The organism is Paenibacillus selenitireducens (genome assembly GCF_002021565.1).
Taxonomy (GTDB): domain Bacteria; phylum Bacillota; class Bacilli; order Paenibacillales; family Paenibacillaceae; genus Paenibacillus_K; species Paenibacillus_K selenitireducens.
The window spans coordinates 115,343-173,013 of the sequence record NZ_MSZX01000008.1; the positions used below are offsets into that span (position 1 = coordinate 115,343).

Here is a 57,671-nt window from a genome sequence, read left to right on the forward strand (position 1 = left end):
ATTCTTTTCCTTTGGCCATCCGAAGCTTCCGCAGGTAACCAACAAAGCTTTCACCGGTATATTCCTTAAAGGCTTGGCTGAAATAGCTATAATTTAAGGAAACATAATTAGACACCATCGCCATATTCAGATCTTGGTCATAATGGTCCTGAATGTACTGTAATGCCCGCTGCATTTCCTTGCGGCCATTATGCACTGATCGCACTTGCCCCACATAATCATTCAAACGTTGCAGCAAGCTTTTTACATTGTGGTAATAGTCCTGATAATGATCGAAATTATAGATGTTCCCTACCAGCTTGTAGAGCCGAAGAATCTCGATCGACTCCTCTCCATAGACATGGCATACTTTATCGAACACCAGTTCATTCAACGCGTGGCTAATCCCTTCTAGATAACCGATCTCATAGTGAGCAATTCGCTTCATATCCAACACATAGACCAGTAAGCGCATCATCTCGGCATCGCGGCCCGTTCCCAGCATATTCGCGATTTTCCTCACTTCATCAAGTGGCAGCTCATAATCTGCATTCTTCATCTGAACGGCATGATAATGAATAGCTCCCGAGCCATGTTGCACCATGAAGTAATTCAAGGCTTTTCCGGCTTGCGCATATCCTTCCCGAATATATTCCACCCTTTCTAGCCTTTCGCTTATCCCAATCCGGAACGTATAGAAATGATCGTGTGACATCTGACTGGTGACATGTTCAAGCACCTCTAGCTGGCTCGAAAGCATGACAACCTTGCCGTTCTTATCATCAAAACGGGTGCAATGCGCATCGCATGCACATCTCAATAAACAATCCATTTTGGAACCCATGTGAATCCGTTGGTCCGGTTGCCCGTTCTCCGAGATTTTAATCAATCCGACATAAAACCCCTGATCCATCCAATCGAGTCCGACCTTCAATAATCGTTCACGAATTTCATCCGATGTCACCTGATCATTCATAAGAACATAATTCAATTGACCCTCCGCATATTCTTCCTTCATGAGTTGGGAACGGACAAGCTGTTCTTGGATCGCCTTTTTCTGGGTTAATTCGGTCTCCAAGCGATTCAGCACTTGGAATAGTTCATCCCGCACGATTGGCTTAAGCAAATATTCCTTCACTTCACACCGGATCGCTTCTTTGGCATATTGAAATTCATCATATCCACTAAGTATAATGATAGCGGGCTTATTCTCGCGGTCCTGCAGCTGATTAATGAGGGAAATCCCATCCATCACAGGCATACGAATGTCAGTAATCAACATCTCTATCGCTTCATTCTCTACGATATTAAGTGCCTCTTCTCCATCACTGGCAAAATAAAAAACGTATTGACCCGAGAATTGCCGATCAATCATGGATTTGAGACCTAACCGAATGTTCTTCTCGTCATCGACGATCAGTAGTTTGCGCATGGGCAGATAGACCTCCTGACAACATGAAATAAGGCAGCGACATGGTCACGAGCGTACTGCTTCCTTCCTTGCTCTCCACCCGAATCCCATAGTCTTTCCCATAAAACATCGATATGCGTTGGTTCACATTGCGAAGTCCAATTCCTGATCCTTCTTGATACGATTCCGTAATATGATCGCCTATGTTTTGGTAGTCCGCTTCATCCATCTGAATCTTCTGGTTCAAATCCGATAACTTGCGGCTTGACATGCCAATGCCGTCATCCTCAATTTCGATCATCATATCCTCAAGCTCCGTATAAGCGCGGATTGTAATGGTCATCTTTGGTTTCTGCGTTTGTTCGAGCCGCATGCCATGTTTCACGGCATTCTCTATGATCGGCTGCAACGACATTTTCAGAACTTCTTGATCCAAATAAGCGGCGGGTATATCCAAGACTAGCTCCAGCCGATGGTCGTATCGAATATTCATAATGGCGATGTAATTGCGGATATGTCCGATTTCATCCTTCAAGCGCACATGATGGCTAGTCCATTTCAGACTATAACGCATCATGCCGCCAAGCGACGTCAGCGCGTCGGAAATCGTATACTGCGCTTCGATTTCCGCCATCATTTTCAAATTTTCCAGTGTATTATAGAGAAAATGCGAATCGATTTGATTTTTGAGCGATTTTAGCTCTGCTTCCTTCGCTGTTGCTTGGCGGTTAACCGCATCGACGATGAGCTTGTTAATTTGCTTCAATAGCTGTCGGAAGTGGTGCGCGAGCTCTCCGACCTCATCCGTCCCGCGAATTTGAATATCTACCTGGAAATCACCATTCCGCACTTTTTTCATCGATTCCCGCAAGATCTTCAGCTTTTTCAAAATTAACGAATGTAGAAAATAGGAACTTAATGAAAGAATAGCAATCAGGAAAAATGTCGCGAGAATAATTTTATTTCGTATTTTGCTGATGTCGGATATGGTGTTTTTTAACGAAACCACGTTGACAATGTATACATCCAGACGTTCAATGTAGCTAGAAATCAACAAGAAAGGCTGCCCTTGTATCGTAATCGAGATACTTTTGCCAGATACATACGGATGCATGCTAAATTGTCTTGAGATTTCAGCAGGTGCTGCCAGCTTGAATAAATCCGCTTGATCATTGGTATAGGTATTGCCATCACGGCTAATAATCATCATCTGCGAGTCCCGATCCTGAATAAGACTAAAGGTCTTCGTGAAGAAATTTTTGAGCTCCATATTCACTTCCAAAATACCGTTATGACTGTTATCCAACTTCATAAATTCCCGAAGAAGAGACACGTATAACGAGGTGCGGTTAAAATCAGGGGATACCGTAACCAGTGCATCCGTATCGCTCCGGTTCACTTCCCACCATACAATTCCGCCTTGGTGCATCACTTTCGGATACCAATATTTGTTGACGATGCGACGTTCATTGAAGATCACCGGCCAGAACTCCGATACATTCGGATTGTCTGTGAATATGCGGATATTCGCAATGTTCGGGTTGTTGAACAGGAAGTATTGAAACGTGCTGAACGTCTTCATTCGTAAATCGATGAGACTCTTTACATCCGGCTCTTCCGTACTTTGTAAGTAATCATTAATTTCACTATTGGAAAGCGACAATTGGGCCGTTCGTTCCATGATATCCATATTATTCAGAATATTAGATTTCTCGATATCCAAAATATATTGATTTTTCCTGGTAATATCTTTAATCGTATTTAAGTAGACATCGTGGAACAAATACCACGATAAGAGGATGATTGGAATTAAGATGATCAGAATAAACGAAATGATCAGCTTCACCCGGATCGACATACTACCTATATAATCTGACATTCTCGTTCCCCAGGTTTGAATCCCGTTAATCATGATGATCACTTCCAGCCTATGATGATCATTAGCCCAGGTCTTCGCGGTTCGCGAAAGCCCAGGCCAATGTAATACGCTATGACGTTCTTATTTCTTCAAAGCTTCCAGCTTCTGAATATTTTTCTCGTATGCTTGTTGACGGAAGGCATCGATTTTATCAATTCCTGCAGCAGCACGGTCTTTCACGAATTTATTAAAGATGTCATCAAATTCGGCATCAGATTTAGCAAGTAACATCTTCGGCAGAGCTTTTCCCCAGTTACGTGCAATTTTGCTACCTGAAATTCCTTCCTCCGATGTACTTGAAGGATCTAAATTATCGAATTCAGACATACTGATCGCCTTGCCGCGCGTCCATTCTTCCATTTGCTTCTGCGGATCAACGCTCGGCGAAGCCCATTGCAGGTTCATATTCGTATCCATCAGCATCCAATATGTAAAGGACGCACCATACTTTTGGTCGAACGCATTACGATCTTTGTTGAGTAAATTTACGACTTCCGGTAAGAAGTGATCTTTTCCGTCGATTGTATCGTACGTCACGCCTTTTTCTCCAAGGAATAGATCTTTGTTGCCTTCTTCACTTAGCAGATAACTTAAAAATTGAACGGCGCGTGCTTTATCCTTCACGTCTTTCGAAATGAGCGTCAATGTCCAACCCGAGATGCCTGGACCAGATAGCGTCGGCGCTTCTTTCTTCGAGTTCGCAGGTCCATTCACCGCGATGTAAGCTGTATTCGGATCTTTTTGATAGAGAGCGGTATTCTGGGCTGCAAAATCCGATCTTTGGTACAACATCGCGAAATAACGGCCTTGCGCAATTTTTTCTTCCATTTGCGGACGCTTATCAATATATACATCCTTCGCGATTAAGCCCAATTCATTGGCCTTACGGAACGTCTTCAACCAACTAACATAATCCGGATCTGTTCTACGATCATATAGTTTGCCGTCTTTTTGCTGCGGAATAGCCAAAAAGTTCTGGAGATACCCTTCAAGCGAGTAGTTGCCTGTCTCTGTAAACTCATGCAAGCCTAGTGGAATCAACGGCTGCCCGTTAACATCCGGGAACTTCTCTTTGGCCAATTGCAATGCTTTCAGGAACCCCTCCGGCGTGCTCATATCCGGGCTTCCAATGGCTTCATACATATCCTTGCGCACTTCAAAGGTTTGGTTCGAGAAAAAATTCTCACCATATTTCTTGTAATCCTCTGGTGAAGATGACGCATTCGGATAGCCGTATACGTTGCCATCATCGTTCTTATACCAACCTAACTTCGCAGGATCAGCCACTTTATAGAAATACGGGTCATACTTGTCCGCAAGTTCATTTAGTGGAAGTACAAGCTTGCCTGCTACCATTTTCTTGACTGCTTCTTCATACCAGCCCAGCGTAATAAAGTCTGGAAGCTTGCCTGAGGCGATCATGGTATTCAACTTCTCATTTTCGTTGCCTGCCGGGACGATAAAGTTAACCTTTACGCCTGTCTTCTTCGTCACATACGTGCTTGTGGCATCGTCTGCCCATTTCTTATTGAACCAAGAAAAATTCATGTACCAATCGAATGTAATCGGATTTGCCGCCGCAGCTTTCCAGCCCGGTTCATCCGCATTCAATGTCGGAGCCGGTGTCGCGGCTTCCGCTTCTTTGGCAGGTGCAGGCGCCGTGGCCTCCTGTTTGCTATTCGAGCATGCGGCCATCGTAAACACCATGAGCAATGTCAACAACATAACAACAAATTTTCGTGATGTATTCATACGTATCCCCTTTTCTCGTATTCGTATTATTATCTATTAACAATTCTGGCATATAGCCCTTATTGGTAGAGGACATATGCGAGACTGATAACCAAGATTAGCCCTTAATGGCACCTAACATGAATCCTTTGACAAAATACTTCTGCAGGAACGGATACACGAACACGATCGGGGCCGTGGTCACGACCATGGTGGCTAACTTCAGCGATTGCGAGGTGACCGTAACCGCTACGCCGCTAGGCATCGCAGCAAGCATTTGGTTCGAACTGGATTGCGCCACGACGCGGTACAGATACGTCTGAATCGGCTGCATATCGGTATCATTGATGTAGATCATCCCCGTGAAATAATCGTTCCATTGATAGACCCCGTGGAATAAGGCAATCGTCGCGATAACAGGCATGGAAGAAGGGATAATGACACTCCAGAAAATCCGGAAATCATTGGCCCCGTCAATCTTAGCAGCCTCCTCCAATGCCTCCGGGATCTCACGGAAGAACGTGAGGAAGATAATAAGATCGAAGAAGCTGAACATCGCAGGAATAATATAGACCCAGAAGCTATCCAGAAGACCTAAATCACGAATCAACAAGTAATAGGGAATCAACCCGCCGCCAAAAAACATCGTAATTGTCCCGATCACCATATACAGTTGTCGGCCAATCAGTTCTTTGCGAGATACGGCATACGCAACCATCGCGGTAAAAAATACGTGGACGACGGTCCCCACAACGGTCTTCGCTACAGTGACCCCCATCGCGGTCATAATCCCGCTGCTATTGAACACCGCACGAAAGCTCTCCAGACTGAATTGTCTTGGCCACCAGTAGATTCCGCCGCGCATGGCATCTGACCCATCATTGAACGCATTGACAATGACATACCAAATGGGATACAGCGTAATAAAACAAATACATAACATAATTACATTGTTAACCACATCGAATACCGCATCTGAAGCGGTTTGTCGTTTGGTCGAGAACATGGAGGCCACCGCCTTTGTTAGAATAGGGATGTATTATTGAGTTTTTTCGTCACATAATTGGCTCCCAGCAGCAAGATCAGCGCAATGACCGACTTAATCAACCCCACCGCGGTCGCGTAGGAGTATCGAGCGGATAACAATCCCGTCTGATAGACATAGAAATCAATAACATTGCTCGATGTTTCATTTAATGAATTGCGTAGAACTAGAATTTGGTCGAAGTTCGAATTTAGAATGCCGCTGATCGCTAGAATGAAGAGAATGGATATGGTTCCTTTGATGGAGGGAAGCGTAATGTTCCAGATCTTCTGGAACCGCCCTGCACCGTCGATCGTTGCTGCTTCATAATACTCCGGCGATACGCTGGAAATGGCAGCAAGATAGATGATGGCAGACCACCCAAGCTCTTTCCAAATATCCGAAGCCACAATAATGGTCCAGAAATACTTCGGCTCAGCCAAATATGTAATCGGCTCCTGAATAAGGTTCAAACCCATCAGGATCTTATTGATCACCCCTACGTCAGCAAGCCACGTCGCCATAATTCCGCCTAAGATGACCCAAGATAAAAAGTGCGGTAAGTAGGAAATCGTCTGAATGGATTTCTTGAATATGACCGACTTCACTTCATTCAGGAATAAAGCAAAGATAATCGGAAGCGGAAATCCTATGATCAGTCTCAACAAACTCATCCCCAGCGTGTTCTTAATGACATAAGGCAGGTTCTCATCTTCAAGGAAAGCCTTGAAATGCTCAAGCCCTACCCATGGTGCTTGGGAAATGGAACTGATAATATCAAAATCCTTGAATGCAATAATAATTCCGTACATGGGGATGTAGTTAAATATGACCATCCAAGCCACGCCCAACAAGGCCATAACTTGCAAATAACGCTGTCCATAGAACTTTCGGAACCATTTCATCCGTACCTCACTGCTGCTTCGGGCACTTACCACATGCCCCACCTCCTATGGTCTCTCTATTGTTGTAAGCCCTTACAAATAATATTGTAGAGGTAGATAAGTGCACTGAATAGGTACCATATTTTAGATAAAGGTTCATTATTTTAGGAACTTGGGCATTTCGGGTTATACTTGAATACATCATCTTCGGACAGATGTATAAGGAGGTTTTCCCTTGTTCTTCGTTAACGACCTATCCTATTATCAAAATCAAATCGCTTCGCTCCCCTCCCATTCACCACTGACCAAACTGGATCTATTTACAAATGACTTTCTTCTCTATACCTGGAATCAACTATCGCTGTACTACTCGCCGCATAACGAATGGTTGAACGAAGGGGCAAAAGTCGTCATTGTTGGCATTACGCCGGGCTGGACGCAAATGGAGATCGCTTATAGAACAACGCGAGATTTACTGATTCGAGGCACTCCTCTGATCGATGTCGCGCGCCAAGCCAAGCAGGCAGCTCGATTTGCCGGCACCATGAGAAATCACCTTATTCAGATGCTAAATCAATTGGAGCTGCACCGCTGGTTAGGATTACGTTCGTCAGAGGAGCTGTTCGAATCGGATTTACTTCATACGACATCATTCATCAAGTATCCTTTATTCGTCCAAGGCAAGAACTACACCGGGCACACGCCGCCGCTAAGCAAAATCCCTGAGCTTCACACGTTCGCCATGACATCATTTGTCGATGAATTATCAAGGATAATGGGGAAGCCTCTGATCATTCCGTTAGGGAAATCTGTGGAAGCCTTCCTCCTTGAGATTGTTCATCAAGATCGTCTGGATCCAGACCAATGTCTCTGGCACTTCCCGCATCCCTCCGGCGCGAATGGCAATCGAACCCGGCAATTTGCCGAACACTTTCAGCAATATCGGGACATGTTAGAAGCTTATTTCAAGAAGGGGTGAGGGTTGCGCGCAGCGGTACTGGTGGCCGTGCTTAACCCATATACCTACCAATAAGGATAATCCCATCCAAGCTTCTTCGCACCTTAACGGTTACAGTGAAAAGGCCAACCCGATTGGGTTGACCTGATGACACGTAAGCTATTTTCCCTATAACGATCTAATTATAATGCCCGTAAATCCAACCAACGAATTTCCGCAGGTGTTAAGACGAGTTCCGTCGCTTCCAAGCAGGACTTGAGTTCCGCATCGTTCCGAGGACCGATAATGGCTCCCGTCGGGAACGATTGATTCAAGACGTAGGCAAGCGCAATTTGAATGGTCGTGACGCCTTTCTCGGCTGCTAGCTGCTCGGCGCGGTGATACCGCTCCCAGTTCTCATCATTGTAGAACACGCGAACGAGATCTTCATTCGATCGGTCATCCCGCGTAAATCGTCCCGTGAAGAAGCCCCTTGCCTGTGCAGACCACGAAAGCAGAGGTAGTTCCGAACGCTCATGCCATGCCAAGGATTCCTCATCAAGACTGATGCAATTCGCCCAATAAGGTTCGATGGCTTTCGCTAAGCTCAGGTTCGGACTGCTGAAAGAAAACCCGCGCAGCCCATGATCTTCCGCGTAGCAATTCGCTTCTTCAAGACGCGCCGTTGTCCAGTTGGATGCACCAAAGATCCCAATTCGCCCCGCTTCTACATGCTCATTCAGAGCTTCTAGAATCGCTCCAACCGGCACACTCGTATCATCGCGATGAAGGGCATACAGATCGGTTCGATCCGTGCGCAACCGATCCAAGCTGATCATCAGCTCCTCATGAATCGCCGCTTTGTTCACTCTTGACCCATCTTCGTTCGGATGAGCCCCTTTTGTCCAAATATTGATCTGGTCCCGATTTTTTCGCTCTTCGATCCACATGCCTATCGCTTGTTCGCTCTTTCCGCCGCAATAGATAAAAGCCGTATCAATCGTATTCCCGCCAATCGCTGCATAACCATCCAGTACCCTGCAAACCTCTTCGAACGTCTCCGGGGTGAAAAAATCTGAACCCATGATTAATGATGATACATCATTTTTCAGTCCTGCAAAGGATAGACTCTTCAACTCATTCATCTCCTCTAGATTCGAATACGTTGATGCGTGTAAGCGGATTCAAGACAAGCGTCAATGACTTTCATATTGGCTACGGCATCGTCAGGGCCAAATCTAGCCGATTCTTCCCCCCATACGGTGCGAGCGAAATGATCTGCTTGAAGCGCATACGTATTGAACGTCTCTTGCTTCTCTTCCCGCTTCCCTTCGTTCGTATGTACATAGAAGTTCGGATCGCCAATAAAGGCGGATGGCACTTCGATACGCCCATTGGTGCCAACAATTTCTAATGTATTCCGAAATGCTGCCCACATCCCACAATCGAACGTTAAGCCCACGCTGTTATCAAATTCGATGATCCCCGAAGCCATCATGTCAACATGATCATGCTCTGGAGATATCAGTGCGTGAACCGTAGCGGCTTCCGGCTCGCTTCCCAGAATCAACCGGGCTGCGCTAATCGGATAACAGCCTACGTCATAGATTGAGCCACCGCCCCAATCTTTACGGTACCTCACATTGTTCTTATCGGCGTGGTTATTAAAAGTAAAAGTCCCGTGAATCCCGCGCACCTCACCGATTTCTCCGGACGCAATAATGTCCTTGATTCGATCGTACCGGGGATGGTAACGGTACATGAATGCTTCCGCGAGATGTTTTCCCGTGCTGCGGCTTACTTCCAGCATTCTCGCAGCCTCTCCCGCATTCAACGCAAGCGGCTTCTCGCACAGGACATGCTTGCCGGCTTCCATCGCACGAATCGACCATTCCATGTGCAGATGATTCGGCAAAGGAATGTACACGGCATCCAAATTCGGATCCGCCAGCAATTCTTCATAACTCCCGTAAGCCTTTGGAATTTCCAGCTTCTCAGCGGTTTCTTGAGCTTTACGCAAATCTCGGCTAGCAATCGCCGATACGACACTTGTTGCGGATTGCTTAATTCCCGGTATCACCGATCCTACGGCAATTCCCGCACAACCTACAACTCCGAAACGCAAAGGATGATTCGTCATGGGACACCTGCTTTCAAAAGTTTCCATTTGAGGTTAACGAGTACACAGATAATATAATTCAAATTGATTCCAGGATCAATGCCAAAAATTTAAATCCTACTCATCATCGATGAATATGAATAGAACCGTATTCGTTACTTATTCTACCGAAATATAATTTTTTCCATTTTAGTATGGATATTGTATTAAACCAATGGTAAAATCTTCTTAATATTTTTTCCTACTATTTGAGTGGGGATTATGGACAAGAACATAGAAAGGAGGATACCCGCCCAACAAGCGATCCCCCTCAAATAACGAGAAAATATGTTACCTCAATTTATATTAAATGGAGGAATTTATTTGAACAAACATCTATTATCTCGTAAACTATCACTCCTTATGCTCGCGCTTGGTCTGACCCTTGGTACCCTTCCAAGTATCGCGTCAGCCTCAAACTCAACTTATCTTCAATTACCTCAGGATGCACGATCTCTCGCAGATCCGTCAGACGAAACCATTATTTCTCCACAAATCAACACCACATCATCCAATAAAGTCCGCGTCATCGTTCAACTTACCGGTCAACCTGCAGCCGTGGGCAAATATGCAGCCAAACAAGGGATACGATCACTAGCCGCTACAGCAACTGAACCTGCAGTTAATGCCGAGCAGTCCAGTTTTCTCCGTAAGGTTACGAACCAACATATCGATTTACAAGTCAATTACCAATACAACACCGTACTTAATGGATTCGAAGTCACGATCCCTGCTAACGAAATCCCGGAGCTTGCCCAAATTGAAGGCGTAAAATCCATTCAGGAGAACCATATTTGGTACCCTATTCCAATTGAATCCTCCGAATCTGAGGAGACAGGAAACTATGAGAGCAGTCCTCTGAAACAAATCGGAGCCATTGACGCCTGGAAAAACGGATATACGGGAGCCGGTCTCAAGGTTGGTGTTATCGATACAGGTGTTGATTACACCCATCCAGACATCGCTCCTGCATATAAAGGCGGATACGATTCATTCTATCGCGACAGCGATCCTTATGAAGAAGTCCCTCTTACCCCCGAAGAAGATGTAGAGTATGGAACTGGATACGAAGGAACTTACCACGGTACACATGTTGCTGGAACGATCATTGGCCGGTTCGCCAATAAGACAAGTGATATCGTGCAAAAGGGGGTTGCTTACGGAGCAGATCTATATGCGTATAAAGTACTGGGCCGAGACATCGATAGACCGGATAAATCTTCAGGAACGTCAGCACAGGTCATCGACGGAATTGAACGTGCCGTCAAAGACGGAATGGATGTCATTAACCTGTCACTTGGCTCTGATTCCGAAAAAGACGTAAACTCCCCGGATGCGGTCGCTATCAACAATGCCGTTCTATCGGGCGTCGTAGCTGTTATCGCGAACGGAAATGCAGGCCCGGGTTCATCCAGCATGGGATCGCCAGCTACCTCTCAGCTCGCCATTGCCGTGGGAGCGGTAACCAGCGAAACTAAATATTTTACCGGACACTTAACCCCGGAATTAGTTCACAATGATGGATCCGTAACCTCGGCTACATATGCTACTTATGGAAATTTTAACGTTATGGCATGGGAGACCGCACAAGAAGATTTCCATTCCATATTAGGGGATGATCCCCACGAAGTCGTCTACGTAGGACTCGGAGGCGATTCCGACTATATCGGTAAAAACGCTGAAGGCAAAATCGTTCTTGCCTCCCGCGGCAGCTATGCTTTTATAGACAAAATTGCCGCAGCCAAGGCGCATGGTGCCAAAGCCATTGTCATCTTTAACGGAAATGCTGATCCAAGCAATCCTACGCAAGCAGATCTTAGCGAATATGTAAACGGTCGGGATGGGCTGTATGGCGGTAATCTTGGGGATAGTTTCGACTTTATTCCTACCGTTGATCTGGCTGGAAAGGAAGGACGCGCCTTAGCTAGAGCACTTATACAAAATCCAGAAACCCGATTACAGTTTACATTTCCAAGTTCCTATCCAGATCACCTTATCCCCGGCGACAAGTTAGCTGATTTCTCTTCATGGGGTCCAAATGCAGATGCTAATCTGAGCATTAAACCGGATATTGCCGCACCAGGCGTTAACATCCTATCCACTTGGCCTGCTTATGGCAAAGGAAAACCTGAAACTTCGTATGACAAAGCTTACAACCGCATTAGCGGAACAAGCATGGCAACGCCGCACGTTGCCGGATTAGCTCTCTTATTAAAGCAGGCGCACCCGAACTGGTCTCCGTTTGACATTCGCGCTGCCCTAGCTAATACCGCCGATGGGATCGTAGATGATGACGGGGATAGATATGACGTCTACCAGCAAGGAGCTGGACGAGCGAATGTGGCAAGCGCCCTCAAAACCCCAGCCCTGCTTCAAGCCCTTGAACCGATTACGATCCTCGATAAAAACTTTAACCCGCAATCGGTCATGAACTATAATTCTTCTACGAGTTTTGGTGTCGTCGCTCCAGGTACACCGCAACAAATCAAAAATCTACAATTAAAAAATACAGGAAACAACGACGTAACCTATACAACACGTGTAGATTGGTACTCCAAGCACGACGGGATTGAAGCTGCATTAGATCATGAGACTTTGACTGCTAACGCTGGCAGAACATCTACGTTGCAACTCAAGCTGAATGTCGGCACCGCTGCAGAAGAAGCCTTCTATGAAGGACAAATTACGCTAGAAAGCTCGGGACTCCCTACGCTGCATTTGCCTTTCGTCGTGTACGTCGGTCAAGAACAACCAGCCAACGGATTTGGAATACAGGAGCTGTACGTAACGAATAGTGTTGTATATCCGAATCGAACTACCCAATCTTCAACCGATCTATCCTTCAAACTGACAGCAGATGACACCAATTTATTAGAAATTGATGTCGTGGATTTGAATGATGCAACAATAGGGTACTTTACAAGTCAGACAACAAAAGATTTAACGAATGAACGGTTTGAGCCCGGCAAGTACGTAGTTCAAAATCTAAATAACAAATACTACCCTTATGACGAAGAGGGCAACCCCATTTTGAACGAAAAAGGAGAACCTACTTCCGCTTACTTAAAAGACGGAATCTATAAAATTCTCGTTTATGCTGCCCAATTGAATAGTAAGGGCCAAATCGTAAAAGACAAGAACGGACAAAAAATTGAGTACTCTGGGGTGATCTCCTATCGCGTAGATAACTCTTCCAGCAATACTGGAGGTACTGGCGGCCCTAGTGGTGGAGGTTCTAGTGTAATCATTCCCCCAACGAATCCATCCACACCAGCCGTAACAGACGCAGCGAAGGCTGTGATCGAACAAGGCCTGAAACAAATCGTGGTTGCTTCAAAATCAACCGGCACGAACGCTGCATTAACGGCAACCATTGCCGACAATGACCTTAAAACTGCCATTGCTTCAGCTTCTACCTCACCTGCAGCAATCGTAGTTCCAGTAACATCAAATAAAGATGCAAATGTTACAATTACTTTTACCGCAGATCAAATCAAACAATTCACATCCCTTCCATCTCAGAGCTCTTTGGTCATCCAAGTTGGAGGATCAGCGATATCCATACCTGCCAGTTTGTTAGCGAAAGCACCAGCGAATAATGACATTGAACTTGCGATCCACCCAGCAGCTAATCAAGCTGCAGCATTCTTAAGCAAAGTAGCCGGTTCTACCGTCATCGGAACGCCGGTTTCCTTTGAAGCCAATTGGGTTAAAGATACGATTCGCACCGCAGTTCCAGTACCTAGCGATACCTTTATCAAAAGAGCTTTCACCCTTCCTGGCAGCATTGAAGCGAATTCAGCTGGCGTATTGTTCGAGGAGAACGGAATCATTACACCCGTAGCTTCTATATTCCAGAAACAAAAAGACAATACGACGATCGTAACTGTCAGTCGTCCTGGATTCTCTGTCTATGCGGCCGTGAATCGTGCGGTGAAATTCGATGATATTGAAGCTTCCTGGGCGGCATCCCATATCACAGCATTGGCGAATAAACTCATTATTAACGGGACGAACGAAACAACATTCTCGCCAAAAACCCATCTAACACGCGCAGCATTCACCTCTCTGCTCGTTCGCTCCCTAGGGCTGCGTTCAAGCAAGACAACGACTTCCTTTACAGATGTTAAATCATCGGATTGGTATGCTAACGATGTTGCTGCTGCCTTTGCATCCGGCTTAATTCAAGGGAAAGACAGCCAAACTTTTGCACCTAACGACAACGTAACACGTCAGGAATTAACCGTAATTCTGGACCGCGCATTACAATTAACAGGCGTAAAACTTAAACCTAGCACGCCATCGCTCCATGCTTACGCAGATAACGATAAAATCGCAGCCTATGCGAAAGACAGTGTCAGCGCCTTATCCGCAGCAGGCATCATTCGTGGCGATACGAGTGACGACGGATCCCTGTTCCATCCTCAAGCCGCAACCACACGTGAAACTGCCGCCGCTGCGCTGCATCAATTATTAAAGAAAGCGAATCTTACAGATTAATTGAACAACAATAAAGAACACCGATTCAAATTTTATTGTACTAAGCGATTAAGCCGGAAAATCAACAGACGCTGGAAAACACCAAAGGTGTTTCCGGCGTCTGTTGTTTTTAGGGAAATTTGAAAATTCATTATCTTGCTTTTTCATTTATTTTAATTTTTTTCCGAATCGCTTGTGCTCCTAACAAAATCAATGGAAGCAACAGTCCATACATCGAGCCATACGGTAGCCATGCTTCTCTGTTATACTGACTCGAATGAAGCACATTAGGATGTATTATTAAGGAAAACACAATCATTATTATCCCTAGAGGCATAATAATTGATCGGTGATCTTTTAAATTAAAGATTTGCGTAAGGCCTATTACAGAAGCATAAAAATAAATTGCCGTCCTAAAATAAATCGTGATAAACCACATTCCGGCCATTATTGCTTCAATTCGTATAAAATTACCTGTGTTTATCTTTTTGGCTAATACAAAGCTTTAAAATTGCTCTTGACTTCTTTTTTTCCATAATACATGAGGAGGAACTTTAAGCTTCTTTTATTTGCGTTCCACCGTATATCCCTTATCCTCCAACAACTTGATAACCCCATGCTCGCCCAGGTAATGCGCAGCCCCGACGACGATGAAATACTCTGCCTTTTTATCGCTCTTGAGGTAACCATCGATTTTATCCGCCATGCCAATGTTACGGTCGATCAGCATAGCCTTGTTGTACTCCGCATCCCCCGCCATGCTGTTCGTCAGCTCCAGCAGCGCTTTGTCATCGCCTTGTTTCCACATATCCGCCATGTTGTCCACAGTATCATTCAGGACGTCGAAATTGTCCAATGCCGCGTTCAGGTTTTTCTCCTGCAGCTCCTTCGAGAAGTGATCGAACATGCTCAACTGGGATTCATAAGATTCCAGCTCCAGGACAGGAATTTTGCGCTCCATGGCTTTTTGAATGAAATATAGATCAATGCCTTCCGTTGCCTCGTATCCAGCCTTGATCGCTTTCAGACTGCCGAGCGTCGTCTCCGCAACCCACGGCTTGAAAGCATCCAGCGCGTCCGGCTTCATGCCGTTCTTCTTCAGGATCTCCTCCACTTTCGCGTAGGTCTCCTTGGATACGTGATCCTTCAGGGTGGTGCCGTCCTGGTACATGCCGATATTCATGATCAGTTGCTGCTGCTCTTTGTCCGCCGCCTTACTCAGGTCAATCTCGACGCCCAGATAGTCCGCTTCGGCAAAAGCTTGCTCGAACTCCGCACGAAGCGGATAGAAGCTGTCGTCCGCGATATGCATCGAGCCGACCAGGTACACCGTGTTCCCGCTATGTTTCACTTCCCACATAAAGCCCCGGGCGCCGGCTTGTGTCGTTTTCGAGAGCAAAAGCACAGTGCGGGTGCTTTGATCCCAATAGACCTCATACCCGGCGGCTTCGCCCACGGTCCGGACCGGAACGTAAGTCACGCCGTTGATCAGTTTGGTCTTGCTGCTTAGCGTGATCTTCCGATCCCCCGCAACGGCATGGATGGTGCCGTCCTTCACGTCGGTCAGTTTCACGTTCAGGGCTTGCAGCGTCGATCTCAGCGGAACCATCGTGACTCCCTGATCGATGATCGGAGCGCTGGAAGCAAATCCAATGTTTTCGTCATTGACCTTCAGAGCCGGTGTCTGCGGAGCAGCCATGGCCGGGGCTGCGGCCATCAGCATGCCTGCCGAAATCATCAGTGCCAAGAGCGATTTTTTCCAATTTTTCATGTGTATTCCCCTTTTCTATTGATGTATGTATTGTTCGCCTTTGCATCCCTGGATCCGGCATGCAAAGGCTTTGCCTGTATTAATTCTTACTTCTCCGCCGTTTAGATCTTATACGCCTTCATCGCTTTTCTTAACTCTTTCCACGAAGGACGCTTACCGTACATCAATACGCCTGTGCGATAGATTTTCGCCGAAATCCAACCGCAGATAAAGATCGATACGAGCAAGATGGCGATTGACAACCAAATTTCCCAATAAGCTACTTGACCAAGACCTACACGAAGGATCATGGCGGTCGGCGACGTGAATGGCACGAACGAAGCGACTTTAACAAGCATGGTGTCTGGTGAACTAATACTGAACATACTAATATAGAAGGCAATCAGAGAAATAATCGTAATTGGCATCACCGCCTGACCCAACTCTTCTGTACGGCTCACCATGGAACCAACAGCTGCGAATAGCACCGCGAACAAGAAGTATCCTAGAATATAGAAAAGTAGGCCATAGACTAGCAACATCGGGTCGATTTGCGTCAAATCGATATTGTATTGCTGGAAGATCGCCGCGTTGTGCGGCAGGCTCATATTCACAACAACCGCTGCAATAAAGACGGCGATTTGCGATATTCCGACCAATAGCATTCCTATGACTTTGCCGAACATCTGGGATAACGGGCTCACGCTCGTAATAAGGATCTCCATGATCCGGGAGCTTTTCTCTGCCGTTACCTCCGCTGCAATCATATTCCCTGTCATATACGCGGTCATGAAGGACAAGAATAAAAGAGCATATACAGCAATGAAGGCTACGCCGCGTTGGTCATCCGTTTTATTCGTACCTGCACTTCCGCTATCCACAACAATCTGCTCTGTATTCATGGCAACAGGAGCTAACAAGGCTTTCTTCTGTTCTTCTGTCAACGTATCCTTAACGATCATTTCGGTCTTCACTGTCGTTAACGCGCTCTCCAGCGAGTTCATAATCCCGCTCATCATCGAGATGCTGCCTGCTTTGTAGACAAAACTCGGGAACGAGGCATTCTCTTTATTTTCAATAACTAAGTAGGCCGTGATTGCTTTGGAAGCAAGATCCGACTTCAATTTTGCCTCGTCGTCTGCTGCATTCCCCGTCGATTCGTAGCGTTTGATCGCTAAATATGGTTTGGTCTGCTTCGCATAATAATGCTCAAGCCCTTCCGTTACGCCTGCTTGATCTTGAACCACGCCGATGGTGATATCGGTTGGACTCGCGCTATTATCGCCTTTGAACATATCGATGAAATAAAGACTATTCACGCCTGCACTCACTAGCAACACCAAGATAATCGTCGTGACAATAAATGATTTCGTTTTGACTTTATTCTTAAAGGTAAAGCCTACAATCGTTTTTAAATTATTCATGACGCTCACCCACCGCCTTAATAAAGATTTGATTTAATGTCGGTTCTACGATTTCAAATCGCTGCACCGTGCTCTGCTGCATTGCCGTTGTTAAGATTTGCTGCGCCGCTTGCTCATTCGCAATGCCGATCCGGTACCCTATTTCCGTACGATCTACGCTCGTCACGCCTGGGATGCCATCTAACCCATTCACAGCACCCTCTGTACCCAATACGACTTGTTCTCGAGGATAATTCCGCTTGATATCCTTCAAATTCCCTTGGAGCACCGTATTCGAGCGATGAAGAATCGTAACGTTCTGGCATAACTCCTCAACATGTTCCATGCGATGTGTGGAGAACAGAATACTTGCCCCTTCATCACGTACTTCTTTCACTGTTTCCTTCAGAAGCTCTACGTTCACGGGATCCAGTCCGCTAAACGCTTCATCCATAATTATAATTTGCGGTCTATGAATAACAGCCGCGATAAATTGCATCTTCTGTTGGTTCCCTTTGGACAATTCTTCAATCTTCTTATCGTAATACTCCGGTACGTTGAAGCGATCTAGCCAATACTTCAGACTTTGATCCGCATCTTTACGTGTCATCCCGCGCAATTGCGCTAAGTAGATGAGCTGTTCGTTAATCTTTACCTTTGGGTATAATCCGCGCTCCTCCGGCAAATATCCCATCTTGGAGTTCAACTCTTGACTGTACGCTTTACCGTTATAAAAGATGTTCCCTTGATCCGGATAGATCAGGCCCAACACCATCCGCATCGTTGTTGTTTTCCCTGCACCGTTCGCACCGAGCAAACCATAGATTTCTCCGCGGCCCACTTCGATATTGATTTGATTGACCGCTCTCTTATCCCCGTATTCTTTAACCACTTGTTCCAATTTTAATGGATTCATTTGCTAATACCCTCCCCATAATAATCGATCATTTCTTAATGGCAGACCGTTGAATTAAGTGCATAAAAATCTCATCCAGCTCCATCATCGCCGTACGTACAACCTTCCACCCGCGTTGCTGCAAGGCTTGCTCTGTTGCAGTTACATTTAACGTTACAATCTTAACGACATTCGTTCGTTCATCCTCGCGGGCAATCACGCCAGGAAGCTCATGATTCAAATCTGTTCCCCAGTCCGGTATTTCCACCCAAAGCGTCTTACAATCATCCAACAATTGATCCTTCTCGAACATTCCGAGCAGCTTTCCTTTATGCATAAATACAACATAATCTGCTAATCGTTTGATTTCTTCGACAATGTGAGAAGCTAATAACACGGTGCGATCCCCACGATTCATATAGTCTTTGATTTCATCCATCATCATCTTCCAAGCAAAAGGGTCTAAGCCTGACGATGGTTCATCCAAAATCAACATATCCGGTTCATGGGCAATCCCAAGAATAATCTCGCATTTGCGGCGCATGCCCTTCGACATTTTATTGAACTTTTGTTTGGGATTGATCTCGAATAATCGAACTAACCGCTCATATAATCCTTGATTCCAGGAAGGATACCAATGTCTCGTAAAGGCTGCGATTCGTTCTAATGTCTCACCGTCCTGCTCTGACCAAGACTTCTCCGGCACATAGCCGATATTCTGCTTCAGCTGCCATTGATGTTCCCCAGCTATCTTATGATCAAATAGTTCAATCGATCCCCCGTCAGGATGCACAACTTGCATGATCATGTTAATCAACGTGCTTTTCCCCGATCCATTCGATCCTACAATGGCTGTGACATACCCGCTCGGGATATCCAGATCGAGGGGCCCCAATTGCAGGGAGCCTCGATCCTTCGTAACACCTTTCACTCGTACAACCGATTCTTCCATACACTCACCCCATCTATTAATTACAGCTTCACGCTATTTAATCTCTTTGAATTTCTCATCCAGCACTTCGGAAAAGATCGTCTTCAAATCTTCCTTCGTGCATTGAATTCGCATGCCTACATCTACGGCTGCTTCCATCGCTTCTACCACGGCATCCCTACGGTGCCGATCTCGCTCATCCGAACCTACCTTAGCAACGAATGTACCTGTACCTTGCTTGGTACGAAGCAGTCCTTCGGATTCTAAATCTTGATATACCCTTCTCACCGTTATCACGCTGCATTTCAGATCACTGGCAAACTCCCGTATGGACGGCAGTAGCGTTCCTTCTTCCACTTGACCGCTTAGGATCAAGGAACGAAGCTGAACTTCAATTTGATGATACAAGGGTTCAGCACTATTTTCATTAATTTGTATAGGGACCCACAATCTTATCACCTCTCTTCATCTTCATGATGACTTCTATTCCGTATCCTATTGGAACTACATTAAATCCCGATATGCTAAACGATGTCTTACCGCGATGAAGGAGGCATATAAACTAATAGCCCCAACCACCCATACGACCAACGGTGTAAGGATAGGCATCGTGTTCGTCATTTCTAATGATGACCGCATTACACTCCAGTTCAACATCTTGCATCCAATGGAAAAGGCAATCGTAACAGCCATGAATATACATGTAAAGAGCAAATATTGCTTGCCGCTAGCGGATAGTTCTACATAAATGTAAAGTCCAGAGATGATCAATCCGTATCCCATCCAAGTTAATGAAAAACTAGCGAACATCGACAGTGATAATTGAAATTTTAACCCGTCAATCATGAGATATTGGACAACGAAGAAGATACAACCGTTAATCAACATGGCGACAATCAACTGCAATATTCTTCCCGTCATGATCGCATTGAACGAAATGGGCATACATCGCATTCTCGCAAGGCTTGTCGTATAGGAGTCTTCACGAATGTAATTCATGGATTTCCTTGTATAAATAAATCCCAGCACCGGGATGATCGATAAGAAGAAAAAATCTTGAAAAACATATTCACTACCATTCTTCGACGTTTCCGTGAAAAGGTCACCTGTTATTGCTGTCCCAAAAAAACTAAAATATCCAATCATGATGAGCGATATGAAGTACTTATACCGTAACCCTCCATATTCTGCTTTCACGAGAAACCATGCATCCCTCATCAATTGCACGATAATCATCCTTTCACTGTGCTCTTACACATTTCAATTTCATTCCAGTGTTTATACTGTATATATCTTTATACACAGTATATAGTGTGCTTATTCCTTTGTCAACAACTTCCATGAAAAAAATAAAAAAGCCGCTCATCCCTTGTCCCACAAGGAATGACCGACTTTTACACTTCCCTATATTCACAAATTAGAATCCAAAAATAGCATCAATTACAGGCTTCGTATGACCACCTGGGTATAGAATGTATAGCAGGATATACACAGCTGCACCTGTAATAGCTGTAAAGAACCAAATGACCGCAGTTACTCTGCCCCATTTGCGATGCTTCGCAAAACGCTCTTTGAACGCTAGAGTCAATGTGGTTAGACCGAATACAGCTGCTACCGTCGCGAGCACAATGTGGAAGATCAAGAAGATGTGGTAATACAACTTCAAATCATCCGGGCCGCCCCATGCGGTATTCCCCACAAAGATCGTTCGAGACATATAAATAATGAAGAACAGCAGCGCTGCAATTGCGCCAGCGATCATCGTCTTCTTATGAGCCTCACGTTTGCCTTTGATAATCTGAGCCCATCCGATCGCCACTAGAATGGCACTAATCACGATGAAGCTTGTACTAATCGTCGGAAAAATCATAAAAATGTCCATGGTAAACCCCCGTTCTCATCCTTCAATCTTATGCCTTATTCCAATTCCCAGGTCCTGTGATCGGCAATTCATCAAAATCATCATCACGACCCTCGCGTCTCACCCAATGGAAGAATGTATAGGCAAGTACAGAACCATTGACCGCTTCTTGAATTAACTTCATCATAATGCCACCCACTTGTTGATCCTGTGCAGGGTCTAGGATACCGAAGAATGTCGGCCCATCGAACTGCTGCAATAAAATCGACGGATCACCTGAGAAGCAATACCCCATCGCTTCTGCCCATAAGCTTGCATCGTTATATGTAGCGTACATCGGTGTTGATGCAAAGATAATTAAAGCACAGGCTGGTGTAATTAAGATGCTGTTCACAAAAATATAGGCCATCTTCCGTACATCTTGCATTTTTCCTACATCGGGAATCGGCGTAAGAATTGGCCACCACATCATCATGGAGGTAATTAATAATACCACATAATAGATTCGATGGACCATAAAATGAAGCATGACATAATCGTGAACGGCTGGTACGTGGTATAGCGAGAACAACGCATTGAATAGAACGGCTGTAAATATCGGATGCATTAAAAACTTCATTTTACGCAGTACTTTAAAGTTCAATAACGTCTTCCACAGTCCTGTCGGGATCCCCAACATAATGAGGGGTGGCGCGATGATATAAGATAATGCCATCATGAGCATATGGAAGCTGAACATCAAATGACTTAGGAAGTTAACCGGCCCTCCATGAGCCAGGTATAATAGTACCATCCCGCTGACAAACAGAATTTTCTGAGGAATGGTTGCTTTTGTATTTTCTTTAAACTTGGATCGAAACGGTCCTACTGCTAGAAAATAAACAACCGTCAATACAATCATGAATACCATAAACCAAGGACTCCATAAATCTGAGAAGCTGAAATATTGTAAGCCTAGCATTCCTTGATCCCTCCTTATTCAAGTAGAAACGGCTTCGCCGTTCCTACAATGAACGGAAGCCTTAGAAAAACCTCTCCTCCGAGGCCCTTCAAAAAAAGAGGGGGCAACGAAGTGCCCTCCTCTCGAATGTTTACCACCAAACCCAATATAGCGCCATAACAATACAAGTGAAGGCGATCAACGCACCACCGAATAGGAAAATGATCGGCATTAAGTGTCCACGATCTTTCATATGCATCCAGTACGCCAATTGAATAATAACTTGCAGTACTGCCATAACGATAAGGATGATGTAGGTAAATGTTTTGTTGACCTCACTCGACATCACGGCCGCAAATGCGATTAACGTGAGTACGATCGAGAAGATAAACGCAACAATGTGTTTACCTGGCCCCTCTTGACGGTGCCGATGTTTTGCAGATTGATCGGAAGCAGAATGTTCAGATACCATTCGTTACCCCACCTTTCCCATCAAGTAAACAACTGTGAAGATGAATACCCATACAACGTCGATAAAGTGCCAGTAAATACCTGCAACATAAATCTTCGGTGCCGTTACGACCGTCAAACCTTTTTTGAAGATTTGGGCGATCAAAATAGTGATCCATACCACCCCGAATGCGACGTGGGCGCCGTGGAACCCAACAAGCGTATAGAACGATGAACTAAATGCGCTGGTTGAGAACTTATGTCCTTCATGTACATACTCGAAGAACTCATAGATTTCTAATCCTAAGAAACCAAGTCCAAGAACAACCGTTACGATCAGCCAATTAACCATGGATTTAACATTATGACGGTGAAGCGCTTGAGTCGCGAATACACTCGTCAAACTACTCGTTAAGAGAAGAAAGGTTGCCAGAGCTACTGTCGATAATTGGAACAGCTCTGTTCCCGGTTTACCGTCTGCGATTTGATCACGAAGCGCGAGGAACGTCGCGAACAAAGTTCCGAACAATACGGACTCCCCGCCGAGGAACAACCAGAAACCTAGTACTTTATTGCGTCCTTCTAAGGTCGCTAATTCCGGTTGATGAGGTAACTTGTTGTCTAAGTGTGCGTGTCCGCTCATGCTTTTACCCCCTTATCTTCAAGATCCTCTGGTTCAATATGCCAACCATGATCATCAAATACGGAACGGCAGAACATGCCACCGAAAGTAATCAATAGACCAATAATAGCGACAATGTAATTGTTGAATAACATGCCTACGAAGCTGCTTGCGAACTCATCTTTCGCGAACATGAAACCGAAGCCTGCAATGAACAACCCAACGGACATCAAGAACGGAATAATGGAAGCCGACGGCATATGAATCGGACCGATGGGCTCGGATGCTGGCATTTCTTTGTTACCAGCCACTTTTTCTTTCCAATAAGCATCAAGACCGCGAACCAATGGAATTTGCGTGAAGTTGTGCTCTGGAGCTGGCGAAGGAATCGTCCACTCCAATGTGCGTCCATCTCCCCACGGATCATTAGCTGCATCTTTAGGTTTTCTTGCTGTAATCGTGATGTTAAGTAAGAAGATAATCGTTCCGACACCCATCAAGAAAGCACCGATGGAGCTAATTAAGTTCAATGTATCAAAGCCTTGGTTCGGCAAGTAAGTGAATACCCGACGAGGCATCCCCATCAATCCTAGGAAATGCTGTACAAAGAATGTTAAATGGAAGCCGATAAAGAACGTCCAGAATGTTAATCTACCTAATGTTTCGTTCAGTAAACGGCCGAACATTTTTGGCCACCAGTAATGTAGACCGGAGAATAGACCTAATACAAGACCACCCACAATAACATAGTGGAAATGGGCCACGACAAAGTACGAATCGTGATACTGGAAGTCTGCTGGCGCAGATGCCAACATAACCCCTGTTACGCCCCCCATAACGAATGTCGGAATAAATCCGATCGCGAACAAGCTGGACGTATTGAAGGTCAATTGGCCGCCCCATAACGTGAACAACCAGTTAAAGATCTTGATCCCCGTAGGCACCGCGATCAACATCGTAGCGATCGAGAACAATGCATTCGCTACAGGACCTAAACCTGCTGTAAACATATGGTGAGCCCAAACCATGAAGCCCAAGAAACCAATCAAGATGGTTGCAAATACCATGGAGCTGTATCCGAACAGCCGTTTTCTCGAGAAGGTCGAGATGACTTCGGAAATAATACCGAAAGCTGGAACGATTAGGATATATACCTCAGGATGACCAAAGATCCAGAAAATATGCTCCCAAAGTACGGCGTTACCGCCATTAGCAACTTCGAAGAAGTTCGCTCCGAACAAACGGTCGAATGTTAATAGCACAAGCCCTACCGTAATCGCTGGGAATGCGAACAAAATCAATGCAGACGTAATGAATACCGCCCATGTAAACATCGGCATCCGCATAAAGGACATGCCTGGCGCTCTCATATTGATAATAGTAACGAGGAAATTAATCCCCCCGAGCAGCGTACCGATACCGGCAATTTGTAGACCGATGGAGTAGAAGTCTACGCCATGTGTATTACTGTATGTATTACTCGCAAGCGGCATATACGAAGTCCACCCTGCATCTGGTGCTCCGCCAATGACCCAGCTTAAGTTCAAGAGTACTCCACCGAAGAAGAATGTCCAGAAGCCTAAGGCATTCAAGAAAGGAAATGCTACGTCACGCGCACCGATTTGCAACGGAATAATCGCATTCATGAGCGCGAAGATGATAGGCATAACCGCTAGGAAGATCATCGTCGTACCGTGCATCGTAATCAATTCATTAAATGTCTCCGCTGATACGAAATCCAATTTCGGCTGCATCAACTGGATACGAATCAAAATTGCTTCAATACCGCCGATTAAAAAAAACAATCCGCCGGCTAAGAGATACAATATCCCGATTTTTTTATGGTCAACGGTTGTGAGCCAATCCATTAACCCGTGATACCTTTTCACCGAATGAGCCAAGGTATGTGCCCCCCCTAATTCCCGCTGTTATCATAGTTCAATTTGTAATTTGCAAGATACTTCGAAATCCCATCGAGTTCTTCCGCCGTTAAGGGAACCTTCGGCATTTTGGAGCCTGGTTTCACTTTTACCGGGTCTGAAATCCATGTTTTCAAATTCTCTTCCACCGTTCCATCCGTGCCTAGCAATACGCTAGCAATCGCTTGTTTATTACCGATACCTGTAAGGTTAGGGCCCAATGTGCCGCCTTTGTCACCTACAGCATGGCAAGAAAGACATTTCTGTTCAAATGTCGCTGCAAGCGCTGGATCTTCCGGTAATACTGCTGGCGCTTTCATTTCCTTGACCCATTCATCGAACTTTGCATCATCAACGGCTTTTACCTTAAAGTCCATCAATGCATGGGAAGGTCCGCACAACTCCGCACATTTACCGAAGTAAACGCCTGCTTTTGGCGCTTCAAAATAAGCTTTATTCGTTGTTCCTTCTGGATTCGTATCAATTTTCCCGAACAAAGATGGAACCCAGAAAGAGTGAAGCACATCTGCTGTATTTAATTGCAAGGAAATCTTCTTCGATGTCGGAATAACGAGTTCTTGTCCTGTCTTCACTCCGTATTGCGGATATTCAAACTCCCACCAATACTGATGCGATGTCACTTTGACTTGTACCGCATTCTTATCCTTGGAGTAGTCTTCCGCAAATTCAAAAACGTACTTGACTGTCGGAATAACCAGAATCACAAGTAGGATAATTGGAATTACCGTCCAAATAATCTCCAATTTGTGACTGCCCTCGACTTGCTTCGGTATATCCGTTTGACCTGGACGCTTACGGAAACGCACAAGGACATAGCCTAAGATCACAAATACGATCACGACTACGACGGTCATCATACCGATAGATAACTTCATTAAATCATACTGCTTCTCTGCTATAGGTCCCTGCGGCTGTAATGTCGACAGATCCGCACGGCCGCAAGCGGAAAGTAAGAGCGCCAAACCTGCCAAAATTGGAAGGAGTCGCTTTACTGCATGCCACCGATTCATCATTGATCAACCCCACTTTTTACGTTTTCATAGATGACGACGAAGAATCAAATTACGCCATTCCATGTGCTTAAACACCGATGCCAATTGCCTGTCAATTAACAAGATCACGTAATTAACTATAATTTCCGCGGGATTTTTTGTCAATCGTTATAGATCAGTTCACAAATTGTTCTAAAAGCTGTAAAAATCGCATCACTGAGCCATTTGTTAACGCTTACAATTGTGAACAAAGGTCTGTAAACCCCCTTGAAATGCCCTTTCGGAGGCCTTGTCAACACTCCAAACAATTCCAATATGCCGCCTATTTGTGTCTTTTTTTCGTCAAAATACACGATCATCCACTTGACAACTCCTATATGATCTTTATGCATCGATCCCACAAAAAAAACCGCCTGTACGAATCGAATTTCGTACAAGCGGTGTATGTTTTATACATATTATGACTGTAGTTTCACCAATTCATGTTCAACAATTGTGGTCAGCTCTTCTTCATAGCCGCCCATAATGTGGTACTTCCGGATGTATTCTTTCACAAACTTACGAGGATCCTTAGGTCGGAAAATTCGAGCCATCTCTTTAATACTTTCCCTTACTTCATTGTGTCCCTTCGTTGCCATGAAAATTCCCTCCCAAAGCTTTGTAGATCATGCTCCGTTTTAGAGAACGCCGAAAAGATTTCATTGTTTCCACATATTGCGTTATTTTATTGGAAAAACCCTCCTACACCTCATTATAACATAATCAGAACAAGTTTAAAGGACATAATGTGTATTCTAGATATTAGCGCTATGTTAAATAAGAAGGAAAATGCCCTGGATTCTAAGGAATCCAAGGCATCTGACATTAATTAATTTCTTTGGTTTTGAACCGCACAATACTGGCTAGGACAACCACTGCAATGTAGATAACCGTGATGCCGAGTGCAAATCCAAGCGTAATGCCCAGTGGATCATTCGAGCCTGGAACATAGTGAGCAAGACTCGTATATTTTAATACCACGAATTTGGACCACGCGTATTTACCTGCTAATAATCCGAACATACTGCTAAAGACATTGAAGAATAACCCGATCCCAATCGATAATCCCAAGCTGGTTGTAAATACGCCTGCTGCAAAGGATAACGTCATCAAGAACAAAGAGAACGGGAAGATATAGAACACATCCATCGCATTATCCATCAATGTGACATCCCCGCCTAGCCCGAACAAACCTGCACCGATCGCGAAGCTGGCAACCAGCATTATAATGAAAGAAAAGAGGAACATGACGCCCACGGCAGCATATTTCGAGAGCAATACAGCTGTCCGGCTTGCCGGCCGAATAAGCAATTGCTTCACGGTACCATCCTTAAATTCCTCCGTAACGATTTGCGCCCCGAGTACGATCCCGAACAGCATCACGATCTGAGGTACTATCATGACGATCAAAGAGGTAAAAGAACCTGCATCCATCGATGCTGCGGTTGTTTTGGAGAATAACGCGATTGCAAGACCTATTGCCCCGATGAACAAGATCAAGAATGCATTGAAGTAGAGTCCCTGCTTCTTGCTGTTCATTTTCATGATTTCATTACGAAAAAGCTGTATAAACATTATTGGTTCCCCCCTTGTGTTAACGACAAGAACATATCTTCTAACGATTCTTTCTTCGTATTGACTTGATAGATTCGAATATTATTCTGTACCAGCACATGAATGACATCCGGAACTTGACCTTTCTCCAATTCCACGGTGACCGTATTCAAATCGACAGACAAGATGCCGTACGGCTCTAGCAATTGCTTCGCTAAGACGCGGTCATCCACCTCGATCACAACCGGAAGCTTCTGATGCGTCGTATCCACGCCCTTAATCGTGCGTTCATCGACATACTGTCCATTCTGGATAATGACGACGCGGTCACACATCAGTTCAATTTCGGCAAGAAGGTGACTCGATACAACCACTGCAATGTTTTCTTCCACTGCAAGCTTACGAAGATAATCACGCAATTCATGAATCCCCGCAGGATCCAATCCATTCGTCGGTTCATCCAAGATCAAGATCGATGGGTGATGCAGTAGCGCCTGCGCAATCCCAAGACGCTGTCTCATGCCTAGGGAATACGTCTTGACCTTATCGTGAATGGCCCGCTCTAAATCAACGATCTTTACGATTTCTTTGATCCGCTCTTCACTGACCGGCGTTGCGCTCATCCGTGCGAAATGAATCAGGTTTTTATAACCTGTCATATATTTGTACAACTCCGGGTTCTCAACGATTGCACCGACATAAGATACGGCTTTGGCTCGTTCCTTCTTGATACTATGTCCCTCGATAAAAATTTCACCTTTGGTCATCGAGATGAGTCCGAGCATCATTCGGATTGTCGTCGTCTTCCCGGAACCGTTCGGTCCCAAAAATCCATAAACTTCACCGCGTTTGACCGCAAATGACAAGTCATCAATGATGGTTTTGCCCCCAATGACTTTGCTAACATGTTCAAGCTGAACGACAATATGATCATTTGACATGATTGTTTTCCCTCACTTTATATTTATTGAATGCATCATGGCTTCGTTATTTGATGTTTTAAGTATACCGAACCGAAATAGATTGAAACACCGACTTTTCTTTCAAAAGCAAACTGTAATCTTACAATTTAGTAATGTTTTAATTTCCCTCCCCTGTAGTGTATAGTATTGGTGTTAGATATACTTGATATAACCTTTTGCTAGAAATATATTTAAAAGATTTCATTTTCAACCTCGATAAGGAGATTCGTCACGTGATTAAAAAGGATCGTTTGTCCCTGGGACGAGAAGTATGGCTGCTTGCTATTATCTTATTTTTCGTAGAGTTCGTACGCGGTGCGGCACTTATTAGTTTCATTCCGATTTACGGCAAAGAAGTACTATATATTAATGTAGCAATTATCGGCGTAGCCATCACGGCGCATTATCTAACGGATACCATCTTGAAATCTGTCATCGGCTATTTGCTAGATCGCTTTTCCATTCGATTCATCGTTCATACGGGTTTGCTGATCACCTTGGCCGGCATGCTGATGTTCCAATTTGCGAACCATCATTGGGTATTCATTCTTGCTTCGGCCTTATATGGCGTCGGTATCTCTCCGATCTGGATCGTGTGTCTCACCAAAGTCACCGAAGAGAAACGTGCAACCCAAATGGGTTTTCTTTATACAATCTGGCTGGTAGGCATGGGGTTAGGCCCGGTGGTCTGCAATGTCATCATTGAGCATCATCCGATTCTATCTTACTGGATTCTCGTTGTGCTATCTTTGCTTGCCTGGATTCTATCGTTATTCATTACGAACACGCAAGTCCAACAAGTACAATATATCCCTTTTCGTGAACAGCTGCACATTCTATCGGAACGCCTGAAGCTGATGAAACCTTTGCTGCCCGGGATGATTCTGCAAACGACAGGTGCCAGCATGATTGTCCCGATCTTACCCAGCTTCGCCGAAGAATCGCTTCGACTAACAAATACGTCCTATACGCTGCTGCTCCTCTTCGGAGGTGCATGTACCGTTATCGCCTTGATTCCCATGGGGAAATTGTCAGATCGGTTCGGCAAAAAATGGTTCCTGGTGTTCGGCTTCCTGATGTTCGCCTTTGCACTCTACTCTATCTCGCAAGGCCCTACCTTGGTGATGGCCTATGTATGGGCTATTGTCTTAGGCGTCTCATATGCTGCGGTGCTTCCGGCTTGGAATGCCCTGCTCGCGAACTATGTCCCTCCCGCCCAACAAGGACTGGGTTGGGGAATCTTCTCTACGGTAGAAGGCATCGGTGTCATGATTGGTCCGGTACTGGGTGGATACCTAGCTTCCATTTACAGCACGCAGCAAGTGGTCTTCATTAGTTCCATCCTGTTCGGCGCTATTGCTTTGTTCTACATTTTCTTTCCATTTAAGCATATCGTTCATCATTCCACAGGGAGGCACTGATCGATGATCCAGTTGGCTAAAGCCGAACAAGCTGTCTACAGCAGTACCGTCAGTTGGGTAGGAACAACGATATCCATTGGTATTGTCGCTATGATTCTTCTCATCTTTTTCATGGTCATTAAAATGGCGACAGACGATTCGGAGAAGCATGCTGAAGTCAGAAAATACATCGAAGCTTTATTCGGCGGACAGTCTTCGAATGCCAAAGAAGAAGAGAATGAAGAGGCTACGCGGCAAGCTGCCGAACGGCTAGCCAAAGAAATAGGTCCTTTCGAGGATGCATGTCCTGCCTGCCAAACCCCCGTCACCCATCAGAATATTGATTGTCCTTCCTGCGGACTGCGATTGATCTGATCCTTATGCTCCGATGCATAGCTCATGGATTTGCTGGGTATGTTAACTAGGAAATCAATTTACATGAACAGTACAGCATGATAACGAAAGGGGCTATGGCGTGATGGGCAAAGAAAAGGACATGAACCCTATCTCACACGAACGTGTTGAAATCGATGGCATTTATACGAATGAATTTGGACAAGAAGAGCATTTACACCGGGGACAGACATTCCCTGCCAACTTGGTGGTTGGAACAACCGAATGGGAATTGAAAGAATACATGTTCGATAATCATGCCGAAGGACGCACAGATCCACGTCTTGTACCCAAAGAAAACGATACAGATAAACAACAAAAACAAGTTCATCCGCGACTGCACCAGGATCAATCGGATAAATAATGTAAATAAGACCTTCGTCTCCTTCAAACACAGGAATGAAGGTCTTTTTCTATCCTGCAGACAAAATTTTAGTGTTGCGCCTTGATCGCTGTTATACCTATAATGAGTCATTAACATCTTATGGGAGCGCGATTCTTTTGTATTTTTTTGTCATCAATGAACGAGCAGGCAACGGGAAAGGCGGACGCGTGTGGGCGAAGCTTGAGCCTGTCCTACAGGCGAGACGCATACCCTATCGCTATGCGCTAACGAATAACGCGGCACAGGCACAGCGTAGCGTGCAAGAAGCCATGGCCGCCGAGGAGCTTCAAGCGGTGGCGGTCATTGGCGGCGACGGTACGATACACAGTATCGTGCCGCTGCTTGCGGCGAGCGGCGTCGCGCTCGCCGTGATTCCCGCGGGATCGGGGAACGATACCGCCAGGGGGTTCGGCATTCCGCGCCAGCCGCTGGCTGCGCTGGATGTGGCGCTGTCCGGTCGATGCCGCGACATCGACCTGATCAATGTCGGCGGCGAACCGACGCTGACGGCGCTTGCTGTTGGGTTCGACGCCGAGATTGCGGAGGCGGTGAACGACAGCAGCTATAAGAAATGGTGCAACCGACTTGGTATAGGTCGGGTAGCTTATATTATTGGACTTCTTCAGACGTTATTTCGGTATCAGCCGGCTCGGCTGGAGATTGAAGTCGATGGTGGACCGACGAAGACATTCGAACAAGCATGGCTCGTCGCGATCACGAATGTAACCACCTATGGCGGCGGACTGATGATCTGTCCGCAAGCCGCTACCGACGATGGTCTATTAGATATCTGTGTCGTTCATAGCTGTACGAAGTGGAATTTACTTCACTTTTTCCCTAAAGTATTGTCCGGCAGCCATACTTCCTTGCCTTTTGTCACCATGTTACGCGTTCGTGCCATCAAGGTACGATCCGAGATCGTTCGCCTGGCCTATGGCGATGGTGAGAAAAGCACGGTTACTCCGCTTCATGCGGAGGTTATGGCAGGCGCATTACACATGATGACGACATAGCACGCAGTACGTATATAAGCACTTATACAATTTACTTCGACTCGCGAAAAAACAAGAACTCCCCTTGGCGGCGGCACGCTGCCTGGGGAGTTCTTGTTCTTCCTACCTATTATGAAATAACATTTAATTGTTCTAGCTCTATTGTCGATAATGTCAGATCGGATGCTCCTGCGCTATTGATGATGCTCTCGCTCCGGCTTGCGCCCGGTATCGGGATAATTACCGGAGATAGTTGGAGCAGCCATGCCAATGCAACCTGCTGCGGTGTAACGCCATGTTCGTCGGCAATGCCGGACAACACATCATGCTCGCCAATCTTGCCAGCTTGGCTCATGCCATTCAGCGGGCTATAAGGCAAGAAGCTAATGCCTAACTCTTCACTACGCTTCAATACATCCAGAGAAGAGCGGTCAAATACATTCAACCGATTCTGAACGCTTACAATCGGAACGATGGCTAATGCTTCCTCAAGCTCTGCTACCGTCACGTTAGACAATCCAATATGTACGATTTTACCTTCCTTCTGAAGATCCGCTAAGGCTTGAATGGAATCCGCGAACGGTACCAACGGATCGGGACGATGGAACTGATACAAGAAAATATGGTCCTGTTCCAGCGCTAGAAGACTCGCTTCGCATGCTTCTCTGAGCCGTTCCGGTCGACCATCTGCCTCCCAGCGGCCTTCCGGGCGAATCAAACCACCTTTGGTGGCCACAACGACCGAGGCATTCCCTCGAAGCGCCTTCGCAAGAATCCGTTCATTGTGCCCCATGTCCGCTGTATCCAGACAATAGCAATCGGCTGTATCAAAGAACGTAATTCCTGCATCCAATGCCGCATGAATCGTGGCCATAGCTTGTTCCTCGGATGGTCTGCCAGTAATGGATAACGGCATACATCCCATCCCCATCTCGCTGACGCTGATCCCCGTAGACCCTAGATTTCTATGATTCATGTTATCTCATCCTCCTTTAGTAGGAATATATTAGTGTATTCGCCAAATATGACTTCCCCCCTCTTTTTACAAGGAATATATTGCAACAAAAATCCCATAGGGAGATACATAGCCATTTCGTATGGTATGCATGCCCCTATGGGATGAATCATCTTCGAATCTATTCTATTGTTCCGATTCTACCGGCTTCTTCCGTCGCAACACATTAAATAATATATTCATGACCATGGCCGTAAACGTCCCGGCAACAATCCCGTTTTCCGTTAAGATCTTTAAATTTTCTGGTAGCGCATCGAATAAGTTAGGAACCACGGTTACGCCTAACCCCATCCCCACCGAACACGCTATAATGAGCAAATTCTCGTGGTTGTTCAAGTCAACTGAAGACCCCAACATCCGAATCCCCGAGGAGACAACCATCCCGAACATCGCAATCATCGCTCCCCCTAGAACGGAGGTAGGAACAATCGTGGTCAGTGCTGCAATTTTCGGCACGAAACCAAGCAATACAAGGATTATCCCTGCTGTGAAAATAACATCCTTCGTCTTTACGCGGCTCATTTGAATCAAGCCTACATTTTGCGAGTACGTCGTGTAAGGGAAGGCATTAAACACCCCGCCCAACATGATCGCAAGACCTTCAGCACGGTAGCCTTTCGCCAAATCCTTCGACGTGATATCCTTGTCTAGAATTTTGCCTAAAGCCATGAATACCCCTGTGGATTCCGCGATACTCACAATCGCAACAATGATCATGGTCACGATTGCAGAAGGTTCAAATTTCGGGGTACCGAAATAAAACGGCTTAATCGGGTGCAGCCAACTTGCGTCCATGACGGGTTGGAGACTTACTTTCCCCATAAAGCCCGCTGCAATCGTCCCGATAACCAGTCCAAGCAGGATGGAGATCGCACGCATAAAGCCTTGTGTAAAGCGATTGATCAGAATAATAATAATAAGTACGCCAAAACCAAGCATTAAATTTTCCGGGCTGCCGAAATCCTCCGCTCCAGAAGAACCGCCGCCCAGATCCGTTAGTGCGACAGGGATTAAGGTAACCCCGATGGTTGTAACGACAGACCCTGTGACGACAGGCGGGAAAAATCGGATTAATCGACCGAACAAGCCTGAGAAGATCACGACAAATAGGCCCGATGCGATAATCGCACCATAGATCGCCGATATGCCATACCTGCTCCCGATCGCAATCATCGGAGCAACCGCTTGGAAGGCACAACCAAGAACGACAGGTAGACCGATTCCGAAGAAACGGTTATTCCATAATTGAAGCAGCGTTGCAACCCCGCACATCAGTAAGTCAATGCCAATCAAGTACGTAAGTTGCTGTTGGCTCATGTCCAATTGCCCTGCCACGATAAGCGGTACGATGACCGCTCCGGCATACATGGCTAAGACATGTTGAAATCCTAAGGATGCCGTCTGCAACGGATGGCGATTTAATTTCATGGGGTGACAACCTCATCTGCTTCAGCGAATTGTACTTCCCCATCTTCTAGACCCGCAATGCGTACAAGTGATTCCAGACGATAACCCGCTTCTTTGAGCTTCGCTCCGCCAGGCTGGAAGGCCTTCTCAATGGCAATCCCGATCCCAGCTACGCTTGCACCGGCTTGCTCAACCACACGAGCTAGTCCGAACGCAGCTTCGCCATTTGCTAAGAAATCATCGATGATCAAGACATGATCGGATGCATCCATGAATTTTTTGCTGACCGTAATTTCGTTCGTCTCTTGCTTTGTGAACGAGTACACTTTCTCCGTGAAAATATCATCGCGAAGCGTCAGCGATTTCTGCTTGCGTGCGAAGATAAGCGGCACTTTAATTTCTAATGCCGTCATGATCGCAGGCGCGATACCGGACGATTCGATCGTAAGAACTTTCGTTATGTTCTCAGCTGCAAAGCGGCTCGCGAACTCCTTGCCGATTTCTTGCATGAGGACCGGGTCCATTTGATGATTTAAGAATGAATCCACTTTTAATACTTGATTACTCAGCACAATGCCGTCTTGCTGTACTTTATCACGTAACAATTTCACGCTTTCCAAGCCTCCCGTAGTGTAAAAACCTTATAAAATAGAAGTATACCCGAAAATTCGACATGGCGAAAGGCTATATTATACGGATTTTTTGGGTATATCTAGGATTCCCAGGTTTTAAAGGTTTCAATTCCGCTCTATAATGGTAATATAGGGCATATACTATGAGAATTAGGAGAGAAGCTTTGCTATGAAAATGTTAAAAGAGTTCAAAGAGTTTGCAGTTAAAGGCAGTGTCATTGACCTTGCTGTCGGGGTTATTATCGGGGGAGCCTTTGGTAAAATTGTCACCTCCGTCGTGAACGATATCATCATGCCTCCGATTGGGAGGCTTCTTGGCGCAGTCGACTTTAAAAATTTGTTCATCAAGCTTAAGCCTTCGGATGTCACCACACTCGCTGAAGCTACAAAACAAGGAGTCCCTGTTATCGCCATTGGGCAATTTATTAATGTCATCATTGAATTCCTTATTATCGCCTTCTGCGTTTTCCTGCTTGTCAAAGGAATCAACATGTTGAAACGGGAGCAGAAAAAAGATGAAGCGGAAGCTGCGCCAACCACTAAGGATTGCCCGTACTGCTACTCCTCGATTCCGATTCAAGCGACACGCTGCGGTCACTGTACCTCGCAATTGGACAAGACTGAACACGTAGCAGGATCGTAAAGGAGCTTATCCCCTATGAGCGCAAACATGGAAGAGCTGTTTGATATCTATGATGAAGCGATGACCCCGCTAGGTGTTGCACCTCGTTCCGAGGTTCACGCCAAGGGGTATTGGCATCAATCCTTTCACTGTTGGATCGTCTGCGGCGAAGGACAGGAGCGGATGGTGCTGTTCCAGAAGCGGAACAGCCTGAAGGATACGTTTCCCGGTCTCTATGACATTACTGCTGCTGGACATTTGTCCGCAGGAGAAACGGTCAACCAAGCCGCGAGAGAGCTGGAGGAAGAGCTCGGACTTCCACTCCCGTTCGAAGCTTTAACCTCGTTAGGCGCCATACAGAACGAGAATATGGGTGAGGTACGCGGCGTTCCATTCATCGATCGCGAATATAACCATCTATTCGGCGTACGATGCGATCAGCCGCTAAGTTCCTATACGCTTCAAGCGACCGAAGTGGAAGGCCTCTATCAAGCCCCGCTCATCGACATGCTAGCCTTGTTCCAAGGTACGCGGGAGACACTGGAAGCGAACGGCGTTACGTTAAATCCTATTCGACTAGAGGGTAAAAGCTTGGGTTCCCTTCAACCAAGTCACGTGACCCTTCGTCAGGACGACTTCGTCCCGCATGGGGACGCTTATTATTTGCACGTTCTTCAAGCTTTACGAACACTTTAAGACAAATAAAACCCCGCTTGCGTTAAAGAGCAGCTCTAGATAAGAGAGCAGCCATTTAACCTAAGCGGGGTTATTTTCACTTTTGCTTGATTATCGCAAGCCTTGATAGGCTATATTACGTTCGAGATGAGGAATTCCCTTGTCCTTCGCGGCCTCACGATCCAAATTGCGAATTCGCTCGAGCCAGGCCTCGGGCGTAACTTGGAGTTGCCTTGCTTGAACGAGACGTTCCGCATGGTCATAGCAGGTATCATAACCGCCCAGTTTGCGAATGACAGCGATATATTGAACGACGAGTTCCCTTGCTGGTCCTGCTTCATAACCAAAGCTCGTTACCAATGAATGTACAATGCCACGTTCATACGTGTTCAGTCGCACTTGCGTTTTCATGATAGACCCACCTTCCTCCTATATTTATATTATATCCAACGAGGCGAAGAAATGACTCCCATTTTTCCGACGAAAAGACCACTTGATTGCCCAAATGCAACGAATCTAGCCTTCTACCGCGCATGGATTTCGTAATCTGATCGTAGAACCATGTGATATCCTTCTTTAATTGTATCGCTTCTTGCAAGATTTTGCCAGTGTCACTGTCTGCCATCGGTCCGATAATAATATCCGGATGCGCGCTGCAAGGATCTTCTCCTTTCACATCAGCCATACGATGGGACAGAATGAACTCGGCCCAAGCGATAGAATCGCTTAAGAATATACGGGGTTCTATGGCAGGCGGCATGGCCAACAACTCAATCTCCAACACACATGGCCGTGCGTCTCCGATAAAGTTGCTGCGAGCGGTCTTCACTGCCCATTTGCGCGCTTGCGCTGCGGATATCGTCGTATAGAAGCCCTCACCGAAATCTCTGCCAGGACGCCAATATTGGCTGTTTAGCAGCCTTTGTTGAAAAGACGCTACGAATTGATCGGTCGTACCGTGATATAATCGTTGTGGGGTAATAATATTCATCATAAACCTCCTGACTTCATTCAACTCCTAATTGAAGTTCCATCTGGAAGGTCTAAATTCCTTTATTTTCCTGAAAAATATTCCTTTTATCCCTGGTACCCACTCTGGAAATACTTGCGATAGATTCGTTCAAAGCTTGCACCGAACTTCTCACGCAATTCAGGCCCCATCTCTGCCTCTAACTCGAATAATACAAGCTCCTGCGCAAAATGGTTCAACAATAACTCCAACATCGCCGGATGCTCCGTGACAAGCGCCTTCGTCGGTAGCCCTTCTCCCCGCATGCCAAGCATACTCCACTTACGGTCGATGACAATAGAGAATTTACGTCCACTGCGTTGACGCTCTAGCTCCTCGATATCCTGCTGCCCAGAATGGATTTGAAGCTGCATTCTGCGGAGCCGATGCTCTTCCACGCTGCCAACGACAGACCAGAACACTTTCACACCGCGTTTCTCAGCCTGCTCCAGTTCTTCCCGGAACAATTGTGCTTCTTCTGCCCAGACATCGACGATAATCTCTTGCTTCGCCCGATTCAACTCTTGGCGAACCCGTTCGAATACTTTCTTTTCGTTCTCTAAGCTAAAAAACTCCGTTACGTCATTCGTTTGCTTCGGCATCATCTGTTCAACGTGACGAATTGAATTTTGCAATTGATCCATAATCATCCGCGTTAATTCCTCGATCGGCAACACTTTGTAGAGCGTTGGCTCTCCCTTACTTAATAAAACAAATCCATGATCCACGAGCTTTTGCAGCGCCGCATAGACATTAGATCTCGATACGCCAAGCCGTTTTGCTACTTCATATCCTGACATCGCGCCTTGCTCGGCAAGAACGATGAGCATCTTTGATTCCATTTCCGTAAATCCCAATACTTTTAAATGTTGCACCAACTGGTCCATTCCTTATGCCTCCATCGTTACATGTCGCAGAAATTATACCACATGTGATCTACCTCATGCATAAAATGCTAGAATCCTAGGGACGGACGAACGAGATTCACGAATAATAGGAAGATCGTACGATCGATTTTTCGATGATGTGCTCATTCCAGCCTCTAAGCAGCATAACAGTAAGCTCATGGACAAATTCAATGATTTCAGTTTAGATGAGCTGGAACGCTACTTACGCTTATAAGAACAAAACTTATCGGTATATGGTCATTGGCGAAACGGGGAGTATTAGTGGCAAGGTTCCTCGAAGCGCATGGAAAATTACATTTTTCACCCTCTTCTGTGTCGTTGTCGTGTTATTTATTATCAGCTATTTCTACGGACAACCGACGACCTGATGACTTAGAAGGCAGAAAATGTTTGAATATGGAGGCACGCGAGGGAGCTTGCCTTGCTATGATGGATTTATGCAATATAGCTCACTCGTTGGAATTTATTAATGCGCCTATATTGGATATATACATGATAGAAGCCTATAAATCAGCAGTTATGAGGTATTTAGCCTATTCTATTGGATTTATCCAATATAGCGCATGAAATCGAGCCAAAAACAGCTAAGTTAGTGGATTTATCCATTATAGCGAGTAGGTTTCAGCACAGCTTTCAATAATTACAACTAAACTAGAAACGCCCACGGCGTCCAACAAAAAAGACCGACACAAGCGTAAACTTTGTGTTCGGTCTTTTTTTTGGAATTATGATGGATCTTATTTGCATTTCTTCGAATATTCTTCCACCCAAGCTACCGTCTGCTCCAGTGCTTGTTCTGCGCGAGCAATAGCTGCCTCGACTTGAATCGTCGCTGTACCGCCATACACGTTACGCGCATTCACAACTTGCTGTGGCTGCAGCACTTCATAGATGCGGTCATCGAACAATGGAGAGAATTGTTTGAACTCATCCAGGGTTAGATCCAACAGATACTTTTGGTTCTGGATACAATATAATACGGTCTTCCCGATGACTTCATGCGCTTGGCGGAACGGCAGACCTTTGTTCACCAAGAAGTCCGCAATATCCGTCGCATTTGAGAAATCTTGATTCACGGCTTGACGCATCCGGTCACGGTTGACCTTCATCGTCTCTACCATCGGAGCGAACAATTGCAAGGCGCCTTGAAGAGTACGAACCGTATCGAACATGCCTTCTTTGTCCTCTTGCATATCTTTGTTATACGCAAGCGGCAAGGATTTCAACACTGTTAACAAGCCCATAAGATTTCCATAGACACGGCCTGTCTTCCCGCGCACAAGTTCTGCTACATCAGGATTCTTCTTCTGCGGCATAATGCTGCTGCCTGTACAGAATGCATCATCCAACTCGACGAAATTAAACTCTGTGCTGGACCATAACACCATCTCTTCGCAGAAACGGGACAAGTGCATCATCAGAATCGAAGAGCCGCTTAAGAATTCTAAAATGAAGTCCCGGTCACTCACGGCATCCAAACTATTCTCATACACGCGATCAAAGTTCAATTGCTCCGCCACAAAATGACGATCAATCGCAAAGGTCGTTCCTGCAAGTGCACCCGCGCCGAGCGGTAACGTATTAATACGTTTGTAGCTGTCTTGCAAACGTTCGATATCGCGTTCAAACATCGACACGTAGGCCATCAAATGATGGGCGAAAAGGATCGGCTGTGCGCGTTGTAAATGGGTATATCCCGGCACGATCGTATCGAGATTGGCTTTCGCCTGCGTAAGCAGTGCTTCTTGTAATTTGCCAAGAAGACCAACAAACTCTACAACCCGCTTCCGCAGGTACAAATGCATGTCGGTTGCTACTTGGTCATTCCTACTGCGACCCGTATGTAGTTTACCGCCTACTGGGCCGATTTCTTCGATAAGTGTTTTCTCAATATTCATATGGATATCTTCGTCGGAGACGGAAAACTCCATCTCTCCGCGACGAATTTTTCCTTGTACGCTTAGTAAGCCTTCACGGATTTTCTCGACATCCTCTGCTGGCAGGATCCCGCACTTTCCAAGCATGGTAACATGCGCCAAGCTGCCTTGGATGTCTTCTTCTGCGAGTTCTTTATCAAACGTAATGGAAGCTGTGTATTCTTCCACTAACTGATCGGTCTGCTTCGTGAAGCGGCCGCCCCATAGTTTACTCATGCTAGCATCTCCTTCGTTCCGTTCGCTTGCGGCGGGGGTTGGTAACTTCGTGGAGAATAATAGGAGCTCGAGAGTAGGAGTATCATCTTCCGTCGCTGTTGAAATCCGAAAACTTTATTTGAATCGATTACATGGATATTTTCGGATTTCAAAGGCGATCGCTATCGCTCTCCAGACGACACCCCCACTCCTTTGCTACAAATTTTACAACACTAACACCGTCCCCACACCGCTCGCTCTCTACACTTTTATATTAACGCTTCGCGCTTTGTTCTACTCCAGTGCTTACTTTCAAACGCAATGCATTCAGATGGATAAAGCCTGTTGCATCCGCTTGGTCATACGCTTGCGTCGGATCTGCTTCCATCGTTGCGATATCTGGATTGTACAAGCTCACTGGACTCTTCACGCCAGCACCGATAACGTTGCCTTTGTACAATTTCAGACGAACCGTACCGGATACGTTGCGTTGGCTCTCAGTTACAAGAGCTTGCAACGCTAGACGCTCTGGTGCGAACCAGAAGCCGTTATAGACTAACGTAGCATATTTCGAGATTAAAGAATCTCTCAAGTGCATGACGTCGCGATCCATGGTCAAGGATTCCATTTTGCGATGTGCTGTGAACAAGATCGTTCCGCCTGGTGTCTCATAGACGCCGCGGCTCTTCATGCCGACAAAACGGTTCTCCACCATATCTACGCGACCAATACCGTGCTTGCCGCCCAACTCATTCAGCTTCTCCATCACTTGCAGCGGGCTCAGCTGTTCGCCGTTAATGGCTACGCAATCGCCTTGCTCGAATTGAAGTTCTACATATTCCGCTTGATCTGGCGCATCCTCAGGTGACACGCTCAGTACGTACATGCCTTTGTTGGCGTCTGCGCTTGGATCAAACCAAGGATCTTCCAACATCCCGCTCTCAAAGCTAATATGCAGCAAGTTACGGTCCATCGAATACGGCTTCGCCGCAGAAGCTTGTACCGGAATGCCATGCTTCTCAGCATAGGCAATCATCTCTGCACGGCCCGGGAACTGATTACGGAATTCTTCGGAACGCCAAGGCGCGATCACTTGAATTTCTGGCGCCAGTGCCGCAGCCGTTAATTCGAAGCGAACTTGGTCATTCCCTTTGCCTGTCGCACCGTGAGCAATCGCTGTTGCGCCTTCTGCACGCGCGATGTCGACCATACGTTTCGCGATCAAAGGACGCGCAATGCTTGTACCCAGCAGGTATTGCCCTTCATATAGCGCACCTGATTGGAACATCGGGTAGATGAAATCTTGTGCGAACTCATCGCGGAGATCATCAATGTATACTTTGGATGCGCCTGTTGCCAGTGCTTTTTCTTCCAAGCCGTCAAGCTCATCCTTCTGTCCGATATCTGCCGTAAATGCGATAATTTCCGCATCATAGGTTTCTTTTAACCATTTCAAAATGACGGATGTATCCAAGCCGCCGGAATAGGCGAGCACGATTTTTTCTTTTGCCATTGTCTCTCAACTCCCAAGTGAATAGTTTAGAATTTTTTAGTTTCGATCCGTCGAAACTTTTATAAATTCTATTGTGATAGAATAGCTGCCATGACCGCTTTCTGGGCATGCAGACGATTTTCTGCTTGATCAAAAATAATGGAATTGGACCCGTCAATCACGCCTTCGCTTACTTCTTCCCCGCGATGCGCTGGCAGACAGTGCATGAACAAGTAATCCGGCTTCGCATGCTTCACAAGCTCTTCGTTCACTTGGAAGTCCTTGAACGCCTGCTCACGATCTTGCTGCTCGGATTCAAAGCCCATGCTTGCCCATACATCGGTATAAATGACATCCGCGTCTTGTACCGCTTCGATAGGGTCTCGCGTAATCACAATTTTGGAACCTGTAACCGTTGCAATCTCTTGTGCTTGGCGAATGATCGTATCATCCATGTCATATCCCTCTGGAGACGCAATGGAGATATGAATACCCAATTTTGCTGCTCCAATCATCAAGGAGTGAACCATATTGTTGCCGTCCCCAATATAAGCAAGCTTCAAGCCCGCTAACTTGCCTTTGTGCTCAAGAATGGTCTGATAGTCAGCCAAGGCTTGGCAAGGATGCGACAAGTCGGTTAACCCGTTAATGACCGGAATCGTTGCCCAACGCGCCAAATCGATCACCGTACGATGTGCATACGTCCGAATCATGATCCCGTCCAGGTAACGAGACATGGTCTGTGCCGTGTCATGAATCGATTCCCCACGACCGATTTGAAGATCATTTTTGCTTAAGAAGAGGGCATGCCCTCCTAATTGGTACATTCCGACTTCAAAGGAAACCCGTGTCCGTGTAGAAGATTTCTCGAAAATCATGCCGAGCGTTTTCCCTTTGAGCGGTTGATACACCTCGCCGTTCTTCTGCTTTTGCTTCAAATCTATCGCGAGATCAATCAAATAACGAATCTCCTCGGGAGAATAGTCGCCAAGTCCGAGAAAATCACGGCCTTTTAAATTGATGCCTAATTCCGTTTGTGTTGTACTCATCTAGATCACTCCTGTTCCCTTTTCTATTGCGTAACAGCGGCTTTTGCTGTGAATAGTTCGTTGATCATGCTTACAGCTGTATCTATTTCTTCCTTTGTTACCAAGAGGTTCGGCAATAGACGCAATACGTTCGGCCCAGCAGACACCGTGAGGAGTCCTTTTTGCTGTGCTTCAGCGATCACGCCTGCAACCGGTTCGATGCACTCTATCCCGATAATTAGACCTTTGCCGCGGATCGCGCGCACATACGTATTGCCATCCAATTTCTCTTGTAACTGCTCCATCAAGTAGTCGCCCATCTCGGCTGCCCGTTCCCATAAGCGCCCGCCAACAATCGTCTCTACGGTTGCAATGACGGCTGCTGTAGCGATTGGCGTACCACCGAACGTGGAACCATGGCTGCCGGCGGTGAAAGCTTCGCGCAAATAACCTTTGCCCAACATCGCTCCGACCGGGAACCCACTTGCTAAAGCTTTAGCCACCGTGAAGATATCCGGCTCGATCCCGTAATGCTCATACGCGAACAATTTACCCGTACGTCCCATGCCCGTCTGAATCTCATCAATGATCAGAAGCAGGTTATGTTCTTTGCAGAGCTTCGCAATATGCTGTACAAATGCCGGTTCAACCGGAATGACGCCGCCTTCGGCCTGCACCATTTCGATCATGATGGCACAAGTCTGGTTCGTGATCGCTGCTTCTAACGCTTCAACGTCATGCAATGGCACGTGTTTGAAGCCGGCTGGCAACGGTGCGAAGCCCTCTTTTACTTTATCCTGTCCTGTTGCCGTTAATGTCGCTAACGTCCGTCCATGAAAAGATTGATTGAACGTAATGATCTCGTAACGCCCGCTGTTCAGAACTTTCTGATGATAACGGCGAGCAAGCTTAATTGCTGCTTCGTTCGCTTCTGCACCGGAATTACAGAAGAACACGGCATCCGCACAGGTATTTGCTGTTAATAGCGCAGCTGCTTTCTCTTGATTCGGGATTTGAAATAGATTCGATACATGCCACAATTCATCCAACTGAGCTACCAGCTTCTCCTTGACCTGTTGCGGCGCATGACCCAACCCCGTTACAGCGAGACCGCTCATGAAATCTAAATATTTGTTCCCCTGATCATCCCATAAATAACTGCCTTGACCTTTCACGAGGGAAATCGGATATCTTGCATACGTTGGAAATAACGAGCTTTGCACCTGACCTTGACCTTGCTCTTGCGTTCCACTCATAACACGTTCCTCCTTTCAATTTGACCAACCTATTTAATCTTCTTTATGCAATGATTATTCGTGTTCCGATCGCTTCACCTTGAAGTGTGCGGCTTAATACATTCGGTTCCGTACCATTTACAATGACAACTTCCTGAACATCCCCATGAATGCACTGCATCGCTGCTCGTACTTTAGGAATCATGCCGCCGTAGATCTCACCGGTAGTGATCATTTCTTCGATCTCTGCTACGGTGACGGTTGGAAGCACTTGAAGTTCGCCCTCGATTCGCTTCATAATTCCCGGGACATCTGTCACGACAATCATCTGTGCAACCCCAAGATGGGAAGCCACGGCTCCAGCCGCCGTATCTGCATTGATATTGAACCGCTGAACACCGTCCGCTGAAATGCCGATCGGTGCAATCACTGGCATATAGCCCATTTGAATCACACCCTCGATGATCGAGGCTTCGATATGGACCACATCGCCTACAAAACCGACCTCTGTCGAGTTCGGGACAGGTACCGTCTGAATCAATCCGCCGTCTACGCCTGAAAGCCCCAATGCCTTCGCACCGCTTACGCCGATTTTACGAACGATTTGCTTATTGATTTGACCTGCTAGCACCATTTCCACAACATCAAGCACTTCATCGCTCGTCTTGCGCAACCCATTCACAAATTCGGTCTCGATCCCCAGTTTGGTTAACGTCTCTGAGATCGCGGGTCCACCGCCATGAACAATCACCGGTGTGATTCCATCCGCTTGCAATTGACGCAAGTCTTCGAAAAAAGCATCAGGTAACGCCGCTAAGGTGCTCCCTCCACATTTCATAACAAATCGATGGTTCGTACTATTCCTAATCTGCTCGTTCGCAGCGCTTCCTTGTGTCTGTTCGCTCATGCTGATCACCTATCCTTACGTTCGATATGCCGCATTAATACGGACATAATCATAAGTTAAGTCACAGCCCCACGCCGTCGCCACGCCTGCCCCATGGTTCAATGCGACATGAATGGTCACTGTATTGCCTTTCAAATATTCCAAAGCCAATTCCTCGTCAAAAGGGACCGGTCTCGACTGTGTTAGTACCGTAATATCGCCTAGACGGATATCCACTGTCTCTGGGTTAACCGGCTCACCGGCACGACCTACAGCTGCGATGATCCGTCCCCAGTTCGCGTCAGCGCCGAATACGGCAGACTTTACAAGACTCGATCCAATTACCGTCTTCGCAATCGCTTGTGCGGATTCATCTGATACTGCCCCACTCACATTTACCTCAACCAGCTTTGTTGCCCCTTCGCCGTCTCTTGCAATCGCTTGTGCAAGGTGTTCGCATACATGACGGAACGCTGCGGCATAGGCTTCCCAATCCGGATGAGCCGGATTCAAGGGTGCATTCCCTACCAGACCACTTGCCATCGCAACAAGCATGTCATTTGTACTTGTATCTCCATCCACCGTAATCATATTGAACGTTACGTTTGTCGTCATCCCGAGTAATTGCTGTAATGCAGCTTGATCAATAACTGCGTCTGTCGTCATAAAAGCAAGCATCGTTGCCATGTTCGGATGAATCATGCCCGATCCTTTTGCTGCTCCTGCAATGTAAACCGTTTCACCGTTCACTTGCACCGCAACGCAAATTTCTTTTTTCACTAAATCCGTTGTCAGAATCGCTTGGCTGAAATCTTCCGCCCCGCCAGCCTCTCCTGTCAGACGCTCTGGAAGCTTAGCGATCCCGGCGGACACGCGATCCATTTTCAATAATTCACCGATGACGCCTGTTGAAGCGACCGCAACATAATGTTCAGGTAATCCTAACTGTGCCGCCATCTCATTTCGCATTTGGTACGCGTCCTGCTCTCCTTGCTGCCCCGTACAAGCATTGGCATTTCCGCTGTTCACAATCACTGCTTGAAGCTTGCCTTCTTGGGCAATGCTCTCACGTGTGACTTTGAGCGGAGCTGCTTGGAACACGTTCGTCGTGTAGACTGCAGCAGCTGTCGCAGGAACCTCGCACAGAATAGCGCCAAGGTCATTCCGATCTGTTTTTTTCAATCCACAATGCATGCCGCCAGCCTTAAAGCCTTGCGGTACGGTAACCGAACCGTCTTTCACGACGGTAAAATATTGATTCCCCATATGCTCTCTCTCCAATTCTCGTGAATAAACTCTATGGATAGATCGGCGTGAGCGACAATCCTAATGTCTCATCCCAGCCCATCATCAAATTCAAATTCTGAATGGCCTGACCTGCAGCGCCCTTCACCAAGTTATCAATGACAGATACGATCGTCACTCGGCCCGTACGCTCATCGACTGCAAACCCTATATCGCAATAATTGGACCCGAACACTTCCTTCGTCGCAGGCCATTTGCCTTTGTCGCGGATCCGAACAAATCGTCGTCCTTCGTAATACTGCTTATACAGTTCAATGAAATCTTCATCCGTATGCACGCCGTTCACCTTCGCATACATCGTCGACATAATCCCCCGTGTCATCGGTGTTAAATGTGTTGTAAACGTCACTACAACGGGCTCCCCGGCTACCTGTGTCAGGGCCTGCTCTATTTCTGGTGTGTGCTGGTGTTGGTTGACTTTATAAGCTTTGAAGTTCTCATTAATCTCTGCAAAATGTGAGATGAGACTGGTTCCCCGTCCTGCCCCGGACACCCCGGATTTCGCATCAATAATAATGGAATGCGGGTCAATCCACCCTGCCGCAACGGCTGGGATCAATCCAAGTAACGTCGCTGTTGGATAACAACCTGGATTGGATACGAAATCTAGTCCTTTTACTTCTTCACCGAATACTTCGCATAGTCCATATACGGCTTGAGCTAGCAAGGCTTCGTCTGCAGGTGATTTCTTATACCACGTTTCATATACGGAACCATCTTTTAACCTGAAGTCACCGGATAAATCAACGACCTTCAACCCTGCCTCTAATAACTGTGGAACGAGCTTCGCACTCACCCCGTGCGGTGTAGCCGTAAATACAACATCCGCTTTCTCTGCAATTAAAGCAATATCCACAGCATCCAGTGCCTCAATCATAATCTCGGATAAATGCGGGAATCCCTCGGATAACCGTTCCCCACTATTGGAAGACGAAATGACCGAAGTAATCTCTACATGGGGATGTCCCTGCAAGAATCGAATTACCTCAACGCCACCATATCCCGTTGATCCTACAATCGCTGCTCTTAACTTCGTGTTCATCGTACATTCCTCCCGCGTGCTCCCAACTTGTATTACATAATATTTCCATTGTACATCAGTTATTTCTCGATGGAAATAATAGCCGAATTTGAAATTACGTATTATTATACACCCGTAGTTATATATATACAACGATTATTTTTTGAGACCTTGTCGCATGAAAAAAAGCCGCAAATCCCTATCACGGCAAGGCACGATAAGGTTTACGACTTTTTATATTGAAGCTGCTATGTATGCAATTTGAAGCCTTCGCCGAGCACTTCTTTGGTATCGCTAATAATGACAAATGCAGATGGGTCAACCGACCTGACAAGCACCTTCAGCTTACTTACTTCCGTCTGTGACACAACGACCATGAGCACCTTTCGCTCTTCTTTGGTGAAGCCCCCCTTGCCTTGCAGCTCGGTTAAGCCCCGATCCAGATCATGGAGGATCGCCTCCTCCAGCCTATCTGCTTCATTCGAGATGATAAAAGCAACCTTAGAAAAGCCAAATCCGACCTGAATCACATCGATCGTCTTGCTTGTTACAAACAACCCAATTAAGGCGTATAGCGCCTTTTCCGGGGATAAGAAGATCCCTGCGCACAAGATGACAATACCGTCAAGCATCGGTACGGCCAAGTGATAACTGATGCCTGTGAAGCGATTGATCAGCTGTGCTACCAAGTCGAGACCCCCTGTGGAACCGCGCCCACGGTATACCAGTCCGAGTCCTAATCCAATACCAAGCCCTCCATAAATGGAAGCTAGCAGCGGATTATCAGTTGGTGACGGCCAGCTTTTGGTCAAGAGAATAAACAAAGGGAGAAAGAAAATCCCGCATAAGACCTTATATCCGAAATCTTTCCCCACAAGGACAATACCCAGAATAAAGAGCGGAATGTTAATTGCCCACTGGGTATACGCAGGTTCGATTCCTGTAAAATGCTCCACAAGGATCGATATCCCAGATACACCCCCGGAAGCAATTTGATGTGCGAGCAAAAATAAATTAAAGCTAACTGCGATACTGAAACTACCCAAAATGACAAGTGTATACTCCATTACTCCCAATAGTACGGGGTGCATTGGCTTCACAATGCGTTCGTGCCGCTTCGTTGTGTTGTTTCCCTTCATAGCTTTTCGCTCCTAGTTTGAATTCCAGCATCGGTTGCTCGCAAAAAATTCCCACACTATCACAAGTGTAGGAATTCTAGGCTCACTTTATTCGTTCTTAATCCGAATCTGGCTTCGTAAGTAGCCGTCGATAAACGGATCTAAATCGCCGTCCATCACAGCGCCGACGTTGCCGGTTTCTACTTGGGTACGATGGTCCTTCACCATGCTGTATGGATGAAATACATAAGATCGAATTTGACTGCCCCAAGCGATCTCCGATTGCTCCCCGCGAATTTCATCAAGCTGCTTCCGCTGCTCTTCGATTTTACGCTCATATAACTTCGAACGAAGGACGGTCATCGCCCGCTCACGGTTCTTGATCTGCGAACGTTCGGTCTGGCAAGTCACCACAACCCCTGTTGGGATATGAGTGATCCGTACCGCAGAGTCCGTCGTATTGATATGCTGACCGCCCGCGCCGCTGGCACGATACGTATCAATCCTCAAATCTTCTGTGCGGATATCCACTTCGACATCATCACCGATTTCAGGCACCACATCGCAGGAAACGAACGACGTATGCCGACGTCCCGATGCATCGAACGGCGAGATTCGCACAAGGCGATGCACACCCTTCTCTGCTTTCAAATACCCATACGCGTTAAAGCCTTTGATTAACAGCGTAACGCTCTTAATCCCCGCTTCATCGCCTGGCAGATAATCCAGTACTTCCACCTTGAAATTCCGTTTCTCTGCCCAACGGGTATACATACGGAGTAACATTTGCCCCCAGTCCTGCGACTCTGTGCCGCCTGCACCCGGATGTAATTCGAGAATCGCATTGAACTTATCGTACGGCTGATTCAGCAGCAGTTGAAGTTGAAAGTTCTCTAACTTCGCCATCAACTCTTTAACCGTCGAATACAGTTCCAGTGCCAAGGACTCGTCAGCTTCCTCATCCGCAAGTTCAAGCATCATCGTCACATCTTCATACTCTTGACTTAATCCTTGATATCGGTCTACGGAAGACTTGACGGCGTTCAGTTCAGCAATCACGCCCTGTGCACGTTCATTGTCGCCCCAGAAATCTGGCGCTGCCATTTTGACCTCAAAGTTCTCAATCATTTCCTGCTTCAAATCTAAGTCAAAGAGACCCCCTAAGGTCTGAAAGTCTCTTTGCAATTTCGCGTAAATCCTGTTTCACGCTGGGTTCGATCATGCCATCCACCTCATCTAACTTCGTTGCTTATTGCCCGTGGCAATTTTTATATTTCTTACCGCTGCCGCAAGGACAAGGATCATTGCGTCCGATTTGCGGTTCGTTTTTGGTTGGTTGCTTTTGAGCAGGCTCGCTGCTGCTGTTCGTTGAGATTTTGCTCTCTTCAACAACGGCTTGACGCTCTTGGTTGCGCTCCACTTGAGCTTTCATGATGTATGTCGCAACGTCCTGTTGAATTTGGTTGACCATCTCGTGGAACATTTCAAAGCCTTCGAATTGGTACTCGCGAAGCGGATCTGTACCGCCGTAAGCACGAAGGTGAATCCCTTGACGCAAGTGATCCATCGCATCGATATGATCCATCCATTTGCTGTCTACCGCACGCAATACGATAACTTTCTCGAACTCACGCATCATCTCGGAGCCCATCATTTCCTCACGCTCGTCGTAACGAACTAATACAAGGTTATAAATGAGTTCCACGATTTCTTCTTTTTCCTTGCCCCATAGATCATCTTTGGTAAGTTGATCTTGCTCAAGAAGCGTATTGTTCGCATATTCAGCGACTTCTGCCAATTCCCAGTTCTCCGGAATATCTTCCACGCAGTGTGCATCCACGACACGCTCGATGACCGGCTTAATCATTTCAAGCACGATTTCACGAATGTTATCGGAGAATAGAATCTCACGACGTTGTTTATAGATAATCTCACGTTGTTGGTTCATCACATCATCATATTGAAGGACGATCTTACGCACATCGAAGTTGCTTCCTTCGACACGTTTCTGTGCAGATTCAACAGCTTTCGTAATCAGACGGCTCTCAATTGGAGATTCCTCATCAAAACCAAGGCGATCCATCATGCCCGAGATATTCTCAGCGCCGAAACGTCTCATCAATTCATCTTCCATCGAAAGATAGAACTGCGAGGAACCTGGATCCCCTTGACGTCCCGCACGACCGCGAAGCTGATTATCAATACGACGGCTTTCGTGACGCTCTGTACCGATAATATGCAATCCACCGAATTCTGATACACTGTCGCCAAGAATAATATCCGTACCGCGGCCTGCCATGTTGGTAGCGATCGTTACGCTGTCTGCTTCACCTGCACGGGAGATAATTTCAGCTTCTTCTTCATGGTATTTCGCATTTAAGACTTTATGTGTGATACCTTTACGCTTCAGCATCTCGGACAGCAATTCCGAGTTCTCAATCGAAACCGTACCTACCAACACCGGCTGGTGAAGGGTATGACGTGCTACAATCTCGTCAACAACGGCTTTGAATTTACCTTTTTCCGTCTTGTAGACGACATCCGCTAAATCCTTCCGTACATTCGGACGGTTCGTAGGAATTTGGATAACATCCAAACCGTAGATTTTCTTGAATTCTTCTTCCTCTGTTTTCGCCGTACCGGTCATCCCTGCCAATTTGCGATACATCCGGAAGTAGTTCTGGAACGTAATCGTTGCAAGCGTCATGCTCTCGTTCTGAACGTCGAGATCTTCTTTGGCTTCAATCGCTTGGTGCAAGCCATCGCTATAACGACGACCTTGCATGATGCGGCCCGTAAATTCATCGACGATCAATACTTCACCGTCTTGAACGACATAGTCCACGTCGCGACGCATGATCACATTAGCTTTCAACGCTTGAGTCACGTGATGATTTAATGTAACATGCTTCTGATCAAACAAGTTATCCACGCCAAAAGCTTTCTCCGCTTTCGCTACCCCCGCATCTGTCAACGCAACGGATTTCACTTTAATATCTACCGTGTAGTCTTCTTCCGCTGTTAAACGACGAACAAAACGATCCGCAGCAAAATAAAGCTCCGTAGATTTCGCTGCTTGTCCGGAAATGATTAGCGGTGTTCTTGCCTCATCGACAAGGATCGAATCCACTTCATCAATCGTACAGAAATAAAGCGGACGCTGAACCATTTGCTCTTTGTACAACACCATGTTGTCGCGCAAGTAGTCAAAGCCGAACTCATTATTCGTACCGTACGTAATATCGCATTCGTATGCAGCTTGCTTATCTTCATGGCTAAGACCGTTCATATTGACGCCAACCGTCATGCCAAGGAAATTATAAATTGTACCCATCAACGCGCTATCGCGTTGCGCAAGGTAGTCATTGACCGTAATTACGTGAACGCCTTTTCCTAGAAGAGCATTCAAATAAACTGGCAAAGTACCAACGAGGGTTTTACCCTCCCCGGTTTTCATTTCAGCGATTTTCCCTTCGTGAAGAACCATACCGCCGATCAACTGTACATCAAAATGGCGCATGCCTAAGCTTCTTACGGATGCTTCACGCACCACGCAAAATGCTTCTGGTAATAGTTCATCCAACGTCTCGCCTTTTTCGATCCGGGCTCTAAACTCTTCCGTTTTGGCTTTCAATTGCTCATCCGAAAGCTCTTTGTACGTTGGTTCCATTTCATTGATTTGGTCGACCGTCTTCATCAAACGTTTTATCTCACGTTCGTTAAGATCGCCAAATATCTTTTTTACAAGTCCTAACATGTATGGGTAGACCCCTTTCGTATTTCGTACAAAACAGATGGTTTGCATTAAATTGTATCAGTTTGTGGGTATTGTCGCAACAATCCAGTATGGACTATTCGTATATACTTACGTTGTGACTTCCATGTTTGTTTCGTAAACTTCCAGAAAAAATTATTTCCAGCCGTATCGTATCTCATAAGGCTAGTATCACACTAGGACAAAATACATATACACGCTACAGTTACTGGCTAGAATCTCATATATAGAGCTCTAAATTTACAAAAGCTTGGCTCCCGAAGGAACCAAGCTTTCGCATGACTGCATATTCATAATCTATCTTGTTTATAATAAGTAGGATTCCATTTTCCTAAGTTTCATTCTAGTCCTGTTCAATAATCCCGTATTTGCCGTCATTCCGGCGGTATACGACATTCACTTGGTTCGTGTCCATGTTGGAGAAGACAAAGAAGTTATGTCCAATCATGTTCATTTGCAAGATCGCTTCTTCCACGTCCATCGGTTTCAATGTAAACCGCTTCGTACGGACAAGCTCGAGCGTATCCTCTTCATCCTCTAATGCAACGGCTGTTGCACCGGATTCGCGAATAATGGATTTCAAGTTGCCTTCTTGACGGAATCTACGATTCAATTTGGTTTTGTGTTTACGAATTTGACGCTCTAACTTATCAATCACAGCGTCCATCGATGCATACATGTCATCACTTTTATCTTCAGCGCGGAGCATCACTCCTGGCAACGGAATCGTCACCTCAACGCTATGCTTGTCTTTGACTACGCTTAATGTGACATATACCTCAGAGGTAGGCGGCACTTCAAAATACTTATCCAATCTACTTAGCTTTTTCTCTACATACTCTCTTAAAGCTTCTGTCACTGGGATCTGTTGGCCTCGAATGCTGTATTTCATAGAGCACTCCTCCTTTGCTTGAAGTTATTATAACACAGGCGTAGGCAAACTTCAAAATTTCTTAATACAGAAATCGGTGTAACTTTTTCCGTTTTTGGAACGTCAGATGGAAGTGTGAATTTATGCAAAGTTCTTGATACACAAGGGTTCGTTGCCTTTTAACAAGGGTGTGATCTACGTCACATGAACATCCGACGGCGGTGATGTTGTGTTGAAATCTATCGTTTGTTGTTATAGTACAACTCTATTGAGAAAGACATACAAAAAACAACCCTAGATTCCTCCAGGGTTGTCTGCTAGCTGAAATTTAATTGTTAACCATCGAACCATATGTAGCGCGGCTTCATGCCGGGATGATTATAATTTAATTACGTTAGCTGCTTGTGGTCCGCGAGCGCCTTCAACGATGTCGAACTCAACGGATTGGCCTTCTTCTAATGTTTTGAAGCCTTCGGTTTGGATTGCGGAGAAATGTACGAATACGTCTCCACCGTCTGCTGTCTCGATGAAACCATAACCTTTTTCTGCGTTAAACCATTTAACTTTACCTTGCATTCAAATACATTCCCTTCGTCTTCAAATGAAAGTGGCACTTGGCCACAAGACGAATATACCACCGAATGAAAGCGGTGTCAATGGGTTTGGAGAGATTCTATGAGCGACGTATCTAGCAATCCATCGCTCTTCATTTATACGGTAGACAATCACAAAAATTTTATCGATATATCCGCACTTACAATCACAAATCTCTGCACCTCCACCAACTTCTGAGGAGGAGGTTGGTAGCCTGTTGCCAACTCGATCCCTTGGTTCCAGGCCTTCGAGACACCGAGGTTCTTCGTTTTATACCGACTTCAAACATCACTTTGCTGCCGTAACCACGCCGAAGTACCTTCGGTTGAGTAATTGTTGATCACGATGATCTCGTATGTGTTGGGGCTCGTGTATTGGCGGATACTTTCGATACAGAGTTGGTTGTATAGCAGGTTACTGCGGGTGATGATGATGGATGTTTTCATGGGGGGCCACCTGAGGGGGGCAGGATTGATAGTGGTTAGGTGGTGTTGGGGTTAGACGACAGCGGATAAAGAGGTTGGGATGGTATTATAGGGGATGCAGGAAGTTATAATTTCTACAACCTACTTAAGCTATTCCGATTAAGATGTACAACTACCACAAAATAAAAAAGCCTGTCAAGGTTTCTCAACAAGCTAACTCCTAGTAAAAACAATCTTCAAAGATTTTAACTACCCGCAGAAAAACTTTTTTTTGCTACAAAAGCGTAATAATGTGTATTTTCCCAAGGATTTAATCTTTCTGGGTAAATATCAATTTTGTTGGTAATGTAAAAATCTGATTGATCTAATAATTGAATATCATTTTCTATATGTCTATAAAACACATGATACCACTCACCTATCTGTTCTGAATATTTATCAATTATCACATCATCGTTAATCCCACAAGCATGTTTAACAATTAGAATCCCTTCATCAGCCAACATGTGGTAGCAGTTTTTATAAATCTTTTGTACTTCCTCATCATTAAAGTAGGTTACCACACCAAATAAAAGAATAACGTCAAATTTCGAAGGTTCTAAAAAGTACGGAAGATCAGAGACAACCGTTTTAATTTTAGGAGACTGAATACAATGTTCCAAAAATTTTTCTTGATTATCCACTGATTTTATATAAGAAACATGTGGCTCTAAGCGATTCGTAATTCTTCCTGGACCACACCCCAGATCTAATACTTTTGAAGATTCATTTATATATTTGTTAATTAATTCAATGTCAAAATCAATTGTATCATCGTCTTTGAAATGGGTTGCAAGATTTGGATCCTCTACTTGAGCGCGCCGTTCAAAAAAAACCTTAATTTTTTCTTTATCTAACATTATTAACTCCTCTCAGATAAGTTGTATAAAATTATCTCTTCATTTTGAAAGTTATATCTATTCTTTAGTCATCGAGAATTTATTGCTATTAAGTTGTTTTGAACCCAGACAATAGCAGCATCATAATCAGATGGAGTATCAATTTCTTGACATCGAACTGGAATCGCCTTTATTGGTATGTACTGCTCAAGAAGTTGGTACACATGCCCTGATGTCATTGATAATTTCGTAGCATCCATTTGAACAAGACCTGACCATTCATAGTTACCATGCTCCCTCGAGAAATGACTAATAAATTCTTCAGAACCATTCTGAACTACATTTACTAATACAGGGTCTTCTGTTGATGGAATACAATAACCTATACTTTCATATGGATAGCGAAGGAATGTATGGAAGTCTTCTGGATGGACTAATAGATCACCGTCTAAAGAAATTACCATTCCCTGAGCATATCTGGCTCCAAGTGATAAGCTAGCTGCAGTTCCTGTTGTTAAGAAATCATGATTAAAAACAAAAGTTACATTCTTTCTTATCTTTAATACCTGCTCTATAACTTGATCGGCTTGATATCCCACTACCACACGGATATCATTTACCTCCTCTAGCATCTCTAACTGCCATGCTATAAGAGGCTTTCCCTCAATCTCAATGAGAGCCTTCGTTATACCTAAACCCAACCGTGAGCCTACTCCGGCACAATTTATAACAACTGTCTTAGAAACCGACATAATTGCTCCTCCTCATAGATAGCATGACTGGCACAAGCCAAGACTGAGTTTGCAGGAGAATGGACGCCTCCGTAAGCTAAACCAATTGTTGCTTCTTTAATCATTTCAGCATCGTTATTTCCTTCTCCAATAGCAATGAATCTTCCCTCGAAACTCCTTGCAATTTTACCCTTTTCAAGGACATCTGTTACTCTTATGATAAATCCGTCCTCTACTTCAGCTCGAGATGTATAACTTTTAACGCCAATATAATTGCATAAAGGCCCCACCCAAACATCTAAATTACCAGTTACAACATAGCAACTATCTCGATTTTCTTCAATAAACTCAAGTGTCTTTTCATTTAATGGTACATTCGATACAATATCCTGGACCACTTTAACAGGGACTTCTTTTAATAATTCCACTCTCTTCAAAAAACTTTCATGAAATGGAATAACCCCTTTAATAGTGTCTTCCGTTAATTTTTGAATTTCCTCATATAGACCTACTTCTTTAGCGATTATTGGTAATATTTCCTTTTGGGTTATCGTTCCATCTAAATCAAATAAAAAACTCCAACTCGTACTCATTATCTTCCTCCACCGCTTGGAATTAATCAGTTAAAGCTTGAACAGCCAAATCAAAGTCAAAGGGTTTAAGTACCTCATCATTAATAAGAGGCTGCCTCTTGCCAGCTCTTAATTCAGAAATATAATGAGCCCCTTCTGACATTGAAAGTATATGTAGCCCTGGTAAGCCTTGAAGAGTATTCTTAATCATATATGTCGGAATCATACCGTCCATCATATTTAATGTTAAACGTCCACTTAATGAGGCCTCCGTATTTACTGAAGAGCTACTGTTAGTAATAATTACATCATTCTCATTTATTATTTCAAATATATTTTTTTCCGCAGAATAAACATTAATTCCTTTATTTATTAATTCAATTTCAAATTCTTTATATCCTGGCCATTTGGGCAGCTTTACACTAACGCCTTGATTCCAAATAGCACACCAATATTGAAAGGTACTTTCAAAACCAATTCTATTATAGACAATAAACTCCGATAATAGATGCACAATGTTTAGTCTTCCTTTAATGATTGGAGGTGTCGGTTCCAATTTTTTAATCCATCCAACTTCCACAACCTTAGTATATCTCTCATAATGTTTAAGATGCGGTAGCGGTGATAAAAACACATCGAATAAAGGTAACCAAGGAAATTCCGGTGGATTTAAAGGTTCAATTAAATCATGTGGATAATATACTTTTCTTATGGGATTCAATCCTTCTAGTACAGCCAAGATGTGAACATTCGACCCGTGCGCATCAAAATGAATATTTTTGAAATTCATTTTATCAAAAAACAAATGTGCAGATGTTATTAGAACCACCTTTCTGCCTATAAGAGATTGTAAAGTTGAAATCGTAGAGGGATGCTTCATCATATCAACTTCCACACATTCATAACCTAATTTCACCATATAATTATACAAAGGATTTAAAACATACTCACTTCCATATCCAAGAAACAAGTATACTTGTGTATCTTTATACATCTGTACTCACCTCATCTTCCAAACGTGTCGAACGGTTTGCACAATATAATACAACAGCTGAATATATACCTTGATTAGCTAAATTGTAAAACTCTTCAGAACATCCATCCTTCAATTGAACAAAGGAATCCCTATGTAAATACCTGGATGTTGGTAAAGGCACACTAAAATAGCCACTGTTTATAAAAGCTATAGGCTTCACTTCAAAAAAACCACTACTATGCAGCTTTTGTCTAATCGAGTAATCATCAAGGTAATAATCTTCTATATGATCAATGACATGAGCTTCCTCATTTAATAAATAAGGTTGATTATT

The 57,671-nt window shown here is 45.4% G+C and carries 56 protein-coding genes (2 of these 56 running past the window's edge); 9 read left to right on the forward strand and 47 right to left on the reverse strand.

The window, feature by feature from the left end:
- The 5 genes from BVG16_RS19890 to BVG16_RS19910 all read right to left on the reverse strand — a co-directional run.
- Positions 1-1,411: the 5' portion of a response regulator gene (locus BVG16_RS19890; RefSeq protein WP_078500860.1), read on the reverse strand. 149 nt of this gene lie to the left of the window's left edge; 1,411 of the gene's 1,560 nt are visible here — the first part of the coding sequence; it begins with the start codon at positions 1,409-1,411; the stop codon falls past the left edge of the window.
- On the reverse strand, positions 1,386-3,302 hold the full coding sequence (locus BVG16_RS19895; RefSeq protein WP_233147108.1) for a sensor histidine kinase: 1,917 nt from the start codon (positions 3,300-3,302) through the stop codon (positions 1,386-1,388). The genes BVG16_RS19890 and BVG16_RS19895 overlap by 26 nt, the downstream gene beginning before the upstream one ends.
- An 87-nt stretch (positions 3,303-3,389) precedes the next feature.
- Complete coding sequence (locus BVG16_RS19900) at positions 3,390-5,060, reverse strand: type 2 periplasmic-binding domain-containing protein (RefSeq protein ID WP_078500862.1); 1,671 nt, start codon at positions 5,058-5,060, stop codon at positions 3,390-3,392.
- Between the two features lie 97 nt (positions 5,061-5,157).
- Positions 5,158-6,045, reverse strand: coding sequence for a carbohydrate ABC transporter permease (locus BVG16_RS19905; RefSeq protein WP_078500864.1), 888 nt, complete (start codon positions 6,043-6,045; stop codon positions 5,158-5,160).
- A gap of 17 nt (positions 6,046-6,062) precedes the next feature.
- Entirely contained in the window at positions 6,063-6,968 is a 906-nt protein-coding gene (locus BVG16_RS19910; RefSeq protein WP_078501143.1) for an ABC transporter permease, read from the reverse strand.
- A gap of 214 nt (positions 6,969-7,182) precedes the next feature.
- On the opposite strand from BVG16_RS19910, the gene BVG16_RS19915 reads away from it, so the two are divergent.
- Positions 7,183-7,926 (forward strand): uracil-DNA glycosylase family protein, encoded by a 744-nt coding sequence (locus tag BVG16_RS19915; RefSeq protein WP_078500866.1) that lies wholly within the window; start codon positions 7,183-7,185, stop codon positions 7,924-7,926.
- Between the two features lie 161 nt (positions 7,927-8,087).
- Here the strand turns inward: BVG16_RS19915 and BVG16_RS19920 are convergent, their stop codons facing one another.
- Both BVG16_RS19920 and BVG16_RS19925 read right to left on the reverse strand, forming a co-directional pair.
- The gene (locus BVG16_RS19920) at positions 8,088-9,020 is read right to left on the reverse strand and encodes an aldo/keto reductase (RefSeq protein ID WP_078500867.1); all 933 of its coding nucleotides are present in this window, start codon (positions 9,018-9,020) and stop codon (positions 8,088-8,090) included.
- A gap of 14 nt (positions 9,021-9,034) precedes the next feature.
- Positions 9,035-10,024, reverse strand: coding sequence for a Gfo/Idh/MocA family protein (locus tag BVG16_RS19925; RefSeq protein WP_078500869.1), 990 nt, complete (start codon positions 10,022-10,024; stop codon positions 9,035-9,037).
- Positions 10,025-10,366: 342 nt separating this feature from the next.
- Here BVG16_RS19925 and BVG16_RS19930 point away from each other — a divergent pair, with 342 nt between their 5' ends.
- Positions 10,367-14,542: a S8 family serine peptidase gene (locus BVG16_RS19930; RefSeq protein WP_078500871.1), complete on the forward strand. Its 4,176-nt coding sequence runs from the start codon at positions 10,367-10,369 to the stop codon at positions 14,540-14,542.
- Positions 14,543-14,672: 130 nt separating this feature from the next.
- Here the strand turns inward: BVG16_RS19930 and BVG16_RS34045 are convergent, their stop codons facing one another.
- The 16 genes from BVG16_RS34045 to BVG16_RS20015 all read right to left on the reverse strand — a co-directional run bounded on the left by BVG16_RS34045 (position 14,673) and on the right by BVG16_RS20015 (position 28,839).
- Positions 14,673-15,005 carry a GerAB/ArcD/ProY family transporter gene (locus BVG16_RS34045; RefSeq protein ID WP_408635360.1) on the reverse strand — a complete coding sequence of 111 codons (333 nt, stop codon included), beginning with the start codon at positions 15,003-15,005 and terminating at the stop codon, positions 14,673-14,675.
- Positions 15,006-15,086: 81 nt separating this feature from the next.
- On the reverse strand, positions 15,087-16,292 hold the full coding sequence (locus tag BVG16_RS19940; protein ID WP_078500874.1) for a TraB/GumN family protein: 1,206 nt from the start codon (positions 16,290-16,292) through the stop codon (positions 15,087-15,089).
- Between the two features lie 101 nt (positions 16,293-16,393).
- Positions 16,394-17,695, reverse strand: a complete 1,302-nt coding sequence (locus BVG16_RS19945) for an ABC transporter permease (RefSeq protein ID WP_078500876.1) — start codon at positions 17,693-17,695, stop codon at positions 16,394-16,396.
- Positions 17,688-18,590, reverse strand: coding sequence for an ABC transporter ATP-binding protein (locus BVG16_RS19950; RefSeq protein WP_078500878.1), 903 nt, complete (start codon positions 18,588-18,590; stop codon positions 17,688-17,690). The genes BVG16_RS19945 and BVG16_RS19950 overlap by 8 nt, the downstream gene beginning before the upstream one ends.
- 28 nt (positions 18,591-18,618) lie before the next feature.
- Positions 18,619-19,521, reverse strand: a complete 903-nt coding sequence (locus tag BVG16_RS19955) for an ABC transporter ATP-binding protein (RefSeq protein ID WP_078500880.1) — start codon at positions 19,519-19,521, stop codon at positions 18,619-18,621.
- 33 nt (positions 19,522-19,554) lie between these two features.
- Entirely contained in the window at positions 19,555-19,950 is a 396-nt protein-coding gene (locus BVG16_RS19960) for a GntR family transcriptional regulator (protein ID WP_078500882.1), read from the reverse strand.
- A 54-nt stretch (positions 19,951-20,004) separates the two neighbouring features.
- Complete coding sequence (locus BVG16_RS19965; protein ID WP_144027426.1) at positions 20,005-20,727, reverse strand: hypothetical protein; 723 nt, start codon at positions 20,725-20,727, stop codon at positions 20,005-20,007.
- Positions 20,728-20,917: 190 nt separating this feature from the next.
- Positions 20,918-21,382 (reverse strand): DUF420 domain-containing protein, encoded by a 465-nt coding sequence (locus BVG16_RS19970; RefSeq protein WP_078500885.1) that lies wholly within the window; start codon positions 21,380-21,382, stop codon positions 20,918-20,920.
- A 28-nt stretch (positions 21,383-21,410) separates the two neighbouring features.
- Entirely contained in the window at positions 21,411-22,322 is a 912-nt protein-coding gene (ctaG, locus tag BVG16_RS19975) for a cytochrome c oxidase assembly factor CtaG (protein WP_078500887.1), read from the reverse strand.
- Positions 22,323-22,452: 130 nt separating this feature from the next.
- Entirely contained in the window at positions 22,453-22,773 is a 321-nt protein-coding gene (locus BVG16_RS19980) for a cytochrome C oxidase subunit IV family protein (RefSeq protein ID WP_078500889.1), read from the reverse strand.
- 3 nt (positions 22,774-22,776) lie between these two features.
- Entirely contained in the window at positions 22,777-23,394 is a 618-nt protein-coding gene (locus tag BVG16_RS19985; protein ID WP_078500891.1) for a cytochrome (ubi)quinol oxidase subunit III, read from the reverse strand.
- Complete coding sequence (gene ctaD, locus BVG16_RS19990) at positions 23,391-25,241, reverse strand: cytochrome c oxidase subunit I (protein ID WP_078501144.1); 1,851 nt, start codon at positions 25,239-25,241, stop codon at positions 23,391-23,393. Before ctaD ends, BVG16_RS19985 begins: the two co-directional genes overlap by 4 nt.
- 47 nt (positions 25,242-25,288) lie before the next feature.
- A complete protein-coding gene (coxB, locus tag BVG16_RS19995; RefSeq protein ID WP_078500893.1) occupies positions 25,289-26,326 on the reverse strand; it encodes a cytochrome c oxidase subunit II in 1,038 nt (345 codons plus the stop codon).
- A gap of 437 nt (positions 26,327-26,763) precedes the next feature.
- Positions 26,764-26,943, reverse strand: a complete 180-nt coding sequence (locus BVG16_RS20005; RefSeq protein ID WP_018754798.1) for a hypothetical protein — start codon at positions 26,941-26,943, stop codon at positions 26,764-26,766.
- A gap of 226 nt (positions 26,944-27,169) precedes the next feature.
- Positions 27,170-27,919 (reverse strand): ABC transporter permease, encoded by a 750-nt coding sequence (locus BVG16_RS20010; RefSeq protein WP_078500897.1) that lies wholly within the window; start codon positions 27,917-27,919, stop codon positions 27,170-27,172.
- On the reverse strand, positions 27,919-28,839 hold the full coding sequence (locus BVG16_RS20015; protein ID WP_078500899.1) for an ABC transporter ATP-binding protein: 921 nt from the start codon (positions 28,837-28,839) through the stop codon (positions 27,919-27,921). The genes BVG16_RS20010 and BVG16_RS20015 overlap by 1 nt, the downstream gene beginning before the upstream one ends.
- 254 nt (positions 28,840-29,093) lie before the next feature.
- On the opposite strand from BVG16_RS20015, the gene BVG16_RS20020 reads away from it, so the two are divergent.
- The 4 genes from BVG16_RS20020 (at position 29,094) to BVG16_RS20035 (ending at position 32,051) form a co-directional block, all read left to right on the forward strand.
- Entirely contained in the window at positions 29,094-30,281 is a 1,188-nt protein-coding gene (locus BVG16_RS20020; RefSeq protein WP_078500901.1) for an MFS transporter, read from the forward strand.
- Between the two features lie 3 nt (positions 30,282-30,284).
- Positions 30,285-30,635 (forward strand): hypothetical protein, encoded by a 351-nt coding sequence (locus BVG16_RS20025; protein WP_078500903.1) that lies wholly within the window; start codon positions 30,285-30,287, stop codon positions 30,633-30,635.
- A gap of 103 nt (positions 30,636-30,738) precedes the next feature.
- On the forward strand, positions 30,739-31,017 hold the full coding sequence (locus tag BVG16_RS20030; protein ID WP_078500905.1) for a transposase: 279 nt from the start codon (positions 30,739-30,741) through the stop codon (positions 31,015-31,017).
- Between the two features lie 137 nt (positions 31,018-31,154).
- A complete protein-coding gene (locus BVG16_RS20035; protein ID WP_078500907.1) occupies positions 31,155-32,051 on the forward strand; it encodes a diacylglycerol/lipid kinase family protein in 897 nt (298 codons plus the stop codon).
- A 109-nt stretch (positions 32,052-32,160) separates the two neighbouring features.
- On the opposite strand, the gene BVG16_RS20040 is transcribed toward BVG16_RS20035, so the two are convergent.
- From BVG16_RS20040 to BVG16_RS20050, 3 genes are all read right to left on the reverse strand, one after another.
- Positions 32,161-33,006 carry an aldo/keto reductase gene (locus BVG16_RS20040; RefSeq protein WP_078500909.1) on the reverse strand — a complete coding sequence of 282 codons (846 nt, stop codon included), beginning with the start codon at positions 33,004-33,006 and terminating at the stop codon, positions 32,161-32,163.
- Between the two features lie 165 nt (positions 33,007-33,171).
- Positions 33,172-34,473, reverse strand: coding sequence for a nucleobase:cation symporter-2 family protein (locus tag BVG16_RS20045; RefSeq protein ID WP_078500911.1), 1,302 nt, complete (start codon positions 34,471-34,473; stop codon positions 33,172-33,174).
- Positions 34,470-35,063, reverse strand: coding sequence for a xanthine phosphoribosyltransferase (locus BVG16_RS20050; RefSeq protein ID WP_078500913.1), 594 nt, complete (start codon positions 35,061-35,063; stop codon positions 34,470-34,472). Before BVG16_RS20050 ends, BVG16_RS20045 begins: the two co-directional genes overlap by 4 nt.
- Positions 35,064-35,253: 190 nt before the next feature.
- On the opposite strand from BVG16_RS20050, the gene mscL reads away from it, so the two are divergent.
- Together mscL and BVG16_RS20060 are read left to right on the forward strand one after the other, a co-directional pair.
- Positions 35,254-35,727 carry a large conductance mechanosensitive channel protein MscL gene (mscL, locus tag BVG16_RS20055; RefSeq protein WP_078500915.1) on the forward strand — a complete coding sequence of 158 codons (474 nt, stop codon included), beginning with the start codon at positions 35,254-35,256 and terminating at the stop codon, positions 35,725-35,727.
- A gap of 15 nt (positions 35,728-35,742) precedes the next feature.
- On the forward strand, positions 35,743-36,402 hold the full coding sequence (locus BVG16_RS20060) for an NUDIX hydrolase (RefSeq protein ID WP_198957511.1): 660 nt from the start codon (positions 35,743-35,745) through the stop codon (positions 36,400-36,402).
- Between the two features lie 90 nt (positions 36,403-36,492).
- Here the strand turns inward: BVG16_RS20060 and BVG16_RS20065 are convergent, their stop codons facing one another.
- The 3 genes from BVG16_RS20065 to BVG16_RS20075 form a co-directional block, all read right to left on the reverse strand.
- A complete protein-coding gene (locus BVG16_RS20065) occupies positions 36,493-36,792 on the reverse strand; it encodes a hypothetical protein (RefSeq protein WP_078500917.1) in 300 nt (99 codons plus the stop codon).
- Entirely contained in the window at positions 36,761-37,375 is a 615-nt protein-coding gene (locus BVG16_RS20070; protein ID WP_078500919.1) for a DUF3990 domain-containing protein, read from the reverse strand. The genes BVG16_RS20065 and BVG16_RS20070 overlap by 32 nt, the downstream gene beginning before the upstream one ends.
- A gap of 83 nt (positions 37,376-37,458) precedes the next feature.
- Complete coding sequence (locus tag BVG16_RS20075; protein ID WP_078500921.1) at positions 37,459-38,277, reverse strand: TrmB family transcriptional regulator; 819 nt, start codon at positions 38,275-38,277, stop codon at positions 37,459-37,461.
- A gap of 206 nt (positions 38,278-38,483) precedes the next feature.
- Between BVG16_RS20075 and BVG16_RS32490 the strand changes: the two genes are divergently transcribed.
- A complete protein-coding gene (locus BVG16_RS32490) occupies positions 38,484-38,666 on the forward strand; it encodes a hypothetical protein (protein ID WP_144027427.1) in 183 nt (60 codons plus the stop codon).
- 369 nt (positions 38,667-39,035) lie between these two features.
- On the opposite strand, the gene argH is transcribed toward BVG16_RS32490, so the two are convergent.
- The 18 genes from argH to BVG16_RS20160 form a co-directional block, all read right to left on the reverse strand.
- Positions 39,036-40,451 (reverse strand): argininosuccinate lyase, encoded by a 1,416-nt coding sequence (argH, locus tag BVG16_RS20080; RefSeq protein WP_078500923.1) that lies wholly within the window; start codon positions 40,449-40,451, stop codon positions 39,036-39,038.
- Positions 40,452-40,704: 253 nt separating this feature from the next.
- A complete protein-coding gene (locus BVG16_RS20085; protein ID WP_078500924.1) occupies positions 40,705-41,943 on the reverse strand; it encodes an argininosuccinate synthase in 1,239 nt (412 codons plus the stop codon).
- Positions 41,944-42,011: 68 nt separating this feature from the next.
- Positions 42,012-42,971, reverse strand: a complete 960-nt coding sequence (argF, locus tag BVG16_RS20090; protein ID WP_078500926.1) for an ornithine carbamoyltransferase — start codon at positions 42,969-42,971, stop codon at positions 42,012-42,014.
- A gap of 23 nt (positions 42,972-42,994) precedes the next feature.
- Positions 42,995-44,206, reverse strand: a complete 1,212-nt coding sequence (locus BVG16_RS20095; protein WP_078500928.1) for an acetylornithine transaminase — start codon at positions 44,204-44,206, stop codon at positions 42,995-42,997.
- A 43-nt stretch (positions 44,207-44,249) separates the two neighbouring features.
- Positions 44,250-45,023 (reverse strand): acetylglutamate kinase, encoded by a 774-nt coding sequence (gene argB / locus BVG16_RS20100; protein ID WP_233147118.1) that lies wholly within the window; start codon positions 45,021-45,023, stop codon positions 44,250-44,252.
- 84 nt (positions 45,024-45,107) lie between these two features.
- Entirely contained in the window at positions 45,108-46,337 is a 1,230-nt protein-coding gene (argJ, locus tag BVG16_RS20105) for a bifunctional glutamate N-acetyltransferase/amino-acid acetyltransferase ArgJ (protein WP_078500932.1), read from the reverse strand.
- 31 nt (positions 46,338-46,368) lie between these two features.
- Complete coding sequence (gene argC, locus BVG16_RS20110) at positions 46,369-47,418, reverse strand: N-acetyl-gamma-glutamyl-phosphate reductase (protein WP_078500934.1); 1,050 nt, start codon at positions 47,416-47,418, stop codon at positions 46,369-46,371.
- Between the two features lie 227 nt (positions 47,419-47,645).
- Positions 47,646-48,488, reverse strand: a complete 843-nt coding sequence (locus BVG16_RS20115; protein ID WP_233147119.1) for a YitT family protein — start codon at positions 48,486-48,488, stop codon at positions 47,646-47,648.
- 135 nt (positions 48,489-48,623) lie between these two features.
- Positions 48,624-49,737 (reverse strand): peptide chain release factor 2 gene (prfB, locus tag BVG16_RS20120; RefSeq protein WP_144027428.1). Its coding sequence is split into 2 segments (ribosomal slippage): positions 48,624-49,664 and positions 49,666-49,737, totalling 1,113 coding nucleotides; the frame shifts between segments, so codons are not numbered across the junction.
- A gap of 27 nt (positions 49,738-49,764) precedes the next feature.
- Positions 49,765-52,272, reverse strand: a complete 2,508-nt coding sequence (gene secA / locus BVG16_RS20125; protein ID WP_078500938.1) for a preprotein translocase subunit SecA — start codon at positions 52,270-52,272, stop codon at positions 49,765-49,767.
- 361 nt (positions 52,273-52,633) lie between these two features.
- Complete coding sequence (gene hpf, locus BVG16_RS20130) at positions 52,634-53,182, reverse strand: ribosome hibernation-promoting factor, HPF/YfiA family (protein WP_078500940.1); 549 nt, start codon at positions 53,180-53,182, stop codon at positions 52,634-52,636.
- A 357-nt stretch (positions 53,183-53,539) separates the two neighbouring features.
- On the reverse strand, positions 53,540-53,737 hold the full coding sequence (locus tag BVG16_RS20135; RefSeq protein ID WP_078500942.1) for a cold shock domain-containing protein: 198 nt from the start codon (positions 53,735-53,737) through the stop codon (positions 53,540-53,542).
- A gap of 299 nt (positions 53,738-54,036) precedes the next feature.
- A complete protein-coding gene (locus BVG16_RS32895; RefSeq protein ID WP_158081731.1) occupies positions 54,037-54,201 on the reverse strand; it encodes a glycosyltransferase family 2 protein in 165 nt (54 codons plus the stop codon).
- Positions 54,202-54,425: 224 nt separating this feature from the next.
- On the reverse strand, positions 54,426-55,079 hold the full coding sequence (locus BVG16_RS20140) for a class I SAM-dependent methyltransferase (RefSeq protein WP_078500944.1): 654 nt from the start codon (positions 55,077-55,079) through the stop codon (positions 54,426-54,428).
- A 68-nt stretch (positions 55,080-55,147) separates the two neighbouring features.
- A complete protein-coding gene (locus BVG16_RS20145; RefSeq protein ID WP_078500946.1) occupies positions 55,148-55,810 on the reverse strand; it encodes a phosphocholine cytidylyltransferase family protein in 663 nt (220 codons plus the stop codon).
- A complete protein-coding gene (locus tag BVG16_RS20150) occupies positions 55,783-56,382 on the reverse strand; it encodes an HAD-IB family phosphatase (protein WP_078500948.1) in 600 nt (199 codons plus the stop codon). Before BVG16_RS20150 ends, BVG16_RS20145 begins: the two co-directional genes overlap by 28 nt.
- A gap of 22 nt (positions 56,383-56,404) precedes the next feature.
- Complete coding sequence (locus BVG16_RS20155) at positions 56,405-57,355, reverse strand: hypothetical protein (protein WP_078500950.1); 951 nt, start codon at positions 57,353-57,355, stop codon at positions 56,405-56,407.
- Positions 57,348-57,671, reverse strand: partial view of a hypothetical protein gene (locus BVG16_RS20160; protein ID WP_144027429.1) — the 3' portion only. The gene runs 1,014 nt beyond the window's last position; only the last 324 of its 1,338 coding nucleotides appear in the window; its start codon lies beyond the right edge, outside the window; it ends in the stop codon at positions 57,348-57,350. Before BVG16_RS20160 ends, BVG16_RS20155 begins: the two co-directional genes overlap by 8 nt.

Bases quoted from the DNA above. Each gene is read 5' to 3' on its own strand.
- BVG16_RS20085 (WP_078500924.1), bottom strand. From the start codon at position 41,943: ATGGCAAAAGAAAAAATCGTGCTCGCCTATTCCGGCGGCTTGGATACA.
- BVG16_RS19905 (WP_078500864.1), bottom strand. From the start codon at position 6,045: ATGTTCTCGACCAAACGACAAACCGCTTCAGATGCGGTATTCGATGTG.
- BVG16_RS20140 (WP_078500944.1), bottom strand. From the start codon at position 55,079: ATGTTAGATAAAGAAAAAATTAAGGTTTTTTTTGAACGGCGCGCTCAA.
- BVG16_RS20025 (WP_078500903.1), top strand. From the start codon at position 30,285: ATGATCCAGTTGGCTAAAGCCGAACAAGCTGTCTACAGCAGTACCGTC.
- BVG16_RS20145 (WP_078500946.1), bottom strand. From the start codon at position 55,810: ATGTCGGTTTCTAAGACAGTTGTTATAAATTGTGCCGGAGTAGGCTCA.
- hpf (WP_078500940.1), bottom strand. From the start codon at position 53,182: ATGAAATACAGCATTCGAGGCCAACAGATCCCAGTGACAGAAGCTTTA.
- mscL (WP_078500915.1), top strand. From the start codon at position 35,254: ATGAAAATGTTAAAAGAGTTCAAAGAGTTTGCAGTTAAAGGCAGTGTC.
- BVG16_RS20015 (WP_078500899.1), bottom strand. From the start codon at position 28,839: ATGTCAAATGATCATATTGTCGTTCAGCTTGAACATGTTAGCAAAGTC.
- BVG16_RS20065 (WP_078500917.1), bottom strand. From the start codon at position 36,792: ATGAAAACGCAAGTGCGACTGAACACGTATGAACGTGGCATTGTACAT.
- BVG16_RS20155 (WP_078500950.1), bottom strand. From the start codon at position 57,355: ATGTATAAAGATACACAAGTATACTTGTTTCTTGGATATGGAAGTGAG.
- coxB (WP_078500893.1), bottom strand. From the start codon at position 26,326: ATGATGAATCGGTGGCATGCAGTAAAGCGACTCCTTCCAATTTTGGCA.
- ctaD (WP_078501144.1), bottom strand. From the start codon at position 25,241: ATGGATTGGCTCACAACCGTTGACCATAAAAAAATCGGGATATTGTAT.
- argJ (WP_078500932.1), bottom strand. From the start codon at position 46,337: ATGGGGAATCAATATTTTACCGTCGTGAAAGACGGTTCGGTTACCGTA.
- BVG16_RS20045 (WP_078500911.1), bottom strand. From the start codon at position 34,473: ATGAAATTAAATCGCCATCCGTTGCAGACGGCATCCTTAGGATTTCAA.
- BVG16_RS20010 (WP_078500897.1), bottom strand. From the start codon at position 27,919: ATGTTTATACAGCTTTTTCGTAATGAAATCATGAAAATGAACAGCAAG.
- argH (WP_078500923.1), bottom strand. From the start codon at position 40,451: ATGAGTAAACTATGGGGCGGCCGCTTCACGAAGCAGACCGATCAGTTA.
- BVG16_RS20040 (WP_078500909.1), bottom strand. From the start codon at position 33,006: ATGAATCATAGAAATCTAGGGTCTACGGGGATCAGCGTCAGCGAGATG.
- BVG16_RS20075 (WP_078500921.1), bottom strand. From the start codon at position 38,277: ATGGACCAGTTGGTGCAACATTTAAAAGTATTGGGATTTACGGAAATG.
- argC (WP_078500934.1), bottom strand. From the start codon at position 47,418: ATGAACACGAAGTTAAGAGCAGCGATTGTAGGATCAACGGGATATGGT.
- BVG16_RS20095 (WP_078500928.1), bottom strand. From the start codon at position 44,206: ATGAGTGGAACGCAAGAGCAAGGTCAAGGTCAGGTGCAAAGCTCGTTA.
- BVG16_RS20060 (WP_198957511.1), top strand. From the start codon at position 35,743: ATGAGCGCAAACATGGAAGAGCTGTTTGATATCTATGATGAAGCGATG.
- BVG16_RS19900 (WP_078500862.1), bottom strand. From the start codon at position 5,060: ATGAATACATCACGAAAATTTGTTGTTATGTTGTTGACATTGCTCATG.
- BVG16_RS32490 (WP_144027427.1), top strand. From the start codon at position 38,484: ATGAGCTGGAACGCTACTTACGCTTATAAGAACAAAACTTATCGGTAT.
- ctaG (WP_078500887.1), bottom strand. From the start codon at position 22,322: ATGCTAGGCTTACAATATTTCAGCTTCTCAGATTTATGGAGTCCTTGG.
- secA (WP_078500938.1), bottom strand. From the start codon at position 52,272: ATGTTAGGACTTGTAAAAAAGATATTTGGCGATCTTAACGAACGTGAG.
- BVG16_RS20115 (WP_233147119.1), bottom strand. From the start codon at position 48,488: ATGCACCCCGTACTATTGGGAGTAATGGAGTATACACTTGTCATTTTG.
- BVG16_RS19955 (WP_078500880.1), bottom strand. From the start codon at position 19,521: ATGGAAGAATCGGTTGTACGAGTGAAAGGTGTTACGAAGGATCGAGGC.
- BVG16_RS19970 (WP_078500885.1), bottom strand. From the start codon at position 21,382: ATGGACATTTTTATGATTTTTCCGACGATTAGTACAAGCTTCATCGTG.
- BVG16_RS20150 (WP_078500948.1), bottom strand. From the start codon at position 56,382: ATGAGTACGAGTTGGAGTTTTTTATTTGATTTAGATGGAACGATAACC.
- BVG16_RS20070 (WP_078500919.1), bottom strand. From the start codon at position 37,375: ATGATGAATATTATTACCCCACAACGATTATATCACGGTACGACCGAT.
- BVG16_RS19985 (WP_078500891.1), bottom strand. From the start codon at position 23,394: ATGAGCGGACACGCACACTTAGACAACAAGTTACCTCATCAACCGGAA.
- BVG16_RS19945 (WP_078500876.1), bottom strand. From the start codon at position 17,695: ATGAATAATTTAAAAACGATTGTAGGCTTTACCTTTAAGAATAAAGTC.
- BVG16_RS19940 (WP_078500874.1), bottom strand. From the start codon at position 16,292: ATGAAAAATTGGAAAAAATCGCTCTTGGCACTGATGATTTCGGCAGGC.
- BVG16_RS19925 (WP_078500869.1), bottom strand. From the start codon at position 10,024: ATGACGAATCATCCTTTGCGTTTCGGAGTTGTAGGTTGTGCGGGAATT.
- BVG16_RS20135 (WP_078500942.1), bottom strand. From the start codon at position 53,737: ATGCAAGGTAAAGTTAAATGGTTTAACGCAGAAAAAGGTTATGGTTTC.
- argB (WP_233147118.1), bottom strand. From the start codon at position 45,023: ATGAAATGTGGAGGGAGCACCTTAGCGGCGTTACCTGATGCTTTTTTC.
- BVG16_RS19895 (WP_233147108.1), bottom strand. From the start codon at position 3,302: ATGATTAACGGGATTCAAACCTGGGGAACGAGAATGTCAGATTATATA.
- BVG16_RS19910 (WP_078501143.1), bottom strand. From the start codon at position 6,968: ATGAAATGGTTCCGAAAGTTCTATGGACAGCGTTATTTGCAAGTTATG.
- BVG16_RS20030 (WP_078500905.1), top strand. From the start codon at position 30,739: ATGGGCAAAGAAAAGGACATGAACCCTATCTCACACGAACGTGTTGAA.
- argF (WP_078500926.1), bottom strand. From the start codon at position 42,971: ATGAGTACAACACAAACGGAATTAGGCATCAATTTAAAAGGCCGTGAT.
- BVG16_RS32895 (WP_158081731.1), bottom strand. From the start codon at position 54,201: ATGAAAACATCCATCATCATCACCCGCAGTAACCTGCTATACAACCAA.
- BVG16_RS19980 (WP_078500889.1), bottom strand. From the start codon at position 22,773: ATGGTATCTGAACATTCTGCTTCCGATCAATCTGCAAAACATCGGCAC.
- BVG16_RS20005 (WP_018754798.1), bottom strand. From the start codon at position 26,943: ATGGCAACGAAGGGACACAATGAAGTAAGGGAAAGTATTAAAGAGATG.
- BVG16_RS19950 (WP_078500878.1), bottom strand. From the start codon at position 18,590: ATGAATCCATTAAAATTGGAACAAGTGGTTAAAGAATACGGGGATAAG.